The organism is Paludibacter propionicigenes WB4, assembly GCF_000183135.1.
GTDB classification, from domain to species: Bacteria; Bacteroidota; Bacteroidia; order Bacteroidales; family Paludibacteraceae; genus Paludibacter; species Paludibacter propionicigenes.
The window spans coordinates 1557128-1614798 of record NC_014734.1 but is presented as its reverse complement, the minus strand read 5'-3'; the positions used below and the strand labels follow the sequence as shown (position 1 = coordinate 1614798).

The 57671-nt window shown below is 38.6% G+C and carries 49 protein-coding genes and 3 tRNA genes (2 of these 52 running past the window's edge); 37 read left to right on the top strand and 15 right to left on the bottom strand.

Annotated features, from left to right (window positions below; genetic code table 11):
- The 3 genes from PALPR_RS06700 to PALPR_RS06690 all read right to left on the bottom strand — a co-directional run.
- Nucleotides 1-65, bottom strand: partial view of a hypothetical protein gene (locus PALPR_RS06700; RefSeq protein ID WP_013444855.1) — the 5' end (the start) only. Its footprint begins 316 nt before the window's first position; the window shows 65 of its 381 coding nt (coding positions 1-65); it begins with the start codon at nt 63-65; its stop codon lies off the left edge, out of view.
- Nucleotides 66-156: 91 nt separating this feature from the next.
- Nucleotides 157-768: a TlpA family protein disulfide reductase gene (locus tag PALPR_RS06695; protein WP_013444854.1), complete on the bottom strand. Its 612-nt coding sequence runs from the start codon at nt 766-768 to the stop codon at nt 157-159.
- 53 nt (nt 769-821) lie between these two features.
- Nucleotides 822-1754 (bottom strand): DUF6624 domain-containing protein, encoded by a 933-nt coding sequence (locus tag PALPR_RS06690; protein WP_148226436.1) that lies wholly within the window; start codon nt 1752-1754, stop codon nt 822-824.
- Nucleotides 1755-2090: 336 nt separating this feature from the next.
- Between PALPR_RS06690 and PALPR_RS06685 the strand changes: the two genes are divergently transcribed.
- From PALPR_RS06685 to PALPR_RS06665, 5 genes are all read left to right on the top strand, one after another.
- The gene (locus PALPR_RS06685; protein ID WP_013444852.1) at nt 2091-3881 is read left to right on the top strand and encodes an aminopeptidase P family protein; all 1791 of its coding nucleotides are present in this window, start codon (nt 2091-2093) and stop codon (nt 3879-3881) included.
- 116 nt (nt 3882-3997) lie between these two features.
- On the top strand, nt 3998-4894 hold the full coding sequence (locus PALPR_RS06680) for an NADPH-dependent 7-cyano-7-deazaguanine reductase QueF (protein ID WP_013444851.1): 897 nt from the start codon (nt 3998-4000) through the stop codon (nt 4892-4894).
- A 179-nt stretch (nt 4895-5073) separates the two neighbouring features.
- Nucleotides 5074-5155: transfer RNA gene (locus PALPR_RS06675), tRNA-Leu, on the top strand.
- A gap of 139 nt (nt 5156-5294) precedes the next feature.
- Nucleotides 5295-6236 (top strand): sphingomyelin phosphodiesterase, encoded by a 942-nt coding sequence (locus PALPR_RS06670; protein WP_013444850.1) that lies wholly within the window; start codon nt 5295-5297, stop codon nt 6234-6236.
- Between the two features lie 161 nt (nt 6237-6397).
- On the top strand, nt 6398-6706 hold the full coding sequence (locus PALPR_RS06665; protein ID WP_013444849.1) for a DUF3467 domain-containing protein: 309 nt from the start codon (nt 6398-6400) through the stop codon (nt 6704-6706).
- Between the two features lie 153 nt (nt 6707-6859).
- On the opposite strand, the gene PALPR_RS06660 is transcribed toward PALPR_RS06665, so the two are convergent.
- The 3 genes from PALPR_RS06660 to PALPR_RS06650 all read right to left on the bottom strand — a co-directional run bounded on the left by PALPR_RS06660 (nt 6860) and on the right by PALPR_RS06650 (nt 11111).
- Nucleotides 6860-8707 carry a glycoside hydrolase family 13 protein gene (locus tag PALPR_RS06660; protein ID WP_013444848.1) on the bottom strand — a complete coding sequence of 616 codons (1848 nt, stop codon included), beginning with the start codon at nt 8705-8707 and terminating at the stop codon, nt 6860-6862.
- A gap of 183 nt (nt 8708-8890) precedes the next feature.
- Nucleotides 8891-10696, bottom strand: a complete 1806-nt coding sequence (locus PALPR_RS06655; protein ID WP_216086317.1) for a MutS-related protein — start codon at nt 10694-10696, stop codon at nt 8891-8893.
- Nucleotides 10602-11111: a DNA-3-methyladenine glycosylase gene (locus PALPR_RS06650; protein ID WP_013444846.1), complete on the bottom strand. Its 510-nt coding sequence runs from the start codon at nt 11109-11111 to the stop codon at nt 10602-10604. The genes PALPR_RS06655 and PALPR_RS06650 overlap by 95 nt, the downstream gene beginning before the upstream one ends.
- Before the next feature lie 282 nt (nt 11112-11393).
- Between PALPR_RS06650 and rplM the strand changes: the two genes are divergently transcribed.
- The 12 genes from rplM (at nt 11394) to PALPR_RS06590 (ending at nt 22968) form a co-directional block, all read left to right on the top strand.
- Entirely contained in the window at nt 11394-11849 is a 456-nt protein-coding gene (gene rplM / locus PALPR_RS06645) for a 50S ribosomal protein L13 (RefSeq protein ID WP_041620759.1), read from the top strand.
- Nucleotides 11850-11854: 5 nt separating this feature from the next.
- Nucleotides 11855-12241: a 30S ribosomal protein S9 gene (rpsI, locus tag PALPR_RS06640; RefSeq protein WP_013444844.1), complete on the top strand. Its 387-nt coding sequence runs from the start codon at nt 11855-11857 to the stop codon at nt 12239-12241.
- Nucleotides 12242-12423: 182 nt separating this feature from the next.
- Nucleotides 12424-13257, top strand: coding sequence for a 30S ribosomal protein S2 (gene rpsB, locus PALPR_RS06635; RefSeq protein WP_013444843.1), 834 nt, complete (start codon nt 12424-12426; stop codon nt 13255-13257).
- Nucleotides 13258-13427: 170 nt separating this feature from the next.
- Nucleotides 13428-14426: a translation elongation factor Ts gene (tsf, locus tag PALPR_RS06630; protein WP_013444842.1), complete on the top strand. Its 999-nt coding sequence runs from the start codon at nt 13428-13430 to the stop codon at nt 14424-14426.
- A gap of 176 nt (nt 14427-14602) precedes the next feature.
- On the top strand, nt 14603-16123 hold the full coding sequence (gene gltX, locus PALPR_RS06625; protein ID WP_013444841.1) for a glutamate--tRNA ligase: 1521 nt from the start codon (nt 14603-14605) through the stop codon (nt 16121-16123).
- A gap of 6 nt (nt 16124-16129) precedes the next feature.
- Nucleotides 16130-16915: a class I SAM-dependent methyltransferase gene (locus PALPR_RS06620; protein WP_013444840.1), complete on the top strand. Its 786-nt coding sequence runs from the start codon at nt 16130-16132 to the stop codon at nt 16913-16915.
- 24 nt (nt 16916-16939) lie between these two features.
- Nucleotides 16940-18235, top strand: coding sequence for a glycosyltransferase (locus PALPR_RS06615; protein ID WP_013444839.1), 1296 nt, complete (start codon nt 16940-16942; stop codon nt 18233-18235).
- On the top strand, nt 18232-19305 hold the full coding sequence (gene wecB, locus PALPR_RS06610; RefSeq protein ID WP_013444838.1) for a non-hydrolyzing UDP-N-acetylglucosamine 2-epimerase: 1074 nt from the start codon (nt 18232-18234) through the stop codon (nt 19303-19305). Before PALPR_RS06615 ends, wecB begins: the two co-directional genes overlap by 4 nt.
- 17 nt (nt 19306-19322) lie before the next feature.
- Entirely contained in the window at nt 19323-19985 is a 663-nt protein-coding gene (locus PALPR_RS06605; RefSeq protein ID WP_013444837.1) for a class I SAM-dependent methyltransferase, read from the top strand.
- Nucleotides 19985-21007 carry a glycosyltransferase family 2 protein gene (locus PALPR_RS15350; protein WP_013444836.1) on the top strand — a complete coding sequence of 341 codons (1023 nt, stop codon included), beginning with the start codon at nt 19985-19987 and terminating at the stop codon, nt 21005-21007. The genes PALPR_RS06605 and PALPR_RS15350 overlap by 1 nt, the downstream gene beginning before the upstream one ends.
- A 21-nt stretch (nt 21008-21028) precedes the next feature.
- Nucleotides 21029-22027, top strand: a complete 999-nt coding sequence (locus PALPR_RS06595; protein ID WP_013444835.1) for an O-fucosyltransferase family protein — start codon at nt 21029-21031, stop codon at nt 22025-22027.
- Nucleotides 22028-22107: 80 nt separating this feature from the next.
- The gene (locus PALPR_RS06590; protein WP_171805027.1) at nt 22108-22968 is read left to right on the top strand and encodes an alpha-1,2-fucosyltransferase; all 861 of its coding nucleotides are present in this window, start codon (nt 22108-22110) and stop codon (nt 22966-22968) included.
- Nucleotides 22969-22989: 21 nt separating this feature from the next.
- Here the strand turns inward: PALPR_RS06590 and PALPR_RS06585 are convergent, their stop codons facing one another.
- From PALPR_RS06585 to PALPR_RS06570, 4 genes are read right to left on the bottom strand one after another with little or no spacing between them, the layout of a single operon-like run.
- On the bottom strand, nt 22990-24207 hold the full coding sequence (locus tag PALPR_RS06585; protein WP_013444833.1) for a glycosyltransferase: 1218 nt from the start codon (nt 24205-24207) through the stop codon (nt 22990-22992).
- A 2-nt stretch (nt 24208-24209) separates the two neighbouring features.
- Entirely contained in the window at nt 24210-25670 is a 1461-nt protein-coding gene (locus tag PALPR_RS06580; RefSeq protein ID WP_013444832.1) for a lipopolysaccharide biosynthesis protein, read from the bottom strand.
- 5 nt (nt 25671-25675) lie between these two features.
- Nucleotides 25676-26560 carry a YitT family protein gene (locus PALPR_RS06575; RefSeq protein ID WP_013444831.1) on the bottom strand — a complete coding sequence of 295 codons (885 nt, stop codon included), beginning with the start codon at nt 26558-26560 and terminating at the stop codon, nt 25676-25678.
- Between the two features lie 12 nt (nt 26561-26572).
- Nucleotides 26573-29572: a leucine--tRNA ligase gene (locus PALPR_RS06570; RefSeq protein ID WP_013444830.1), complete on the bottom strand. Its 3000-nt coding sequence runs from the start codon at nt 29570-29572 to the stop codon at nt 26573-26575.
- A 204-nt stretch (nt 29573-29776) separates the two neighbouring features.
- On the opposite strand from PALPR_RS06570, the gene PALPR_RS06565 reads away from it, so the two are divergent.
- The 9 genes from PALPR_RS06565 to PALPR_RS06525 all read left to right on the top strand — a co-directional run bounded on the left by PALPR_RS06565 (nt 29777) and on the right by PALPR_RS06525 (nt 43350).
- Nucleotides 29777-30472, top strand: a complete 696-nt coding sequence (locus tag PALPR_RS06565; protein ID WP_013444829.1) for a redox-sensing transcriptional repressor Rex — start codon at nt 29777-29779, stop codon at nt 30470-30472.
- Entirely contained in the window at nt 30469-31080 is a 612-nt protein-coding gene (locus tag PALPR_RS06560) for a fumarylacetoacetate hydrolase family protein (RefSeq protein WP_013444828.1), read from the top strand. The genes PALPR_RS06565 and PALPR_RS06560 overlap by 4 nt, the downstream gene beginning before the upstream one ends.
- A gap of 25 nt (nt 31081-31105) precedes the next feature.
- A complete protein-coding gene (gene porU / locus PALPR_RS06555) occupies nt 31106-34915 on the top strand; it encodes a type IX secretion system sortase PorU (RefSeq protein WP_013444827.1) in 3810 nt (1269 codons plus the stop codon).
- 79 nt (nt 34916-34994) lie between these two features.
- Nucleotides 34995-36122 (top strand): type IX secretion system outer membrane channel protein PorV, encoded by a 1128-nt coding sequence (porV, locus tag PALPR_RS06550; RefSeq protein WP_013444826.1) that lies wholly within the window; start codon nt 34995-34997, stop codon nt 36120-36122.
- 93 nt (nt 36123-36215) lie between these two features.
- Nucleotides 36216-36695, top strand: coding sequence for a 2-C-methyl-D-erythritol 2,4-cyclodiphosphate synthase (gene ispF, locus PALPR_RS06545; RefSeq protein WP_013444825.1), 480 nt, complete (start codon nt 36216-36218; stop codon nt 36693-36695).
- Nucleotides 36696-36826: 131 nt separating this feature from the next.
- Complete coding sequence (locus PALPR_RS06540) at nt 36827-37462, top strand: peroxiredoxin (RefSeq protein WP_013444824.1); 636 nt, start codon at nt 36827-36829, stop codon at nt 37460-37462.
- A 220-nt stretch (nt 37463-37682) separates the two neighbouring features.
- Complete coding sequence (locus PALPR_RS06535) at nt 37683-38915, top strand: acyloxyacyl hydrolase (protein WP_013444823.1); 1233 nt, start codon at nt 37683-37685, stop codon at nt 38913-38915.
- A 42-nt stretch (nt 38916-38957) separates the two neighbouring features.
- Entirely contained in the window at nt 38958-40496 is a 1539-nt protein-coding gene (locus tag PALPR_RS06530) for a YifB family Mg chelatase-like AAA ATPase (RefSeq protein WP_013444822.1), read from the top strand.
- A gap of 385 nt (nt 40497-40881) precedes the next feature.
- A complete protein-coding gene (locus PALPR_RS06525) occupies nt 40882-43350 on the top strand; it encodes a TonB-dependent receptor (RefSeq protein ID WP_013444821.1) in 2469 nt (822 codons plus the stop codon).
- A gap of 127 nt (nt 43351-43477) precedes the next feature.
- Here PALPR_RS06525 and PALPR_RS06520 read toward each other — a convergent pair.
- Both PALPR_RS06520 and PALPR_RS06515 read right to left on the bottom strand, forming a co-directional pair.
- Nucleotides 43478-43552 (bottom strand) — tRNA-Val (locus tag PALPR_RS06520).
- 32 nt (nt 43553-43584) lie between these two features.
- Nucleotides 43585-43659: transfer RNA gene (locus tag PALPR_RS06515), tRNA-Val, on the bottom strand.
- A gap of 337 nt (nt 43660-43996) precedes the next feature.
- On the opposite strand from PALPR_RS06515, the gene der reads away from it, so the two are divergent.
- Nucleotides 43997-45310 carry a ribosome biogenesis GTPase Der gene (gene der, locus PALPR_RS06510; RefSeq protein ID WP_013444820.1) on the top strand — a complete coding sequence of 438 codons (1314 nt, stop codon included), beginning with the start codon at nt 43997-43999 and terminating at the stop codon, nt 45308-45310.
- 66 nt (nt 45311-45376) lie between these two features.
- Here the strand turns inward: der and PALPR_RS06505 are convergent, their stop codons facing one another.
- Complete coding sequence (locus PALPR_RS06505) at nt 45377-46786, bottom strand: DUF4270 domain-containing protein (RefSeq protein ID WP_013444819.1); 1410 nt, start codon at nt 46784-46786, stop codon at nt 45377-45379.
- A 62-nt stretch (nt 46787-46848) separates the two neighbouring features.
- Entirely contained in the window at nt 46849-47658 is an 810-nt protein-coding gene (locus PALPR_RS06500; protein ID WP_013444818.1) for a glycogen/starch synthase, read from the bottom strand.
- 453 nt (nt 47659-48111) lie between these two features.
- On the opposite strand from PALPR_RS06500, the gene panC reads away from it, so the two are divergent.
- The 5 genes from panC to PALPR_RS06475 all read left to right on the top strand — a co-directional run bounded on the left by panC (nt 48112) and on the right by PALPR_RS06475 (nt 52707).
- Nucleotides 48112-48960: a pantoate--beta-alanine ligase gene (gene panC / locus PALPR_RS06495; RefSeq protein WP_013444817.1), complete on the top strand. Its 849-nt coding sequence runs from the start codon at nt 48112-48114 to the stop codon at nt 48958-48960.
- Between the two features lie 69 nt (nt 48961-49029).
- Nucleotides 49030-49380: an aspartate 1-decarboxylase gene (gene panD / locus PALPR_RS06490; RefSeq protein WP_013444816.1), complete on the top strand. Its 351-nt coding sequence runs from the start codon at nt 49030-49032 to the stop codon at nt 49378-49380.
- Nucleotides 49381-49486: 106 nt separating this feature from the next.
- A complete protein-coding gene (gene hisH, locus PALPR_RS06485) occupies nt 49487-50074 on the top strand; it encodes an imidazole glycerol phosphate synthase subunit HisH (protein ID WP_013444815.1) in 588 nt (195 codons plus the stop codon).
- Between the two features lie 374 nt (nt 50075-50448).
- On the top strand, nt 50449-51579 hold the full coding sequence (gene tgt, locus PALPR_RS06480; protein ID WP_013444814.1) for a tRNA guanosine(34) transglycosylase Tgt: 1131 nt from the start codon (nt 50449-50451) through the stop codon (nt 51577-51579).
- A 24-nt stretch (nt 51580-51603) separates the two neighbouring features.
- Complete coding sequence (locus PALPR_RS06475; RefSeq protein WP_013444813.1) at nt 51604-52707, top strand: LptF/LptG family permease; 1104 nt, start codon at nt 51604-51606, stop codon at nt 52705-52707.
- Between the two features lie 85 nt (nt 52708-52792).
- On the opposite strand, the gene rfbB is transcribed toward PALPR_RS06475, so the two are convergent.
- Nucleotides 52793-53848, bottom strand: a complete 1056-nt coding sequence (rfbB, locus tag PALPR_RS06470; RefSeq protein ID WP_041620751.1) for a dTDP-glucose 4,6-dehydratase — start codon at nt 53846-53848, stop codon at nt 52793-52795.
- A 119-nt stretch (nt 53849-53967) separates the two neighbouring features.
- Here rfbB and PALPR_RS15345 point away from each other — a divergent pair, with 119 nt between their 5' ends.
- From PALPR_RS15345 to PALPR_RS06445, 5 genes are all read left to right on the top strand, one after another.
- Complete coding sequence (locus PALPR_RS15345; protein WP_013444811.1) at nt 53968-54912, top strand: HU domain-containing protein; 945 nt, start codon at nt 53968-53970, stop codon at nt 54910-54912.
- A gap of 119 nt (nt 54913-55031) precedes the next feature.
- Nucleotides 55032-55571, top strand: a complete 540-nt coding sequence (locus PALPR_RS06460; protein ID WP_013444810.1) for a 30S ribosomal protein S16 — start codon at nt 55032-55034, stop codon at nt 55569-55571.
- A gap of 154 nt (nt 55572-55725) precedes the next feature.
- Nucleotides 55726-56016, top strand: coding sequence for a thiamine-binding protein (locus tag PALPR_RS06455; RefSeq protein WP_013444809.1), 291 nt, complete (start codon nt 55726-55728; stop codon nt 56014-56016).
- 23 nt (nt 56017-56039) lie between these two features.
- Nucleotides 56040-57314 carry a flippase gene (locus PALPR_RS06450; protein ID WP_013444808.1) on the top strand — a complete coding sequence of 425 codons (1275 nt, stop codon included), beginning with the start codon at nt 56040-56042 and terminating at the stop codon, nt 57312-57314.
- A gap of 24 nt (nt 57315-57338) precedes the next feature.
- On the top strand, nt 57339-57671 hold the 5' portion of the coding sequence (locus PALPR_RS06445) for an oligosaccharide repeat unit polymerase (protein WP_041620312.1). It continues 891 nt past the right edge of the window; only the first 333 of its 1224 coding nucleotides appear in the window; its start codon is at nt 57339-57341; the stop codon falls past the right edge of the window.

Genomic DNA, 57671 nt, shown 5'->3' with positions numbered 1-57671 from the left:
CCCCATTCCAAATAACCAAATAATGAAGAAAATACCAGAAGCGCGTTTAATATTTTACTTTTCATATTACATGTAGTTTTGTTTATATTTAGCTATTTCTTATTTATCGTTTATAAAACGATTGACTACAGGCCACTCGCTGCAAACGTGGGAGGGTTAATTCAACTCTTTTTCTATTATTTGTTCAAGTTTCCGAATGTATTGAGCTATATTTTCTTTTTCTAAATACCCGCCACTTTTTAGGAAAACTATTTTCCCCGCTTTATCAACAATAATTGTAGTAGGAAAACCCTGATTTAAATTCAGTCTATAACACTCATCTCTACTAATCGGGTAGACAGGAAACGATAGTTTGAATTTAGCAACAGACTCTTTTGCGTCCTGAGGGGAATCGCTGGTGAAAGATATAAACTGGAATGCAGAATCTTTGCAGAATTTGTGTTGGAGATTACAGAGTTCATCAAATTCTGCAACACAAGGTTCACAATGCTTAAACCAAAAATTGATAATTGTTACTTTCCCTACCAATTTTTTCTCATCTATAGTTTGCCTATCCAGGCTGGTAGCTTTAAATTTAGGATATTGTTTTCCTATGTTCAGTCGAAAGATGCTGTCTTTTTTGTGAAAATAAGAATTAAAGTCAGTTTTGAGAGCATTCGGCTTACTTTCAGGTTTAGATCCCACCTGACTATGATTGATTTCTTGTCCAAATGCTAGAATTGTATTCAGAATCAAGAGAATTATTGTTGATTTTAAATTCAGTTTCATATTTTTATTTCTCCTCCCCCTCGTTTGCAACGAGGGGAAGGTGAGGCCATATTTTATTCATTCCAAATAATGTATAAGTTCGAAAAATCATCACTGTCTTTCATAACATATTTCTTTTCTTTTTTGACATTGTCTTTTTTGAGTGCAATATTAATGGATTGCGTCTTTTTTACAATTTTGCATTGAAATAATCCCTTATCATTACTCTTTCCAACAAACTTATCATTTATAAATATATCAACATCTGATACACCTTTTGTCTGATTCTTATTCATTATATGGAAAATTAGAACTTTATCGTCTTTGCAAACATTCAAAATAGTATACAAGTTACTCAACTCAACAAAACTCGGCTCTAGCCCTATTTTAGAAAGCCTATCATCCAAGCGATTGATCTCAATAACAGGGTACAAGGTCTCATTTCCTAATTGGTCTAACTCTGTTTGTGTTGCATACTGTTGAAACTTGTTCTGCTTTACATTTACTCTATCAACAAATATAGCATATTCGAATGCTGATATATATTTTGCTCTATAGGCTTGCATAACTTGTTGATAATATTTTAATTGTTTATCAATTTTAGCATGTTGAATAATATAAAAAAATGAACGACATGCTTTTTCAGAAACCTTTGGTTTCCCTAACCAACCGTATTTATCTAAAATAGGAAATACTTTTAATTGATTAATAGAATCAAGCTTAGTCATTTCAATTGACAAATGTCTATATTCAACAGTATTGATTTCATTGCGCTTTTGCAAAATAATAATAGAATCTCTAACATTTTGATCATCATCAAATGCTTTCTCTAGAATTTCATTAATGTTTTTTTGAATATTCTTATTTTGAGCAAGCATTGGCATGCTGATCATATTAAATGATATTAAGAATAGAATGTGATAGTTGTATTTCATAAAAATAAATATAAGTTCTAACTCCAATTTTATTTTTAATTGCTCTCCTTTTTCTTTTACCTGTCTTGGCACAGATTACAAATCTGCGCCAGCGAATCTATCGGACAACTATTTAAACCAAACAGACTGACTTTGTCGTAGAAAAGCAGTCTGTTGATTTATGTAAATTTCAATGCCACAAATTTAAATAATTATTTTTATTATCCAAAAAATTAGCGATATTTTTTCATCTCCTGTATTGCTACCCTCCTTCGGGTCTCACTACACAAAGGCGCATTGCCCTGATTTTTTTTGATACTTTAAATGAGTGCGGAAGCAATAAAATGCTTTTTTCAGTTGCATTTCAGGGGTATTTCTATATCTTTGCATTACATTATTTTTTTTGAATATTCATAAACTATTTATACAATGGAAAATATTATCGAGCGTATTTTTTTGCTTCGCAATGCCATGAAACTAAACGGAATCTCTGCCTGCATTATTCCGGGCACCGACCCTCATGCCAGCGAGTATATAGCAGAATGTTGGAAAGAACGGGAATGGATTTCGGGATTTGATGGCTCAGCGGGTACAGCCGTGGTTACACTGGATACAGCAGCACTGTGGACAGACTCACGCTACTTTCTTCATGCAGCCGATCAGTTGGAAGGCACCGGCATAGAGTTGATGAAACAGGGTCTGCCCGAAACGCCGGACATACTCCCCTGGTTGGCTACGCAGCTCAACGCGGGCGAACGGGTAGGGGTGAATGCACTCATGTTTTCGGCCAATGCCTACGGGGCTATGCAAGCCGAACTAAAAATGAGCAAACTGGAACTGGTTTCGGTCGATTTGCTCGAAATGGTCTGGACAGATCGTCCTGCATTACCGTTGAATCCGTTTTTTGTATTCGATACACAATATGCCGGACAATCGGCTGCCGATAAAATAGCCGCAGTGCGCGCGGAGATGAAAAAATCCTTTGCTGATGTGTTCGTTGTGTCGGCGCTGGACGATGTGGCCTGGCTGTTCAATATCCGCGGAAACGATGTGGATTATAACCCGCTGGTGATAGCCTACGCACTGATAGAAAACGACAAAGCCACGCTATACATTGCCCCCGAAAAACTGACCGACGAAACGTCGGCCTACCTCCAAAGTCAGGGAGTGACGGTAGCACCTTACCTGAGCATATACGATGAGCTGAAAAACATACCGGCTGCTAAAGCCGTGCTCATTGATGGCGGAAAACTCAACCGGGCGTTGTACGAAAAAATTCCGGCAGGCTGTGCCATTCGCAACAGCATGTCGCCGGTGTTCAAACTGAAGAGTGTGAAGAATGAGGTGGAAATTGCCGGTGTGCGATGTGCCATGGAAAAGGACGGGGTAGCGCTTACACGTTTCTTTATCTGGTTGGAAGAAAACCTGAAATCGGGCAACCTTACCGAAATATCCATTGCCGAAGAATTGTGCCGCTTCCGCGCTGCGCAGGAAAACTTTGTAGGCGAAAGTTTCGGTACCATTGCCGGTTATGCCGATCACGGTGCCATAGTGCATTACGGTGCCACACCCGAAACCAATGCTACCCTCAAAGCTGCGAGCATATTACTGCTCGACTCGGGCGGTCAGTACCTGAACGGAACAACCGATATTACCCGCACCGTGGCGCTGGGAACACCTACAGCACAGCAAAAAACCGACTATACATTGGTGCTCAAAGGACATATAGCACTGGCTAAAGCGCAGTTTCCGGTAGGCACTCGCGGTTCGCAACTGGATATACTGGCGCGTAAAGCCATGTGGGATCTGGGGCTGAACTACGGACACGGAACGGGACACGGCGTAGGTCATTTTCTGTGTGTACACGAGGGTCCGCAGAGTATCCGCATGGACGAGAACTCTACCACCTTGCAGCCCGGCATGATTATCTCCAACGAGCCCGGCATGTATCGCACCGGCGAGTATGGTATCCGTATCGAAAATCTGGTACAGGTTGTTCCGGCTCTTAAAACAGAGTTCGGTCAGTTCCTGAAATTCGAAACGCTTACACTGTTTCCTATCGACCAGAACTTAATCAATTTTGATTTACTGACCCGGGGTGAAATAGAGTGGCTCAACGAGTATCATCAACGGGTGTACAATACCATTTCACCTCAGCTGAATGAATTTGAGCGCGAATGGTTGAGTGGCAAATGCAGCCCCTACGTTCGTAAAGCATAAACAGATGGCAGGACGTGTTGTTGGATAATACAACAGCACGTCCTTCTCTCTATCCATTAAACTAATCCCTCAATCAACCAATCAACTAATTAACCAATCAACCAATTAGTCCACCAATGGATTTCAATTTAAAAGACTCATTGCTCGGCAAGCAATCATCTACGCCCGAAACTTACGATGCTTCGCTGTTGTTTCGGATACCGCGCTCCGAAAACAGGGTGCGTTATGCCATAGAGGATGAGCACTTGCCTTTTGTTGGTTTTGATGTGTGGAATTGTTATGAATTGTCGTTTCTGACGGACAACGGCTTGCCCGTTTCGCGTGTATTGAAGCTGGTCTATCCGGCTTCCGGTCAGTTTTTGGTGGAGTCCAAGTCGCTTAAGCTGTATCTCAATGCTTTTAATATGGATCGTTTTGGCAAAACGATAGCCATAGCCGAAAGCCGTGTGGCAGACCTGATACGTACCGATCTCTCCCGATTGCTCGAAACTGATGTGCAGGTAAGCCTGTTCGGTTCCGGAAGTGCAGTAGGGCAACCTTTTCAGGCTTTCGACGGGGTTGATTTGTGTTCGCAGATACCGGAATCAGTGCAGGAGTCTATCGCGTTTACGCGTTTCGTGGAGTCGCCGGACTTGCTTCGCGGTAGTGTTTCGGATGTTATGAAGTCGTACGTTTTTCGCACCGATCTTCTTCGTTCCAACTGCCGCGTAACCAATCAGCCCGATTGGGGCGACTTATTCGTAAGCATGTCGGCGCAGCGCGATGTCGATTTAAGTTCTGTGATGGAGTATCTGGTTTCGTTTCGCAAGGAAAACCACTTTCACGAAGAGGTGGTGGAGATGATTTACAAGCGGTTTTGGGATATTTTTGCTCCCGAATCGTTGATGGTAGCAGCCATGTACACCCGTCGTGGGGGGATAGACATTAACCCCATACGGGCTTCGCACTCCGGATTGATAGACAAAATACTCGTCGACGGGGGGCTGATGACCGCAAAAACATGGAGGCAGTAACGCGATTTTTCTTTCGTGTAAATCTGTTGGCCGGGAGTTAATCTTTCTGTTTGAATTGTTTAGCTGTTCCTGAGATTGGATACCTTCGCAGTATTGAAACTTTTGCTTATCAAACTTCGGATAAAAGTTTGCAAATATCAAAAAAGAGTGTATCTTTGCACCCGCAATACGCACCGAATGCGGCTGTGGCGTAATTGGTAGCCGCGCCAGACTTAGGATCTGGTGCCGAGAGGCGTGGGGGTTCGAGTCCCTTCAGCCGCACAATCAAATGAATCCCGATAATCTAATGATTGTCGGGATTTTTTGTATTGTTATATACTTTAATCGTAAAGTCATTCCGTTTTAATCCTGTTGTAAAGTTCTTGTTGTTAGTTTGTAGCATAATCTAAAAACAAACTTTATGAACAGAAACCTGTGTTTGATTATTTTATTGATGTTACTAACCTCAATTGATGCAATGAGCCAGACTTCGCTGCTTATGGATACACCCGACCTGGGAACTAAACCACTCAAAATTCTGAGTTGGAATATATACATGTTGCCTTATATTAGCTTGTTCAATCACAATGCCGACAGGGCTCGGGTGATAGCCGATAAGCTCGAATTTTCGGATTATCAGATTATTGTTTTTCAGGAAGCGTTTAGTAGTAAGTGTCGCAATATTCTGGCAAAGCGCCTGGCAAAAGAATACCCTTACCAGTACGGACCGGCTAATAAATGCTACTGGCCTTTCAGAACCAGCAGTGGCTTGTGGGTGGTAAGTAAAATGCCCTTAAAACAACTGGCAAAGATCAAATTCACCGAAGGCAGTGGTTTCGATATCATTGCACGCAAAGGTGCGGTGCTCTTTCAGGGCGATTTTGAGGGAACGCGTTTCCAGCTGCTTGCCACACACCTGCAGGCGGACAATTCCGAAAAGATACGGGCTAAACAATGCCGCGAAATTAAAGAACATTTGTTGAATGAGTTTTACAATCCGAATATACCGCAGCTTATTTGTGGCGATTTCAATATCGAGATGGATGATCGTGTAAACTACCAACGTATGCTCAGTACCCTGGAAGCCAATAACGGACTTATCTCGGGCGAAGTAAAATGCACTTACGACGAGATTGATAATAACCTGGCTCGCAATGCTCAGGGCGAAAAGAAGGTGATAGACTACATTCTGGTGCGCAACGAGCAGCTGATTCATCGTATTGAGCGTAAAGTTCATACTTTCTATGCCAGGATAGGGGAGAAGTCGTCCAATTTATCCGACCACTACGCCATGGAAGCCAATATTGTTTTCAATACCGTACCCACTGCTGTCTCGTCATTGCTCCTTACAGATCGGAAATGATATTATAGGTTGTATAAAGCAAAGCGGAATACACGAGGTAGTTAGTCAACGGCTTCATTAAATTGGATGCAGTTGCCGGGATGTGTGTACAGGGCGATTCAATAAAAAATCTTACCTTTGTATTCGCCTTAGGGCACACTAACTGCAAACAATAAAATAAAATGGAAAACCAGGAAGACCAACTAAACATTGAACTTTCGGCCGAAATAGCTGAAGGAACTTATTCAAATCTAGCAATCATATCTCATTCTACATCCGAATTTGTGGTAGACTTTATCCGCATTATGCCGGGTACGCCCAAGGCCAATGTAAAATCGCGTATAATCCTCACTCCCGAACATGCAAAACGCTTACTTTTTGCTTTGCAGGAAAATATTGCCAAATACGAACATCAAAACGGAAAGATAAAAGTTCCTGATAATGGTTTTGTGCCTCCGGTACCCATGGCCTTTGGTGGTGGCGAGGCCTGATACTGTGTCCGTCTAAAAGCGAGAAAGCTTGTTGAAATAAAAAATGCCCCCGAAAGCAGCTCATTTACGGTTAGTAAATGCCACTTTTGGGGACACTCTTTTCAAGTAATCTAATCAATTTAATCAATCTTCAATATACCTGTAAGTCAGGTTTTATTTTAGCTCCAGAATCAATGTTGTTTCTTTGGGCAACGTCAGTTCATTCTTCAAATCGTACGTTCTCCCGGTCATTACATCTGTTCCTGTTGTTTTGCTTTCTATACTCTCGGCAAATCGCTCTGTTTTCAGAGTCTGATCTGTTTCGTTATTGTTGATAATCACCATAATTTTTTCCCGATCATTGTATCTGAAATAAACGTATACGTCGTTTTCGGGCACGTAGTGAGTAAGTAATCCGGTGTGAATAACCGTTTTGTTTTTACGCCAGTTGAGTAATTTTGAGAGAAAACTGAAGTATTCGTTTTGCTCACGGGTTCTGCCGGCTGCGGTAAACGCATTGATAGAGTCGCCCGCCCAGCCTCCGGGAAAATCGCGCCGGATATCACCATCACCTTTGTCTTTCTCGCCTCTCATTCCTATTTCCGATCCGTAATAAATCTGCGGTATGCCGCGTGTGGTCATCAAAAACGACATAGCCATTTTAAACTTAGCCAGATTGCCATTAATCAGATGATTGAATCGCTGGGTGTCATGATTTTCGGCAAAAATCAACAGGTTGTTTGTGTTGGGATATACATAATCGTTGGCAATGCTGTTGTACAGCCTGTTCATGCCTTTGTCTTCCCATGCCTTTCCGTGTTCATTAAAGCAGGTTTCCATGGCTCGTTCGGTTGTAAAATCCATTACGCTGGGTAAATACGAATTGTATTTGAGCGGATTTACAGCATCTTTTTGCCAGAATGCAATGTCTTGCGGCGTAGACAGCCAGGTTTCTCCTACAATATTAAAACGCGGGTATTCATCCATGATGGCTTTTGCCCATTTTGCCATAGCATTACGGTCATTGTAGGGGTAAGTGTCCATTCGTATGCCATCCAGGTTGGCGTATTCCACCCACCAAATGGAATTCTGAATAAAGTATGTCAGAAAGTATTCGTTCTGCTGGTTCATGTCGGGCATCGACGTGTCGAACCAGCCGTCTGTCATTCTTTTTTTATCGATAGCGGCTGCGTGCGTATCTTTGGTCGTGATGGCTTTGTGGTTGGTTTGCGTGTATGCAGGCCATTGATGTATCCAGTCTTCGAAAGGCAAATCGTTCATCCACCATGCCCAGATTCCGGCATGGTTTGAGACCATATCCATGATTATCTTCAATCCTTTTTGGTGCGATGCACTGACAAAATCCACATACTCAGCGTTGCTCCCGAAGCGTGGATCTATTTTGTAAAAGTCGCTTATGGCGTATCCGTGGTAGGTGTATTTATTGAAGTTGTTTTCTTGCACCGGGGTGGTCCATATAGTGGTAGCTCCCAGTTCTTTTATGTAATCCAGATGATCTTTTATGCCTTTTATGTCGCCGCCATGTCTTCCGTAGTCGATGCTGCGGTTTGCCTTTTCAGGTTGCGAATCTACATTGTCGTTTGCCGGATTGCCGTTTGCAAACCTATCGGGCATAAGCAGATAAACCACATCGTTGCTCGAGAAACCTGTACGTTTCCACGAGTCGGCTTGTCGGTTTTTGAGTTCGTAAGAGACAGTCAGATTTGATTTTTCCGGCTCGGTAAGCAGTATTTTAAAGCTGCCGGCTTTTGTTACTTTAGGGTTGATATCGAGTGTGACGAATAAATAATTCGGACTACACGCCCTGTTGGTTTTCAATATTTTTACTCCCGGGTAGTTGATAATTACCTTGCGGTTGCATATTTCGGTACCGTGTATTAAGAGCTGTAGCCGGGTATTTTTCATTCCTATCCACCAAAACGATGGTTCTACGCGTTCTATTTGAGCCGAAATACCTAAAGCAATAAACAGGGATATAACTACGAGTAATTTTCTCAGCATGATGGTGAATTTTAAGGCTGTTTGTATCTATTTGATTACAAAAATAATAAAGATTCTCCAACAGCAGGCTGAGATGTGAGTGTAGGTGCAGATATTTCCCGCAATCGATTGAAATCGGGTGCTTTGTAGCTGCTATTCGGGCGTGTGAAGCAAGTTGCGGAATTAAAACGCAGGCTTCTTTAGTTATTCCAGCTTTTGTATGTGTGCGGTAAATGATGTTTCTTCCAGTACTTTACATATAGTATAAGCTTCCGATATTATATCTTCAGGATAATCGTTTATTTGAAGTATGCGTATAGCATTTCTGTTTTTTAGTTTCCCGTTTTTCAGCTTGTAATCAAAGTCTACCGATTGGTTGTTTATGCTTTCGCTGAAGTGATATAGCTCGTATTCGTTCTTTAGCAGATCCGTAAGTTCGATGTCGTGTGTCGAGACAAATACAATATTGTCGTTTAAGTTGAGCGATGACAATACTGCTTTACCCGCTGCAATTCGTTCTATAGTATTGGTACCTTTAAATATCTCGTCGAGCAGAAACAGGTTGGCACTTTCATTGGAGCTTTGCTTAATCATTTCTTTTATAGTCAACACTTCCTCAAAGTAATAGCTTTTGTCATTCATCAGGTCGTCATTAATTCGTATAGCCGAAAATATGTTCATTTTAGGCATGCTGAATTCTGTTGCAAAGCAGGTATTTATTGTTTGACCTGTTATGGCGTTTAATCCGATAGTTCTGATGAATGAAGTTTTACCCGACATGTTGGAGCCGGTCAGCAGTATCGACTTATGATTGAGGTTAATGCTGTTTTCAACGCAATTGGCGATTAGTGGATGGAAAATATCTTTTGCCGAAAGCGTTTTTCGTTCGGTCACTGTTGGCAGGCAGTAATGGCTCAGTCCTTCTCTGAGCGATGCTATGGAAATCAATGTGTCTATTTCACCCACAAAGAGGAATATATCTTCTATTTCCTTTCGTCTTGTATCCATTTTTTTCAGGATATCAAACAAAAATAAGGGTTCGATGAGAAATGCTGTTTTGAGAAGTTCAAAAATAGTAGAAATAATTACTTCTAAATCTGATTGCAACTTCGACTCCAGCTTGAAAAACAACATTTGTTTTTGTATCTTGTCAATTATTCCGGTAGATTCTCTCAGGGTAGGATTCAGCTCCTGAAAAAGGTCGTTTTCGAATAATTTCTTTGCTGTATTATTCAGCCGGATAAGTTGAGGCACCGAGCCAAGGTATTGATATAAGTTTTTCTTATTCGTGTAATGAATGATGAGATTGATGATGAAAATCGGGATGATAAGTAAAATGACTTTCAGGTTGAAGAAAAATGCAATAATTAGTAACAGACTTGTAAATGACAAGAACTTAACCATAAAAAACCACTTGGGCGGTTTAATGTGTTCATATTGAAATAATAAGCTGATATAATATGCTTCTCTTTCGTTTAGCCGGGCGAGTAAAGTCTGAACATTCAATCGCAGTTCCGAATTCTGACTTAGTTCGGATATTATTTTTTCGGTGTTGGCTGTGTTATTCGGTTTCCGGGGTATAGTCCTGAGTTTATTGTACAGGTGTTGTTGGCCAATTCTCGAACTTGTGCGGTCAATGAACATGAATAATTCTTCAAAATCCAGATCGTTGCATGTTTTATCGCTTAGTACCTGAAATTCATCTGAGTGATTCTTTTTGTGAAAGTATTTTTTTATAAGTTCAAAATCAAACAAATCATCTTTAGGCTTGCCAAATGATTCAAGAAGAGTTTTTCGTAATCTTTGTTTGCTGAGCATGGTTATTGTCCGGACAAGTTTATATTCAAATAACAATGCAAAGATACAAATTATTTTGAAACTGTTAACTAAATCAGGTTTGGAGTTCAGATTATTTTTATCGCTTGCTAATAAATCTCCATGGTTTATTTTTCCATTCATCTCCCGCATAGTCAATCCCCACGCGTGGTGCGGTCTCGAAAATGACTTCATCAGGAGCATCTTCTATCCATATTCGGGCTGATCCTGTCAGGCTTTCACCGTAGAAGCTTTTGTCAATCTTTAATTCGCGTCCCACTTTGCCCGAACCTACAATTTTATCTATCGCTCTGATCAATACTGCTTGCGGGTGGTTAAGTTCCCCTGTCACAACGTTCAGCATCCAATACATGCCGTAAATAAGGTAAACGTACACACGGCCGCCTTCGGCAAACATAACTTCGGTGCGTGGTGTTCGTCCTTTGCTGGCATGGCAGGCTTTGTCTTCGGCACCCATGTAAGCTTCGGTTTCGGTTATGCGGTATCGTTGCGTTTCGCCGTTGTCATGGACTCTCACTAAAATTTTGCCCAGTAATTTCTCGGCAACAATCGTGGCATCTTGTGTGTAAAAATCAGTATTCAGTTTCATATTGCAAACTTAATAAATATTTTTCTTCGACCTGATTATTTTTTTTGCGTAATCCTCATGAAAACGACCATCTGGCGGTCGAAAAATAGCGTTTAAAAAAAAGATGTTCAATTATTTGGTAATCCAAAGAAAAACAGTATTTTTGCAGTCCGTTTATTATCACAGTGTAATAGTCCGTTTTATTGTGTGTAAATATCCTATTTTGTGCCGATTAGCCTCTTCCAAAATTTGATTGAAACAAGTGAAACGACTCAATTATTAATTAAAAAACATTTTTATAAAGTGGATACGTTAAGTTATAAAACCATTTCTGCCAATAAAGCGACAGCGCAGAAAGAATGGGTAGTAGTGGATGCTACCGATATGGTGTTGGGACGTATGGGCTCAAAAGTTGCTAAACTTTTGCGCGGAAAATACAAACCAAGTTTCACTCCTCACGTAGATTGTGGTGACAATGTGATTCTTATCAATGCAGAGAAAGTTCAATTGACCGGTAACAAATGGAACGACCGCGTTTACCTTAGCCACACTGGCTATCCTGGTGGACAACGTGAAATTACACCAGCCAAATTGATGGCAAAAAGCTCTGAAAAACTTATCAAGAAAGTGGTAAAAGGTATGTTGCCTAAAAACCGCCTTGGAGATAAACTTTTGGGCAATTTGTATGTATTCCCAGGTGCGGAACACACTATGCAAGCTCAGCAACCAAAACAAATCGATTTAAACTCACTTAAATAATCAGTATGGAAGTAATAAATGCCTTAGGAAGAAGAAAAGCGGCTGTAGCTCGTATTTTCGTAAGCGAAGGAACCGGACAAATTACAATAAATAAACGCGATATTTCCGTATATTTTCCATCTCCAATTTTACAATATGTGGTAAAACAACCTCTGAATAAATTAGGAGTAGTTGAAAAATATGACATTAAAGTAAATCTTGATGGTGGTGGTTTCAATGGCCAGGCCGGAGCTTTGCGCTTAGCAATTGCCCGTGCGTTGGTAAAAATCAATCCCGAAGACAAACCGGCTTTGAAAGCAGATGGATTTATGACTCGTGACCCACGTGAAGTGGAACGTAAGAAACCGGGTCAACCAAAAGCTCGTAAGAGATTCCAGTTCTCAAAACGTTAATATTATATTGCGATTTACGACTTACGATTTACGATTGGATTTATGCTTCGGCATATTCCAGTCTGAAATCGACAATCTAAAATAAATCAGGTTTAGTATCTAAATTGCCGAGACTCAAAATACATTGTATGGCTACTCGGCGATTGATTTACACAGAATGTAAACAATTTTAAACAACAAAAATGTCTAGAACAAATTTCGAAGAATTATTAGAAGCAGGTTGCCACTTTGGTCACTTGAAACGTAAATGGAATCCGGCTATGGCTCCCTACATCTTTATGGAGCGTAACGACATCCACATTATCGATTTGCACAAAACGGTAGTGAAAATTGACGAAGCAGCCGCTGCTTTGAAACAAATTGCAAAATCAGGACGTAAAATCCTTTTTGTAGCAACTAAAAAACAAGCTAAAGACGTAGTAGCTGATAAAGCTTCTGCTGTTGGAATGCCATATATTACTGAGCGTTGGGCTGGTGGTATGTTAACCAACTTCCCTACAATCCGTAAAGCAGTGAAAAAAATGACCACCATTGACAAAATGGCAACTGATGGTACTTTTGATAATATCTCTAAAAGAGAAAAACTGCAAATTACCCGTCAACGTGAAAAACTTGAAAAAAACTTAGGCTCAATTGCAGACCTGACTCGCTTACCATCAGCACTTTTTGTTGTTGACGTAATGAAAGAGCATATTGCAGTTCTTGAAGCTCAACGTTTGGGTATCCCTGTTTTCGGAATTGTTGATACTAACTCTAATCCAAACAATATTGACTTTGTAATTCCTGCTAACGATGACGCAACAAAATCTGTTGACGTAATTTTGTCGGCAATGGTTGCTGCCATTCAGGAAGGTTTGGAAGAACGTAAGGTGGAGAAAGTCGATACTGAAGCTGCTGAAGCTCCTGTAGCGAAAGAACCAAAATCAAGAATTTCAAAAAGACCAAGAACTCAAAAAGAAGATGAAGAAGCGTTGAATGCTAACGTTGCTAAAAAATTCATCAAAGAAGAAGAATAAAGACAAACACTGAATCTCTAAGGGGATTTAAAAGATTGTCTATACAAATTGGCGAGTTACAGGTTATATTATTAGCATGTAACTCGTTTTTTTCCAATAAGAAACATTAACTCTAAGCTCATAGTTACTCTGTTGGAGTATCTAAGGAGCTCTTAAAAAATATTACAATTATGGCAGTAACAATGGCAGAAATTTCAAAATTGCGTACCATGACTGGTGCCGGTATGATGGATTGCAAAAATGCACTCACAGAAGCCGCAGGTGATTTTGAAAAAGCAGTTGAAATTATTCGTAAAAAAGGTCAGGCTACAGCTGCAAAACGTAGCGATCGTGAAGCTTCGGAAGGTTGTGTTTTAGCAGCGGCTAATGGTGGTTTTGCTGCAGTGTTGGCACTGAAATGCGAAACAGACTTTGTGGCTAAGAATGCTGACTTTATCGCACTTACTCAATCAGTTCTTGATGCAGCGATGGTTTCAAAACCAACTACACTGGATGAATTAAAAGCGTTGACTATCGATGGTCGCGTGATTTCTGAAGTTATCACTGATCGTTCAGGTATTACCGGCGAAAAAATGGAGTTAGATTACTATGAATTCGTTCAGGGTGGAACTACTTCTGCTTACATTCACCCGGGAAACAAACTTGCTACATTGGTGGCAGTTGCTCAAGAAAACGCCGAATACGAAACCTTACGTGGTATGGCGATGCATATTGCAGCAATGGCGCCTGTGGCTATTGATGAATCCGAAGTGCCTCAAAAAGTAAAAGATAACGAGCTTGCTGTGGCTATCGAAAAAACCAAAACCGAACTTGTTGCCAAGGAAGTTGAAGTTGCATTAAAAAAAGCGGGTATCAATCCTGCTCACGTTGATAGCGAAAACCACATTGAATCAAACATGGCTAAAGGCTGGATTACAGCTGAGGACGCTGCAAAAGCACGCGAAATTAAAACAACTGTTACTGCAGAGAAATCTGCAACTTTACCAGAACAGAAAGTAAACAGTATTGCTGCTGGACGTATGGCAAAATTCTACAAAGAATATACCCTTTTAGAACAAAAGTACGAAGGTGGTGGTGAAGAAGCTGGAAAAATAACAGTAAAAGAACTGCTTGCGAAAAAACAGTTAACTTGTGTTGCTTTCAAACGTGTAACTTTGAATCAGGAATAAAATATAAACTGACAGATACAAATAAAAAACCTCCCGAATTCTCGGGAGGTTTTTTATTTGTATAATGAATGGTGTATAAAACCTCATAATGTTCGTAAAAATTGCTATTTTTGCAATTCAAATTCAACTTATACTTTTCGTTATAGAAAAGTGATTTTCAACTAAAAAACTGTTTAATGAGAAAAGTGAGAGTGCGCTTTGCACCCAGTCCTACAGGAGCATTACACATTGGCGGAGTTCGTACCGCGTTGTATAATTATTTATTTGCAAAAAAACACGGCGGAGATATGTTGCTCCGCATTGAAGATACTGATTCGGCCAGGTTTGTGCCGGGTGCTGAAGATTATATTATAGAATCGCTCAACTGGTTGGGTATTGGTATTGACGAGGGAATAGGCTGTAATGCACAGGGTCCTCATGCTCCATATCGCCAGAGTGAGCGTAAAGCTATTTATCGTAAGTATGTAGAACAGCTGCTGAGCGCGGGCTTGGCTTATATTGCTTTTGATACTCCGGCAGAATTAGACGCAAAACGATCAGAAATTTCAAATTTCCAATATGATGCGTCAACACGTGGTATGATGACTAATTCTCTGACTCTTTCTGCAACGGAAGTTCAAAGTCGTATTGAAAATGGTGACCAGTATGTGGTTCGTATAAAAATAGAACCCAACGAAGATATTAAAGTGCAGGATCTTATCAGGGGAGAGGTGGTGATTAACTCCTCGATTATTGATGACAAGGTTTTGTTTAAATCTTCTGACGAACTGCCTACATATCATATGGCTAACGTTGTTGATGATTATTTGATGGAAATCTCTCATGTAATCAGAGGTGAAGAGTGGTTACCTTCAGCACCATTGCATGTTTTGCTGTATCGTTATTTGGGTTGGACGGATGTTATGCCTCAGTTTGCGCATTTGCCGTTGTTACTCAAGCCGGATGGAAACGGTAAACTAAGCAAACGCGATGGCGACCGACTGGGATTCCCTGTTTTTCCGTTAAACTGGAAAGATCCAAAAACGGGCGAAACTTCTTCGGGTTACCGCGAAGCGGGATATTTTCCTGAAGCCGTAGTCAATTTTCTTTCGTTATTGGGATGGAACTCAGGCACCGAACAGGAGATATTTTCCATGAAGGAATTAATTGATCAGTTCTCGCTGGACCGCGTAAGTAAGAGTGGGGCGAAATTCGATTATGAAAAAGGAAAATGGTTTAATCATAAATATCTACAGCTGAAATCCAATGACGAGATTGCTGATATTTATCAGAATATATTGAAGGAAAAAGGAATTTCTGTTGCGCTGGACAAAGTAGTTAAGATAGTGAGTTTGGTAAAAGAGCGTGCCAATTTTGTAACAGAGCTTTGGAATCAGTCAAGTTTCTTCTTCGTAGCACCAGTCGAATATGATGCTAAAACAATTCAAAAGCGCTGGAAGGCTGAAACTCCGGCGCAAATGACCGAATTGGTCTCTGTATTGAAAGCTATCAGCGAATTTACGCCGGAAGAAACAGAAAGAATTGTGAAAGACTGGATTACAGAAAAAGAATATAATCTTGGGGGTGTAATGAATGCGTTTCGGTTGTCGATTGTCGGCGAGCCAAAGGGTCCTCATATGTTTGATATCATAGCATTGCTTGGAAAGGATGAAACGATAGCGAGACTTGAACGAGCTGTAAATACAATAAATATTTGATTTCCAATGCAAAAACGTTACTCTGACCCATTACAGTATATAAACGAACAAATTTTTACAACACAGAAATATATTGTTCCATTTATTCAGGAGCTTAAACCAATTGATAGTGCGTTGCATGTGTTGGAAATTGGTTGTGGCGAAGCCGGAAATTTGAAACCGTTTCTGGATTTGGGTTGTAAGTGCGTTGGCGTTGATTTTAGTGCTCCCAAAATAGAAAAGGGAAACGCATATTATGCGTCTCACCCATTTTCAGACAATATAAGACTGATAAGCGAAGATATCTATAAAACGAACGAGTTTGATCATCAGTTTGATATTGTCATTATCCGTGATGTAATTGAGCATATACATGACCAGGATAAGTTTTTATCTCTGCTTAAGAATCTTATTGCTCCCAATGCCGTTGTTTTCTTTGCATTTCCTCCCTGGCAAAATCCGTTTGGAGGTCATCAGCAAATTTGCGTGAGTAAATTTTTATCGCTTTTGCCATATTTTCATTTATTGCCTGTTGCTTTATACAAAGCGGTTTTAAAAATGTTTGGAGAGACTGATGGAAAAATAACTGCATTGCTTGAAATCAAAGAAACTGGAATAAGCCTGGAGCGATTTGAGCGATTGCTAGCGAAAAACAAGTATCGTGTTTTGAAGAAAACCTTGTATTTTATCAATCCAAATTACGAGGTGAAATTTGGATTAAAGCCGCGGACACTTCCACAAATATTGGGTAAAATTCCTTATTTCCGGAATTTTGTGTCAACCTGTGGATACTATCTTGTTGATGTACAATAATGTTTTATTGAATAAATTATTTTCATGAAAAAAGTTCTCATTGTCACATATTATTGGTTTCCCAGTGGAGGTGCCGGTGTTCAACGTTGGCTGAAGTTTACCAAATACCTTCGCGATTTTGGTTGGGAGCCCATCATATACACTCCCGAAAATCCCGAGTTCCCATCCATCGACAAATCTTTTGAAAAAGATCTGCCGGAAGGATTGACAGTGATAAAAACACCTATTTGGGAACCTTACAATGTGTACAGGAAGCTGACCAGTAAAGGGAAAAATGAGCCGATAAATGCTGCATTTATTTCGGAAAATAAAAAACAGGGATGGAAGGAAAAACTTTCTATCTGGATACGCGGAAATTTTCTGATTCCCGATCCCCGTCGGTTCTGGATTAAACCATCGGTTAAGTACCTGACAGGATATTTAAAAGAAAATCCTGTTGATGCCATAATAACCACCGGACCACCCCATTCGATGCACCTGATTGGATTGGGAGTGAAGAAAAATTTGCCGGATTTGCCATGGATTGCCGATTTCCGCGATCCGTGGACGAATATTGATTTTTATAAAGAATTAAATCTGACATGGCTGGCTGATAAAATTCATCGTCGTTTAGAGAAAAAGGTAGTACGACGCGCGGATAGTATGGCGACTGTATCCGAAGGCTGGATGAAAGAATTTGAACAGATGAGGCCTAAGCGAATTCAGGTAATATCTAACGGATATGATGAATCGGACGTTAAACAAGTTGCTGTTCAACTTGATGAGAAATTTTCAATATCACATATCGGAACTTTAAATGCAGCCCGAAATCCACAAACTGTGTGGAAAGTGCTGAGTAAAATATGTGCAGATCAACCGGAATTCAGGGCTGACTTGCAAATACAACTGGTTGGTAAAGTTGATTTCTCTGTGTTAGAATCAATCAGGGAATACAACCTTCAGGAAAATTTGAAAAAGATTGATTATCTGTCGCATAGCGAAGCTATTGCAAAGCAACAGTCTTCTCAGCTTTTGCTTTTGCTTATTAACCAATCTCCTAATGCCAATGGAATTCTTACCGGAAAATTCTACGAATACTTGGCCTCTAAACGTCCTATTCTGGCAATTGGTCCTACCGATGGAGATGCTGCACGTGTGCTCAACGATACCGGAGCTGGAATAATGGTTGGTTTCTCAGACGAGGTGGCTACAGAAAAAGCAATACTGGATTATTATGCTCGTTATAAGTCTAATACTTTGGTGGTTCAAACTGAATCTGTTGAAAAATTCTCCCGGCGATCGCTCACCGGAGAACTTGCATTATTACTGAATTCTCTATGAAAAAAATTGTAACGGTAGTTGGTGCCCGCCCTCAGTTTATCAAAGCTGCTATGTTAAGTAGACAGTTTAAACTGTTAGGAGTTAATGAGTTGATCATTCATACGGGTCAGCATTTTGATGCCAACATGTCCGCCATTTTTTTCGATGAGATGGAAATACCCAAGCCTGCATATCATCTTGATATTCATTCGTTGCCGCATGGAGCCATGACAGGGCGAATGCTCGAGAAGATCGAAAAGATATTGCAAATTGAGAAACCTGATGCTGTTTTGGTTTATGGAGATGCCAACTCTACATTGGCCGGTGCTATGGCTGGTGCTAAACTAAACATACCGGTAATTCACGTAGAGGCAGGTCTGAGAACGAATAACATGTCGGCTCCCGAAGAGGTAAATCGTGTTTTGACAGACAGAATTTCAAATATTCTTTTTTGTCCCACGACGACTGCAGTTGATAATCTGGAGAAAGAAGGATTTAATCAGTTGCCGGTGCATATTTTCAATTCTGGTGATGTAATGAAAGATGCATCGCTGTATTATGGAGAGAAAGCGCAGTTAAAATCAGATATTTTAAGGCGTATCGGAGTAAAGAAATTTATACTGGCAACAATTCACAGACAAGAGAATACTGATTCGCCCGAAACGCTCAGGAATATCATAGCGGGTTTAAATGAGATTCATAAACAAATACCGGTTGTGGTACCTCTTCATCCGCGAACAAGACAAATTCTAGCTCAACAATATAGCTTGCCCAACTTTATTACGATTGATCCGGTAGGTTATTTGGATATGATTATGTTGATGAAAAAGAGTGAGTTGGTTATTACCGATAGTGGTGGAGTTCAAAAGGAGGCTTTTTTCTTTGGAAAACATTGTATAATTTTACGTGAGCAAACTGAATGGATAGAATTGGTTGAGAACGGTTTCAGCACATTGGTGGGGAGCAATAAAGAGAAAATGAAGGAAGCTTTAGAAGTTTTTTCAAGGAAAACTTCAGATTTTTCGGTAGAGTTATTTGGCAATGGTAGTGCTTCGGCAATGATTGCAAAAGAGATAATAAATATTTTATAATAAACAGATTACGCAAAATGTCAGATCAGTCAACAGAGATAAAATTAATGGGTGGTTATTTTCATAATCAACGGAGAGAGATGCTTAAGTATATCCCCGATAATGCAAAAAGGATTCTGGAGGTAGGTTGTGGAGCAGGGCAGTTTTGCTCGACCTTGAACAGAGAGGACAGGGAGATATGGGGTGTGGAGATGAATGAAGAAGCAGCTCAAAAAGCGACGGAAGTTTGTACGTTCGTTTTAATCGGTGATTTTGATACCGTTTTTGAGCAACTGCCCAAAAATCATTTTGACTGTGTGATTTTTAATGATGTGTTAGAGCATATGTATTCTCCGTGGGATACCATTCGGTTGGTAAAATCTTTGTTGTCCGATGATGGTGTTTTAGTTAGTTCTATTCCGAATTTCAGATACATATCTAACCTGATTACTGAAATTTTATTTCAAGGAGAGTTTGAATACAAAGCAGTTGGTGGAATTCTGGACGATACTCATATTCGTTTTTTTACCACTAAGAGCATCAGGAGAATGTTCAAAGAACAAGGGTATGAAGTGCTTGTTCATGAGGGGTTAAAACCTTGCAAAAGCTGGAAGGAAAAATTATTTATTGGATTAACTTTTGGCTTTTTAGAAGATGCCCGATATAAACAATTCGCAACTGTGGCTAAACCAATTCGCTGATGAATAAACCTTTAGTTTCGATAATTACACCAACCTATAATCATCAATCGTTTATTGCCGATTGCATTTGTTCTGTACAACAACAAACTTATGACAATTGGGAGATGATTATAGTAGACGATGGAAGTACTGATAATACATATTCCATTGCTCAATCTTTTGCCGAAAAAGACAGTAGAGTGAAGGTATTTACTCAAGAGAATGTTGGGATTTATCGTTTGGCTGAGACTTATAATTTTGCATTGGCAAAATCTTCAGGTTCGTATGCGGCAGTGTTGGAGGGAGATGATGTCTGGTTGCCCGAGAAACTCGAAATCCAGGTAAATGCGCTGGAAGAAAACAAACAAGCTGTATTGTGTTGGGGAAAAGCATACAGAACTACCGATGTAACCAATGACCGAGACTTGTATCCTACGCCGGATGTTGAAGCAAGGTATGGACAGGATTTAAGAAACGAACCGGTTATGTCAGCTTCTATAAATCTGTTGTTTCATCAGTTTTACTTCCCGGCATTGACGGTATTTATTCGTCGTGATGCATTGGACAAAATTGGAGGTTTTATTCAAAATCATAATTTACCTTTGGTGGATTTACCTACGTGGGTAGAACTCTCAACTCAGGGTACCTTTGAGTACATTGATGTACCGTTGGGCAAATGGCGGATAAACTCTAATCAAATAACTAAGACTCTGACGGTAGAAATGTACAAAGGGTTTTATAATCTGACTGTTGAATTCTTTAATCAACATCAAGATATATTTGCTAATCAGCACATTAATTTGTCTGTGATAAAGAAACATTACAGAAAGCTCTTTGTAATCATCTATTCACGTTCCGGGCGGTATAAGTTAATTCGGAAAGATTTTTCCGGGGCAAGAAAAGATTATCTGAAATCGATTTTTAATTTTGGACTGAATGAGCCTCTTTGGAAACTCCGTTCGTTGGTTGGTTTCTGCTTTAGTCTGCTTCATTCGGATATTGAAAAGTTTACAAAAAAGATAGGACGAGTTAGCTATAAATGAACACCTTAAAGGAATGAGACTATGGATTTAAATGATTATCAGCGTTTAAATAAATCTTTTTCTAAGAAATTGATTTTTCATTTAGGAACCGGATCCGGTTTTTTCTCGGAGTATAACAATATGATCAAAGCTATGGCGTATTGTCTCCAACATAAAATACAGTTTGTATTATATTCTGCCGATGCCAGTTTTGTTTACGAAAAAGGTTGGCAGGATTTTTTTGATTCTTTTACCGAAGAGGTTACTGATAGTTTTCACAGTCAGTATAATAAAAGATTTCTGGAAAGAAGTATTACCCGTAGTTTTGCCAAGTATGTGCGGGGTTTGCTGGTTACTCTGAAATACAGGAAAACCTACGGTCATCTGCTTCAATATTCACTATTTTACCAAGAACCGCAGGTAGTAAAAGATTTAAAAAAAGAGCACGGGTTTGACTACTTCACGTATGATTTGTGGAGTAGTTTTCAGGAAATGGATGTTACCAAAAGAATAGAAATACCCGGTCTATACAAGGGTACTATTTTTGATTTAATGAAACAGCTTGACAAATTGATTTGGCAATTTAATGAGCACACTGAAGCAGAAGTTCAAAAGCTTATAGACGGGCAAAAGTTGCCTGTCAATTATTTCGGAATGCAAATTCGTGGAGGTGATAAGTTTATGGAAAATTCTTTATTGGATTATAAGCTTTATTTTCAAACTCTTATCCGAAAGAAAAAATCATTTGTTGATACCAACGCTGTATTTGTTTTGACTGATGATTACAGAATTATTGATAATATCAATGCTGTTTTTCCTCAATTTCAGATCTATACTCTCTGTTCGAAAGAAGAAAGAGGCTACTTTAACGAGTCGTTTAAGTCCGAAACAGATGATGAGCGCAAGGCAAAGATTATCAGATTGTTTGCGTCTATCCAAATCCTTGCTAATTCAGCTTTTTTTATTGGAACAGAAAGCGCTAACCCTGGAAAATACCTGAAGCTAAGGTTGCAAAAACATAGATTTTATAGTCTTGATTAAAAAGATTAGGTATAAATATTAAAAATTTCAGCTATAAACTAATATACACAATGATAATAGTTTACGACAAAATAGGGCAAATGAGCAACAGGATATGGTCGGCTGTACCATCAATTGCTTACAGTTTAGAGAACAACGAAAAAATGATTTTTATATATTTTGGCGACTATATTCATTTTTTTCCTCACATCAATGAAAACCCTTTAATCAGATTTTATGGAATTAAAGGTAAATGGGCAATACTTTTCAAGATTCTTAGCAAGCTAAGTAAGTTAGGAATAATTCCTGCACGTTTAAGAGATTTGAATTCCAAGACAAGTGTTAAATTTATACAAGGCTGGAGATCAAGGCACATGGTAAGTGGCGACCTGATTGCTAAACATAAAGGGGAGATTTGTAAAATATTTGGATACTCGGACGAAATTGTCGAACATGTAAATGCTGTGTTTGAGGCTAAAAGAAAAGATAATGAGGTAATTGTAGGTGTGCATATCCGTAGAGGCGATTATCAAAAATGGATTAACGGCAAATACTACTTTTCAGATGAGTTGTACTCCAAATGGATTAAGGCAATTGATGCAGAGTTGAAAGAACAAGGCAAGACCGCTAGTTTTTATATTGCCTCTAATGAGCATATTAAGGCTGAAAACTATTTAGGAATAAAGTACTTTACGCTGGCAAATTCCAGTTCGGAGAAAGATATTTATGCCTTGTCGAAGTGTGATTATATTATGGGTCCAACCAGTACTTATTCTCAGTGGGCTGCTTTCATTGGCAATATCCCTATTCGCTTTTTATTGTCGAGAGAAGAAGTACCAACCTTAAAAGATTTCTCTAAGGTTGTGTCATTGTTTTACTTTGAAAGCGGTCAAAGCATGATACTTGACGAAACCGGATTCAGGTATGTGGATGGATTGAAATATAACTATAACCGGATATAAGATTTAGTTCATTTCGATTGATTAATTGTCAGACGAAAGAAACTCTACAAATCGGGAATAGTTCTCTTTTGCATTGCAGACATCATTCCACCGGGTTCTGGCATTTTTTCTCAATTCGGCCAAATCCTGGTTGGCAAGCTGCTGAATTGTTTTTGCGATTTCGTCAGCAGATATGTCGGGCTTAAGTAATTTTCCCACTTGATTGTTTACAATTTCAGAGGTTCCGCCAACGTTGGTGGCTATTACCGGAATCCCGAATGAAAGTGCCTCCATAATCGAAACCGGTACTCCTTCACTGGCGCTTACATTAATAAATAAATCAACATGCTTTTGTTGGTAAAACGCCAGCACTTCATTGTTGGAAAGCGCTCCGGCGAATTCTACCTGAATGTTAGCAGGCAGTTGGGCAGCACTGTTTTCTAACTGCGAGTGTAACTGTCCGGTTCCTATATGTGTCCACTTTAGTTGAAAATCTATAGACTTTAATGCATAAATAATCAGCGAGATACGTTTAACCGGTACCATGTAAGAGCAACTCACCAAATGGAAAATGGTATCGGTATCTCGGTCTGGATTAGTTCCATTGTCAAAAACTCCCAATCGACAAACTCTAATCTGCTCCTTATTTAGCAGATTAGCATAATGCTTTAGCAAATACTTTTCTCCATCGAGCGATATAGGCAGAAACCGGTCGATAGAAGGAAATACGTAGTCTCTGAAGGGGATATATCCTCCTTTGGCATACTCATACAGATCCGTCCGATGAAATCTCACTAGCGAGGTATTGCTAATTCTACTTTTTAAAGTAGGCAACATCAAAACAGATTTATCGCCCCAGTAAAAATAGAGTTTATCTTCGGGTTTAATTTTAGTTTCTAACTGTTTCCATAATCCGACATTCGAGAACATCGAGCGGAATAACAGGAGTGAGGTGAAGAAATTCCATGTTTTTTTTCGGCTCAGATATACTTTCTTGTTGAAAAATTCTTTGATTGCAAATCTAGTTGGAGCTAAGTTGAATAGTCCGTTAGTGAGCAAGTTGAATTTCTCATTTGGATTGAATCCTATAATCGGATTCCAAACTTCTACGTTGGTTGCCAACGTTCTGCCACCGGATTCTTTATGCAGAGGGATTATTGTTACCTTTTCAAATTTTTCCGAAAGAAATGGAAGCTCGCTTTCGAGAAAGGCTTCCGAAAATCCGTGTGGAAATGTGTTTGTGAAAAGGAAAAGTCGCATAGTTACTTCGTTGAATTTGTAAAGGATTTTATGCTTGATTGCACCTGATTGAGAGCCTTATAATACGTTTCTGTTTGGAAGAATCTGATGTATCCGAAATAAATAATTGCCGCGCATACCAACTGAGTTGATAGCAGAAAATACTTATTGCTAATCAAAAACTGTATGAGCCAGATAACGAAAGCCATGCCGACACCAAACGCCATGCTGTTTACAAAGTCAGATAGTTGGTGTTTTATATAATGATGCAAGTCTTTTTTTAGGTATAATACTGAAATTAAATAAGCTATTGCACAACTAATTGCATATCCTACAAGTATAGCTGTAATACCAAGTCGAAATGTTACGATTGCTGAAACGCTGATTAATGCTTTTTTGATAAATTCAATCCGAAAAGTAAATTTTGCCTGACCTCTTGCATTTAAAGCACTTGTGTTCAGAGTGTAAAGCGGTTGCAAAAGTGTGGCCAGACAGAGTAATTGAAAATACGGTATCGCAGGTTGCCAAATCGGAGGTAATATTATGGATATTAGAGGCTTGGCTACAGCAATTAAACAAAGCATAACGGGAAAGGTAATCAATGATGTTTTCTTGGCAATTTCCCTGAAAACCCGTCTAAACCGTTCATCATCATTTTGTATTTTTACCAAAAGCGCGTATGTACTTCCTACGAGTATTGTCTGGAAGCTATAGTTGGTAGTTTCGTTGAGTTTATTTGCCTGATAATAGAGCCCAACCTGATTTTTTGTATAGAATTTTCCAATAATCACAAAATACAAATTATTGAAAATCATATTTAAAATGGAGGTTCCCAATAGGTTTACGCTGAATCCCCATAGATCGCGAATTACATCAAAGGAGAAGGTTCCTTTTGGTTTCCATTTTACAAAACCATAAAGTAAAATCATTCTGATGAAATGAAATAAAACTTGTTGTGCCACAAGTGCCCAAACTCCAGCGTCGAAGAAAGCAAGACAAATTCCGGTTGCTCCACTTACAGTGACTGATATAATATTGATTTTGGCACTGTTTTTAAAGTCGATTTTCCTGGTCATCTTTGCTACAGGAATCAGGTATAACGCGTTAAATAATATACCAACGAAGACAACCCGACAAATTTCAATTAATTTCGGTTCTTTGTAAAAATCAGCAATAAGCGGAGCCGAGAAGAATAAAACGATATAAAGAACAATCCCGATAAGTACATTAAAGTAGAAAACAGAATTATAATCCGTCTCAGATACATCCTGTTTCCGAACCAGTGCCTGCACAAATCCACTATCGACCAAGGTATTGGATAGAGCTACAAAGAGCATTATGTCTCCAATTAAACCAAAATCAGCTGGAATAATGAGTCTACCTAAAAATAATACGATTACAAACTGAACAATTTGCTGACCAAACCTGTCGACTGCGCTCCAGATTAAAGCTCCCAGCATTTTTTGTTTTAGATTATCGCTCATCTCCGTTATTTCCCTTTTATAACATCAAATCCCCGACCATAAACTCCAATAGCAGAAGATTGCGAAATAAAGGCATTTGGATCTTCCTCCTTCACAATCCGGAATATTTTGATGGATTCATTTTTACGGGCAATAACTGTTATCACTTTGACCGGTTCTTTTGAATACCAGCCCATTCCATCCAAAATAGTTACTCCTCTGTTTACTTCCTGATTAATTCGGGTTGCAATTTTCTCGTAATGAGTCGAAAATATAAAAAACTGAACCGACTGGCGTACACCATTTATCACCATATCCACAGCAATAGTAGCTACCGCAAGCTGAGTAAGTCCGTATACAATTCGCTCTACGCTACCTACTTTCAGAAAATATGAGGATGAAATAATCAATACATCGCAATATAGCAAAATACGACCCAGGGTAATATTGCGATATTTGTTAACTACCTTAGCGATGATATCAGTACCTCCCGAACTTCCGTTGGCCAGAAAAACTATCCCTATTCCAGCCCCGGAGAGCAATCCTCCTATGATACAAGCCATGAAGTTATCATCTTTCCCGACAAAAGTTCCTGTTGGTGCCTGAGGAATAATGGAAAAGAAAAAAGTCATTATGGCCACACCGTAGATGGTTCTCAAACTAAATTTAAGTCCTATTGATCGTATGGCTATCAACAGTAATACTGCATTGATTGAGAAATAAGTAACCGAAATAGGCAATCCGGTAGCATAATAGACCAATGCACCCACCCCGGTAACTCCGCCACCTACAATCTGATGAGGTAACAAAAAAGCTTTCCACGCACCAGCATACATAAAAAGTCCAAAGGCAATAATTATGTATTCCCTGATGTCTTCCCACGTTTGCTTAGTTATCGATTTCAAACTCATAATTTTTTAAATTTAAAGGACAATATTTACTATTTTTCCGGGAACGACAATCACTTTCTTCGGAGCCTGTCCTGCCAGCTGTTTCAAGGTCTGTTCGTTGGAAAGAGCTGTTTTTTCAACATCTTCTTTGCTCATATCGGCAGGCAATTCCAACGTAAACCGAACTTTTCCGTTAAATGAAATCGGATATTTTACTGCCGATTCTTTCAGATAGTCTTCGTTACATACCGGGAATGTAGCATCACACACCGTTTGAGTATTGCCCAGAGCGTGATACAATTCTTCGGCAATATGCGGAGCAAATGGTGCCAGCAAAATAGCAAGCGGTTCCAAAATGGCTTTTTTACTGCATTTCAGTGTAAACAACTCATTCACACAAATCATAAATGCCGAAACCGAAGTGTTGTAAGAGAAGTTTTCGATGTCGAACGTGATTTTCTTGATCGTTTTATGCAATGTTTTAAGTTCTTCTGCCGTAGGGACTTCATCTGTTACGATAAATTCTTCGGCTTTGTAAAACAAGCTCCATAAGCGTTTCAGGAAACGGTGCACACCATCAATTCCGTTGGTGTCCCAGGGTTTCGATTGCTCCAACGGTCCGAGGAACATTTCATAAAGGCGAAGCGTGTCGGCACCGAATTTTTCAACGATATCATCCGGATTCACAACATTGTACATTGATTTAGACATCTTTTCAACCGCCCATCCGCAGGTATATTTACCATCTTCCAGAATAAATTCGGCATTGGCATAATCCGGCATCCATGCTTTGAATTTGTCCAAATCCAATATATCGTTAGAAACAATATTTACATCCACATGAAGTTTCTGGATTATCACATCAAAAGGCAACTCATCATTTATATCTTCCGATAGAATTTCTTCTATAGTAGTTTCTAAGTCTTTATTGTTAATTCGATCTTCTGTTGAATAATAATCATTAATGTTAACGCCTTTTTCTAAAAGATAAGATTTTCCTAATTGATTCTCTATTTCCAATCTTGTATTATCAAACCAATATTTTAATTTTAATGGGAAAGGATAAAGAGGATTTTTCTCAATTTCATCATAATATTTTTGAGAAATAAAAAGACTCTGTCTATCTCCAGATTTAAATACGAATAAGATTCGATACACAAAATTGCTTCGTCCCTGAATCATTCCCTGATTGATCAGTTTTTTGAAAGGTTCGTCTTCGCAAACCAGACCTAAGTCGAACAAGAATTTATTCCAGAAACGGCTGTAAATCAAGTGACCGGTAGCATGCTCGGTTCCACCGATATATAAATCCACATTTCGCCAGTATTCGTTTGCTTCTTTGCTAACCAATGCTTTGTCGTTTTTAGGATCCATGTAGCGCAGGTAATATGCCGACGATCCTGCAAATCCGGGCATGGTGCAAAGTTCCAGTGGAAAATTATCTTCTGTATGCCAGTTCTTGGCACGTCCCAGTGGTGGCTCACCTTTTTCTGTTGGAAGAAATTTATCTACTTCAGGCAATTCCAGCGGTAAGCGACTTTCGTCGAGCATGTAAGGCATATCGTCTTTGTAGTAAACTGGGAATGGTTCGCCCCAGTAGCGTTGACGACTGAAAATAGCATCGCGCAGACGAAAATTTACTTTTACCCGACCCAATTTATTTTCAGCAATATATGTTTTAGCTTTTGCAATGGCTTCTTTTACGGTAAGTCCGTTCAAAAAGCCTGAATTCATCATGATACCTTCTTTAGCATCAAAACTTTCTTCGCTTACATCGCAACCCTCAATAAGTGGAATTATCGGTAAATCAAAATGTTTGGCAAATGCATAGTCGCGGCTATCGTGTGCCGGAACTGCCATAATAGCTCCTGTGCCGTATCCGGCCAATACATAATCTGAAATCCAAACGGGAATTTCAGTACCACTTACCGGATTAATAGCATACGATCCTGAGAAAACTCCCGTCACTCGGCGATCGGCAAGTCGCTCACGTTCTGTACGTTTTTTTGTGGCATCCAGGTAATTCTGAACTTCGGTTGCTTGTTCAGGAGTAGTAAGCTGTTTCACCAATTCACTTTCAGGTGCCAGCACCATGAAAGTTACGCCATAAATGGTATCAGCTCTGGTAGTGAAAACTTCGAAGTCGAAATCCTGTCCTTTAATTTTAAAACGCAGTTCAGCACCTTCGCTTCGTCCTATCCAGTTTTTCTGAGTTTCTGTCAGCGAGTCAGTCCATTCAACGGTATTCAAACCATCGAGTAAGCGTTGTGCATAAGCAGAAACCCGTAAACTCCACTGGCGCATAACACGTTGTTCTACGGGATGGCCGCCACGAACCGAAACTCCTTCACTTACTTCATCGTTGGCCAATACAGTTCCGAGGGCAGGACACCAGTTTACTTTCAGGTCGGCCAGATAGGCGATTCGGTAATTGAGTAATATTTCTTGTTGTTCTTTTTCTGTTTTAGATTTCCATTCGTCTGCGGTGAAACTCAGTTCCACGGTACAGGCAATGTTTAAGTCTTTCGTTCCTTGCTGTTCAAATACTTCAACCAGTTCAGCTATTGGTCTGGCTTGTTGCTCATCGTTACAAAAATAGGAGTTAAACATTTGAATAAATGCCCATTGCGTCCATTTATAGTAATCGGGTTCGCAAGTCCGGATTTCTCGACTCCAATCGTAGCAGAAACCGATTTTATCTAATTGCTCACGATAGCGAGCGATGTTTTTCTTGGTAGTAACAGCCGGATGCTGACCGGTTTGTATGGCATATTGCTCAGCAGGTAATCCGTAAGCATCATAGCCCATAGGATGAAGTACATTGAAACCTTTCAAACGTTTGTAGCGACTAAATATATCGGAAGCTATATAGCCCAGCGGATGACCGACATGTAAACCGGCTCCGGATGGGTACGGAAACATATCCAAAACATAATATTTAGGTTTGTTTTGATCGATATCGGTTTTGTAGGTGCTGTTATTCTTCCAGTACGCTTGCCATTTTTGTTCTATTTCTCTGAAATTGTACTCCATAATATGTTGAAAATAATTGATTAGCTGTTCTTTAGTCTTTGTTTCTTATTTTGAAATAAAGTATGCAAAGTTAATCAATTTAGCTGAATAATGAATTTACCTACCAACTAAAAACGTCATTCAGTGTTTTTTAATTATACTTGTAAGTCAGTGTCTGAAAAAAATGATTATTTTTGCAAGTTAAATAAATAAAATTACGTCGAAATGTCTAATTTACACTCATCTATACAGTTCAAAGTACCGGAACCTACTTTGAGACGTTTGCCATGGTATCTGGCTTATGCTCAGCTGGTTTTGAAAGAAGGCGAGCTGTACTTATCGTCTACTCAGATAGCTAAGAACATAGCTGTCGATGCCTCGATGGTTGCAAAAGATTTATCGTATGTAAATATTTCAGGTCGTACCCGCGTAGGTTACGATGTAAAAGAGCTTGTTGGTATTCTCGAAGCATTTCTGGGTTTTACAAACTCACACAAAGCATTTCTATTTGGCGTTGGTAGTTTGGGTGGTGCACTTATGCACGATAATGGTTTGGAACAATTTGGACTTGAGATAGTAGCAGGTTTTGACGTAAAATACGAGTTGTCCGGTACAAGCATCAACAGGATTCCGATTCATCATCTCGATCGTTTCGTGGAACTTCAGCAACAAACCGGTATTAACATCGGAGTTTTGACAGTACCAGTCGATAAAGCGCAAATGGTGTCAGAAATTATGATCGCCGGAGGTATTCAGGCTATTTGGAATTTTACGCCTTTCAGGATACGGGTTCCTGAGAATATTATTGTACAAAATACTTCCATTTATGCTCATTTAGCTGTGATGTTCAACAGATTAAATGCGATAAAGGAAGATGAGAAGAAGAAAATACTAAACCAAAGACATCAAAAACTAAAATGAAAATATTAGCCATAGGGCAAAATTATGCCGAACATAACAAGGAACTGAATAATGCAATACCTACTGAACCGGTTGTATTTATGAAGCCGGATTCGGCTATTTTGAAAAATAACAAACCGTTTTTTATTCCCGACTTCACAGAAGAATTGCATTATGAAACTGAATTGATAGTGAAGTTTAATAGACTGGGAAAGAATATTGATGCTAAATTTTCTCAACGATATTTTGCTGAAATTGGTTTAGGGGTTGATTTCACAGCGCGCGATTTACAACGGAAGCTAAAAGCAGGTGGCAAACCCTGGGAGATTAGTAAATCATTTGATAATTCGGCTGTTATAGGAAATTTTTTGCCGGTTGCTGAGCTAGGTGATATTCAGAACATCAGTTTTCGCTTAGACCTGAATGGTAAAACTGTTCAGAATGGAAATTCCTCCAATATGATTTTCCCTATAAATGAACTAATCTCATACGTGAGTCGTTTTTTTACTATCAAGATTGGTGATATTCTTTTCACCGGAACCCCGGAAGGTGTTGGCAAGGTTGCTATTGGAGACAGGTTAGAGGGGTATATTTTTGATAAGAAAATGTTTGATTTCTACGTGAAGTAATTTTTGCTAAAACGACACAATTTCAATGAGATATAGAATTATACTTTTTTCTTTTCTCTGTTTATATATTTCAACTTTATATGCTCAGCCGGAACCAATCAAATCGTATAGCTTAAATTGGAAAGGTCTGGAAAAATGGGTTTCCGGTACCTCTGCCATTCAGGTTATTGCTTTTGATAGTGCCCACTATGTGTCCGAAAGCCGCTTACCATATTTCTGCACCTCTTTGCCATGCGAATCCGGATATTCCTACGATGTCCGAATTATAAATCCCGTTTATATTCCTGTTACAAAAGAAGAGCTGAATAAGATTCCTCGCACTGTTACCTTTCCTTCCGATAATCAGGCAGAAATAAAGTATATAGAATCTTCGGGTGTTACTTCTCTTAAAGTTAGTATTTTGCCATTTGTTACCCGAAATGGAGGAACTCTAAAGCTAAAATCTTTTGATTTACAGATTGAAAAACAAGCTAAAGCTCAAAAGGTTAATTCAGCAGTGTTGCATAGCTATACCGCCAATTCGGTGCTTGCACAGGGAAAGTTTGTGAAGATCAGAGTTGTGGATAGCGGTGTTTACAAACTTACTTACGAAGATTTGAATTCGATGGGGCTGGATCCTGCGAATGTACATGTTTATGGTTTTGGCGGAAACGTTTTGAGTCAGGATTTCTCCCTGACAAGATATGATGATTTGCCTGAATTGTCCATTTATATGAATAAGGGAAATGATGGTATTTTTAATAGTGGTGATTATATTCTGTTTTATGCAAATGGAGTAAACAAGTGGGAGTACGACAAGTCCTTATCTATGTTTACACACACCATTAATCCATATTCCAAGTATGGCTATTATTTTGTATCATCGAATTCTTTGTCTGGAAAAAGAATTGCCGGGAAGACGAATACTTTGCCTGATTTAGCTGTTGTCAATAACATCAATGAGTTTGTTGATTACAGCGTTTATGAAAATGAAGTGGTTAATCTGGCACAATCGGGGAAGGTTTTCTATCAGCCAATGACGGATGCAAATTCGTTGTCAGTCAATGTGAACGCTCCGAATTTAATTCCGAACAGCCTATGTAAGGTTCGACTGGATGTAGCCGCTTCCTCCTCGGCATATTCTTCTTTTCTGCTGAGTCTGAATGGAGGACAAACTAATACCGTTTTTGTGGATAAACTGAGCGGCGATAATTACGAGCAGGGTGTTGGAGCTTCAGGTGTTTTCGCATTTACTCCAACCAATTCTGCATTAGCTTTCAATCTTGTTTATTCCAAACCAACATCTACTTCATTGGGTTATCTTAATTTTATGGAATTCAATTTCCGAAGACAACTCAAGATGAATGGCTCTGCAATGCAGTTTCAAAATGTCGATTATTTAGGGCAATCAACTTATAACCGTTACCAACTGAATAGTGCAAATAATAATGTTCAGATTTGGGATTTGTCCGATTCACAAAATATAACAGCGATTAAAACTACCACCGTTGATGGAAATCTGACGTTTGTAGATACAGGTTCAGAGCTAAAAAAATATTTGGCAATTGATCCAACCCAAACAAGTACATTCACTAAACCTGAAATTGTAGGCACTGTGTCGAATCAAAATCTGCATTCGGTTAATCAGGCAGATATGGTTATTATAACATACCCTGATTTTCTGGAACAGGCTCAAAAACTGGCTCAGGCACATCGCGAGAAAGACAATTTGACAGTAGATGTGGTTACTGCAGAGCAGGTTTACAACGAATTTTCATCCGGAACACCTGATGCCACAGCCTATCGCTGGTTTATGAAAATGTTGTACGACAGAGCTCTGACATCAGGAATTGAGAATGATAAACCAAAATATCTGTTACTTTTTGGTAAGGGGTCATACGATAATAGAAAAATACGGACTGACTCCGGCGATAATTTGATTCTTACTTTTCAGGCTGATAATTCTCTGGTTTCAACCTCATCGTATGTGACCGATGATTATTTTGCTTTGCTGGGCAACGATGATGGAGCTAATATCTTTAATTCTTCGATGGAAGTTGGAGTGGGTAGATTTCCGGTAACGACCGTACAACAGGCAAAAGACGTGGTTGCTAAAACCATCGGCTATATGAATAATGCCGACAAAGGAAGTTGGAAAAACCAGATTTGTTTTCTGGCCGACGATGGTGGTAATGGCGATGGAAATATCCATATGAGTCAGGCCGACGATGTGGCTACATCTACAGAAACCGCTTATCCGGCATATCAGATAAATAAAATCTATCTTGATGCTTATCAGCAACAAGTATCCGCAAGTGGCGAAAGTTATCCATTGGCTAAATCTAAGTTTATGAGTTTATTAAACTCAGGATTATTTCTGCTGGACTTTACCGGACACGCCGGCCCAACGGGTTGGACGAATGAATCGGTACTGACTCTGCCGGATGTAAAAGCTTTGTCTAACAAGCATCTGCCTTTAATTGTAGCTGTAACCTGTGATTTTTCTCAGTTCGACTCTCAGGTTGTTTCAGGTGGAGAACAAACAATATTAAATCCTACCGGTGGTGGTATTGGTATTTTGTCTTCTGCCAGGCCGGTATATTCATCCGGTAACTTTCCTTTGAATATGCTTGTGTGTGGTAACCTTTTTAAAAAGCAGAATGGCAAAGAGATGCGAGTAGGAGATGTAATCAGATATGCCAAAAATAATTTGACTGATGGCATTAATAAGTTACCATACATTTATTTGGGCGATCCGGCAATTCGCTTAAACTATCCAACAAAATACCAGATTATTACCAGTCAGGTAAATAGTAATAAAAATCCGGGAAACGATACTTTAAGGGCTCTGTCCGTTGATACGATAAAAGGGTATATCGCTGATGATTATGGAAAAGTTGTTTCAGGTTTTAATGGAATATTGAATGTCGTTATATACGATAAATCTCAACAAATAACCACGTTGAATAATCACAATGAGCAAAACGGTACTTTGACTTATTCAGATCGACCCAATGTACTGTTTTCCGGTAATGTACAGGTGGTGAAAGGCTTGTATAGTTTCAGCTTTATGTTACCTAAAGATATTAAATATAATTTTGGCAGCGGCAGAATAAATTATTATGCCAAGGATGAAATAAATAATAATGAAGCTCAGGGCTATTACGAAAACTTTATTGTCGGTGGCACGGACAAGACAGTGCTTAACGATACCATAGGACCGGAGGTTAAGCTGTATCTGAATTCGGAGTTTTTTGTATCAGGATCAAAAGTAAATGAAACTCCGGTATTTCTGGCCAATGTAAATGATATTCATGGTATTAATACTATAGGGAGTGGTATTGGACATGACATTTTATTGACTGTTGACCAAAATTCAGAAACGTCTTATATTCTCAATGACTATTTTCAGGCAGACGAAAATAGTTATACCAGTGGTAATATAAGTTATAAGCTCCCTGTTATTAGTAACGGAAAGCATACGTTGACATTTCGGGTGTGGGATTTGCTAAATAATTCTACTACAAAAACGATTGAATTTGAGGTAAATAAGGGGCTTGCTCCGGTTATTTTTTCTGTAAGAGCACAACCCAATCCTGTAAAAGATCAGGTAACTATTGTTGTCAATCATGACAGACCTGAAACCGTATTAAGAACAACTGTCGAGGTCTTTGATATAACAGGGCGTAAGGTTTGGTCATTTTCTCAATCTTCTGCCAATAATATCTCCTGGGACCTGATAACAAATGATGGTAAAAAGCTTAGAACCGGATTGTATTTATACCGAGTAAATATCAAAACAATGAATAGTGATATTACATCTAAAGCAGATAAAATGCTAATTATTGAACAATAAAAAAAATATTTTTTCGTTTAATTATTCTAGTTCTTATTTAATTTTAGTAATATTGCATTTCAATAAACATAAACTTAGGATGAAAAATAGTTTTTTAGTATTGTGTGCCCTTGTTTTGTGTGCTACAAGTGCGTTAGCTCAGGTTAATAATCCGATTGTAACGGCTGTGCCTTCGCTTTCTATTGCTCCCGATGCACGAGCTGGAGGTATGGGCGATATTGGTGCCGCAACTACTCCTGATGTAAACTCGCAATTCTGGAATCCTGCTAAATACGTTTTTATGGAAAGCGATGCAGGTGTCTCTATTTCATATACTCCTTGGTTGAGAAAGCTTGTTTCCGACATTGACTTGGCGTATTTGTCAGGATATTGGAAACTGGATAAACAGCAGGCTTTTAGTGCTTCACTTAGATATTTTTCTTTAGGAAGTATTGATATTGTTGATATTCAGGGTACATTTATGCAGAGTGCGCATCCTAATGAACTGGCGGTAGATTTGGGTTACTCACGTTTATTGTCCGATAAATTTTCAGTGGCGGTTGCATTGCGTTATATTCGTTCCGACCTGAATAATGGAATAAATCTGACGGGTGGAACCGAAATGGTTCCCGGATCTGCTGTAGCAGGTGACGTGGCGGCTTTTTTTAAAACTCCTATTGCGCTTCCAAGTGTTGATGCTACATTGAATTTGGGATTGAATATTTCCAATATAGGCTCAAAAATTTCATACGATAAAAAAGCTTCCAGCAACTTTATTCCTACCAATATGCGTTTGGGAGGTTCATTCGAATATCCTGTAGATAATTTTAATAAAATTTCTGTCAGCGCTGACCTGAATAAACTGTTGGTTCCGACTCAAAATAGTATGAGTAATAAAGAATATAGCGATTTGTCACCGTTAACAGGAATATTCAAATCGTTCGGAGATGCTCCCGGTGGTTTTAAAGAAGAACTTAGAGAGGTTATGTGGTCATTGGGTGCTGAATATGCTTACAATAATCAGTTTTTTGTGCGGGGTGGATATTTTAATGAAAGTCAATATAAAGGCAATCGTAAATACTTTACAGCCGGTGCTGGATTTAAGCTGAATATTTTCCAGTTGGATGCTGCATATGTAATGTCTACAGCGCAATCAAATCCACTGGATCAAACTTTACGTTTCTCTTTGTCGTTTGATTGGTTGGCACTTAAAAATATGCTAAAATAAAAGTTGCGTTACATTATTCAATAAAATAAACAAAAACGGTTGTTATCTGCCATGAGGTCGGTTCAACCGTTTTTTATTTGATAATTTCAAGATATGAATATACGAGTAGGATTTGGTTACGATGTTCATGTTTTTGCTCCCGAGCGTGAATTATGGCTTGGAGGTATAAAAATAGAACATTCGGTTGGTTTGTTAGGGCATTCTGATGCCGATGTATTAATTCACGCTCTTTGCGACGCGCTGTTGGGAGCGGCTAACTTGCGGGATATTGGATTCCATTTTCCCGATACTTCGGGCGATTTCAAGAACATTGACAGTAAGATTTTGTTACGGAGAACAATGTCTTTGATTCGCGAAAAAGGATATGAGTTTGTAAATGCCGATTGCACTGTTTGTGCCGAAGAACCAAAGCTCAATCCTCATATCCCCACTATGCAAAGTTGTTTGTCTGAAGTGATGACGGTGGATATTGATACAATATCAATCAAAGCCACTACATCTGAAAAAGTAGGCTTTGTTGGTAGAAAAGAGGGAATTGCTGCTTATGCAACGGTATTAATTTATAAAAGATAAGAACATATTCATCCTTAATTTGTTTTTCCTATACGACTATAAAAAAACTCTATCGATTTTTATGATAGATTCATTTATAATCTGCTTATTTTTGTACTATTAAAATAATAACCATTTAAAAATATAAAAACATGTCAGTATTAGTAGGAAAAAAAGCGCCTGTATTTAACAGCAAAGCCGTAGTAAACGGAGGTGAAATTGTAGAAAACTTTTCACTAGAACAGTTTGTAGGAGAAAAGTATGTAGTTTTCTTCTTTTACCCTGCAGATTTCACATTTGTGTGCCCAACTGAATTAATTGCATTTGAGGATAAAGCAGCAGAGTTTGCAGCTCGTAACACTGTTGTTATCGGTGCATCTACCGACTCGGAATTCTCTCACTGGAAATGGTTGCAAACTCCACAAAATCAGGGAGGTATTCAGGGAGTAACTTACCCGTTGGTTGTTGATCAAAACCTTTCAATTTCAAAGAATTATGATGTCTTGATCGGTTCGGAAGAATACGATGAAGAAGGAAATGAATCATTCGTAGGCGAACCAAAAGCTTATCGTGGTCTATTCTTAATTGATAAACAAGGTGTTGTTCGTCACCAATTGGTAAATGACTTACCTTTAGGACGTAATGTTGATGAGGTACTACGTCTCATTGATGCTTTGCAGTTTACTGAAGAGTATGGTGAGGTTTGTCCTGCCAACTGGAAGAAAGGTGAGAAAGCTTTGGTAGCTACACAGGAAGGAATTGCAAGTTACTTGTCAGAGAAAGCTTAATTTCTTATTAATCTGATTCTTATTTAAATCGCTATAACACTAGTTGTTATAGCGATTTTGTTTTATATTATCCTGACCTGACAGCATAATTTTGAAAAGTTAGAATAAATTTGAGGCGATATAGATAAGATATTAAATTTATTAACTATTTTTGCAGAGAAATACACCTCATTATTATCATGATTGGTGTTGGCAATTTATTTATACGTTATTCAATACAATGAGATTAAGAGTTTTTCAAGTCAGTCTGTTTTTGGTTTTATTATTTGGTTCGATTTCTGTAATTGCTCAGGATGAGCGAGCTCAACTGCCTTTGGCTTTGCGCAACGCGTATTTTGGCGTTAGTGTAGGATCAATAAATTATGATTTTGGTGCTGCACAGTTTCAGGCGCCTGCCGGTTATAACTTTAGGTCAGTTACGGTGAATCATGCTGCTGTTAGGTTGGTTCTTTACGGGTACGAGTTTAATAAATATCTTTCGGCTCAGCTTACTTATATGCGACCTGTGTCCTGGGTGTTTTATTATTATGACCGAGGTCTTGAACAAAACGTAAGAAGTTCAGTGTGGATGAATGTTGGTGGACTAACGCTTAGGCCGCAACTGCCAATAAATAAGCGTTTTTCATTAAATGGAGAATTCGGTTTAGGCATAGTCACTCGCCATGGGTTTAAGGCACTGGACGAAACACCAATTATTTCAGGTGTAAACTACGCAACGGTTTTATTCGGCGGCGGTATTAATTATCACATAAACGATAACTGGCGGTTACTGCTAAGCACAACGTACAGCCCTAAAAAAACTTCTGTAAATCAACCTGCAACCAACTTCTTATCGGCAGGTTTTAATTATAAACTGAGCCCTGTATCAGAGAAAAAACTAAAAAAAGCTGCTGAAACAGGTTATATTAATCCTAAACAATGGATACAAATAGGCTACGCGAGTAATGCGCTGGGATATGGCGTCAATAATGCTTTAGAGAAAGCCGTTCTTTTTTGGGGTGGTGATGCTGAAGTATACAGAGGTTTAACGTTCACTTATCAGCGTAATATTTTTCATTCAGCTAAGTATTTTGCTTTGGACTGGGGAGTTACAGCCGCCACTTGGAAAACTAAAGGTGTTGGGGCCGGTTTAAGTAATCCGAATAAAGAGAATTTCTTTACTTTGTCTGTTTTCCCGGTAGGTAGGTTTAATTTCCTGCATACAAAACCATTGGATGCATATTTCTATTATTCTGTTGCTGGTCCTACCTATATATCCAAAGTGATAATTGATGGAAATGATACTGGTGCTCATTTTACATTTCAGGATAACATGGGGGTAGGTGCATTTTTTGGAGAAAAACGTAACTGGAATGCAGAAATAAAAATCGGACATTATTCTAATGGAAATGTTTATCCTCAAAATGCTGCAGTAAAAGTGCCGTTGTCATTGAATGTAGGGTATGCTTTTTAGCACGCTATATATCTTTATAAACCTATTTTAAATCAGTCTGCTATGTTAGTAAAAACCTTTGGTTCAGCTGTTCAGGGAATAAATGCCACAATAGTCACTATCGAAGTTAATGTAAGTCAGGGAATAAGGTTCATGCATGTTGGCTTGCCCGATAATGCAGTAAAGGAGAGTCATGAGCGGATTGCGTCGGCACTTGAATACACCGGTTATAAGTTGCCACGCAAGCAAATTGTGATTAATATGGCTCCGGCTGATATTCGAAAAGAAGGTTCGGCTTATGATTTGCCTTTGGCTATAGGGATATTAGCTGGTGCTGAAACGGTAAAATCGGAGGAGTCGGAACGATTTGTGATAATGGGCGAACTGTCATTGGATGGAAGTTTACAGCCAATAAAAGGTGTTCTACCCATAGCCATTAAAGCAAGAGAGGAGGGTTTTAAAGGTTTTATTCTCCCTAAGCAAAACGCCAGAGAAGCAGCTGTGGTAAATAATCTGGATGTTTACGGAGTAGAAAACATTACCGAAGTTATCGATTTTTTTAATGGTAATTCCACACTGGAACCTACGATTGTCAATACCAGGGAAGAGTTTTTCACGAACTTGAATTTATCGGAAATCGACTTTGCTGATGTGAAAGGGCAGGAGAGTGTAAAACGAGCGTTAGAGGTAGCGGCTGCAGGTGGTCATAACATAATTATGGTTGGCCCTCCGGGTGCCGGAAAATCCATGTTGGCCAAGCGAATTCCGACTATTTTGCCTCCACTGACTTTGCATGAAGCACTTGAAACTACAAAGATTCACTCGGTTGTAGGGAATATAGACAGCAATACTTCTCTGATTTCTCAGCGCCCTTTTAGAAGCCCCCATCATACAATTTCTGATGTTGCCTTGGTGGGAGGCGGTACTTTTCCGCAGCCCGGTGAAATATCGCTGGCACATAATGGAGTCCTTTTTCTTGACGAATTGCCCGAATTTAAGCGGACAGTTCTGGAAGTCATGCGCCAGCCTCTTGAAGATCGTAAGATATGTATTTCGCGCGCTAAATTTGCCATTGAGTATCCAGCTAGTTTTATGTTGGTAGCTTCTATGAATCCCTGTCCGTGCGGATATTATAATCATCCTGAACGCGATTGTGTTTGTGCTCCTGGTGTGGTTCAAAAATATCTGAGTCGTATTTCCGGACCGTTGCTGGATAGAATTGATATTCACATTGAAATAGTTCCTGTACCTTTCGAGAAACTGTCTGAAATGAAGGATGCTGAAAGTAGTGAAGCTGTACGGGATAGAGTTATGAAAGCACGTCAGGTTCAGGAACAAAGATTTAAAGATGTTGATGGAGTATATTGCAATGCTCAAATGTCTTCTAAGCAAATGCGTACTTTTGCGCAAATAGATAAAGCGAGTTCGGAATTATTGAAAAATGCCATGCAACGACTAAATTTATCAGCCAGAGCTTACGACAGAATTATTAAAGTGGCTCGTACAATAGCCGATTTGGATGACTCTGAACAAATTCTTTCCAATCATATTGCTGAAGCTATCAATTATCGAAATCTGGACAGAGAAGGTTGGGCAGGATAATTTCATGCATCTGTCATCGGTAAATTATTGTTGAAGATTACTTTACTATGTTTCATAAACATGGAAACCTAGTTTATTCCATCGTTCCAGTTTTCTATTAACTAATTTCTATTTTCCACAAAAATATCTTACCTTTGTCCTCCGAAAGGAATTCGACTCGCTTCCAGGGTTGTTTTTCTTTCTTTTTAAACATACTAACTTCGAACAAATGAGATTCTCATGCGTTTGAAGATACAAACAACAATGGGGTGCCTTAATATTTCGGGCTGAGATCATACCCTTTGAACCTGCACGGGTAATTCCGCGAAGGGAATAAGCTACAATCATCGGTATTTTTTTTATTAGGCTCTCAAAACCAAATTATTATTTAAACTAATAAATTGTTATGAGACAAATTTTTATTGCAGTATTTATGCTGTTTACGGCTGTTATGGCCTTTGGCCAACACACTATTAAAGGAAAAGTGTTGGACGAGAATGGAAATGCTCTGGTAGGAGCAACTGTTTTAATTCTGAATAACCATCAAGTACAAACTTCTGCAAAGGATGGTTCTTTCTATTTTGAGAAATTAAAGGGCGAAAATTTTAATCTGAAGGTTTCATATACAGGTTATGACGCAATTAAGCTCAAAGTTTCAGTGGATAGCGATGTTATTGTCAAGCTTACTCAAAAGAGCAATTTGTTGGGCGAAATAACGGTAACTTCGCTTCGAGCCACGGATAAATCGCCGGTGGCTTACACTAATCTTGATAAAGAAACGCTGTCCAAAACGAATTTGGGGCAGGATATTCCTTATCTGCTGGCTCAGACTCCTTCGTTCGTAGCATCATCCGATGCCGGAACCGGAATCGGATACACTAACTTTCGTATCAGGGGAACGGATGCATCGCGTATCAATGTGACGATAAATGGTATTCCGTATAACGATCCGGATGAGCAAGGTGCCTACTGGGTTGATATACCTGACTTTACAACTTCAGTCGAAAGTGTTCAGGTGCAACGCGGAGTAGGAACTTCAACCAACGGTGCAGGTGCTTTTGGAGCAAACATAAATTTGCAGACTGATAATTATGCGCGAAAACCCTCGGCAGAACTAAGTCTGTCTGGAGGTTCCTTCAATACGTTGAAGGAATCTGTGAAAGCCAGTTCTGGCTTGATAAACGGTCATTGGGCTATTGATACACGGCTTTCATCGGTGAAATCGGATGGATATATTGATCGTGGTTGGGTTGATATGAAGTCGTATTTTGTTCAGGCAGGGTATTATGCAGAGAATACCACTGTAAAGTTCCTGACATTTGGAGGTAAAGAGCAAACATATCATGCGTGGGATGGAATTGATTCATACGCGTTGCCAAAATTAGAATATCCACGAACATATAATCCTTGCGGATATATGGGGAAAGATGCCAATGGAAATCCGCTTTACTATAAAAATCAGACAGATAATTATCTACAGACTAACTATCAATTGCTAGTAGCGCATGTGTTTTCGCCGGAGTTAAGCTTGAACGCTGGATTGCACTATACACGCGGCGATGGATATTACGAAGAATACAAACGTGATGCAGTCCTGAAAACGTATGGTTTGAAATCATTTAGGTTGAATGGATCGGTTATTGATTATACAGATTTGGTTCGTCAGAAAAAGATGGGCAATGATTTCGCCGGAAGTATTTTTTCTTTTAATTATAAAAAAGATAAGCTAAATGCACAATTTGGAGGAGCTTTGAATAATTATTGGGGAAATCATTGGGGAGAGGTTATTTGGGTAAAAAATTATACTGAAAACTTACTGCCAAATTCAGAATACTATAGGAGTTCAGTATCTAAGTGGGATGGTAATTTGTATTTAAAAGCAAATTATGAATTGTCCACAAAGCTTAATGTCTATGCGGACTTACAATATCGTAGAGTGACTTACAAGCTTCAGGGAACTAATGATGAGTGGAATGATGCTATTTCGGCCATGCAGGTGTTGGATGTAAATAAAAAGTTTAATTTCTTTAATCCCAAAGCCGGTTTGTTTTATCGTCCGAATGATAAAAATGACTTTTTTGGATCTGTGGCTATTGCTCATCGTGAGCCAACCCGTACAAATTATACTGATGGTACTGCTTCTACATGGCCTACGCACGAGACATTGTATGATACCGAATTAGGTTATAAGTTTCATAATTCTGTTCTTTCTGTAGGTGCTAACGCGTATTTTATGTATTATCACAATCAGTTGGTTCTGACAGGGAAAATAAACGATATCGGTGAGGCTCTGACGGAGAATATACCCACAAGTTATCGTTCAGGTATAGAACTGCTCGGAAGTGTTAAGCCGTTTGATTTTTTACGTTGGGATGTCACAGCTACACTTAGTCATAATCGTATAGTCGATTTTGTCGAAACGGTAAATGTTGTTGATGAAAACTGGAACCCAACCGGACAAAGTGTAACTAACTTGTATCATTCTACCCCAATTGCATTTACACCTGATTTGTTGGCAAATAGTATGATTACTTTTACAAAAGGTGATTTTGAAGCAGCTCTCCAATCAATCTATGTTGGTAAGCAATACGTTGATAATACAGGTCTTGCTGAGCGTCGGTTACCAGATTATCTGGTGAATAACCTTCGTTTATCATATTCTTTGCCGGTAAAAGGTATCAGAGAGTTGAATTTTACCGTGTTGGTAAATAATTTATTCAATAAGATGTATCTAAGCAATGCTTGGAGTGCTCCTACCATTTCGGCTGACCCGGCGAATCCTGTTTATGATAAGAATTCACCGGTTAATAATTATTTTGGTTGTTATCCACAAGCTGGTATCAATTTCTTAGCCGGAGTATCAGTGAAATTCTAACGATACACAAACTTACTGCTTGTACTACTAATAAAGGCTGGATTAATTTAATCCAGCCTTTATTTTGTTTTCAGAGGTTGTATCAATAAAAAAAGATCGTACAATTAATGTACGATCTTCTATGGTGTGGGCGTTGACGGATTCGAACCGCCGACCCTCTGCTTGTAAGGCAGATGCTCTGAACCAGCTGAGCTAAACGCCCGAAATGTGTGTTTTGTGATATAGAATTTTACGTGGGCGTTGACGGATTCGAACCGCCGACCCTCTGCTTGTAAGGCAGATGCTCTGAACCAGCTGAGCTAAACGCCCGAATGTTACATTCGGATTAAAATGCCTTTCTCCAAAAGCGTTGCAAAGATACTGCTTTTTTTATATTCTGCAAGTGCTTCTATTGATATTTCTGAGAAAGTCAAACGAAACTAAAATGGACTACAATTAATATATTCAAAATCACTGCATTTGAATTTATACAAAAATAGATATATTTCCGAAATAGTTCTGCAAAGCAATATATTCATTGGGTTATTGATTAATTTCCGTACCTTTGCACCCAAAATATTTGCACCCGCTGTTCGGTTTTGAGAAAAAACGGACTGAAACAAATGAAAGGAATGTAAATATCTAACTTATTAGATATATAAAAACAATGGGAAATATTGTAGCAATTGTAGGGCGCCCCAACGTGGGAAAATCGACCCTTTTTAACCGGCTCACGAAAAGTCGTAGAGCCATAGTAAATGATGAAGCAGGTACTACTCGCGATCGCCAGTATGGTAAATGCGAATGGGAAGGCCGCGAATTTTCAGTTATCGATACAGGCGGATGGGTTATAAACTCATCGGATGTGTTTGAAGGTGAAATAAAGCGACATGTAGTATTGGCCATAGAAGAGGCAGATGTTATTTTGTTCTTGGTCGATATACAAAATGGAATAACTGACTATGATTTGGAAGTGGCTCAGATATTGCGTGGACAAACCAAGCCTGTAATGTTGGTTTCCAACAAGGCTGATACTTTTGAATGGCAGTATGGTGTTGCCGAGTTTTATAAACTGGGTTTAGGCGAACCACATATGATATCGGCTATCAATGGATTGGGAACCGGTGATTTTCTGGATAAACTGCTTACGTATTTTAAACCGGATTTTTCCGACGATCTTGAAGAGGAACTACCTCGTTTTGCTGTTGTGGGCAGACCTAATGCCGGTAAATCTTCCATAATAAATGCTTTTGTGGGAGAGGAGAGAACGATCGTTACTGATATTGCAGGAACAACGCGAGACTCGATTTACACTCGTTTCAATAAGTTTGGACATGACTTCTACCTTGTTGATACAGCAGGTATCCGAAAGAAAGCAAAAGTAAATGAGGACTTGGAATATTACTCGGTAGTACGTTCCATTCGCGCCATAGAAAACTGTGATGTTTGTATTTTGATGATTGATGCTACACGCGGCATCGAAAGCCAGGATTTGAATATCTTCTCGCTTATTCAAAAGAATAGAAAAGGCTTTATTGTTTGTGTAAATAAGTGGGATTTGATAGAAAACAAGGAATCCAATGACATTAAAAAATATGAAGCTACTATTCGTGAAAGACTTGCTCCTTTTGTGGATTTTCCGATAATTTTCACTTCGGCTACCACCAAGCAACGTATTTTGAAAGTCTTGGAAACCGCTGTTGAGGTTTATGAAAATAAACAACGGAAAATACCGACAGCTAAGCTGAATGAGTACATGTTACCTGCTATTGAAAATTACCCACCACCGGCGTTGAAAGGTAAATTTATCAGAATTAAATACGTAACGCAGCTTCCAAATACTCAGATCCCTACATTCTTGTTCTTTGCTAACTTGCCACAGTATGTGAAAGACCCTTATCGCAGGTTTTTGGAAAATAAGATTCGGGCAAAATATGATTTTACCGGAACTCCGATACAGATATTTATCAGACAAAAATAGAATTTATTCGAACAAAAAAAGCAGCTAAATAATTTTAGCTGCTTTTTTTGTGAATTTATATGTGCTTTAAAATCCGCTATACACAACGTCTAAGTGCATTGGCATGGTGACTTTATTTCCACTATTAGGATTTATTTCTTTTCCACTTCGTATAGTGATGCCACTCATCTCATAATCCTCTTTAACGGAAGTATATGAAGTTACACCGCTTGAGCTGGTTGAAGTTGCCACTTTGATAGGGAGTATAAGCAATTGCAGTTTATCATCAGGAGCTTTTCCTTTGGCGGCAGCATTTTTTATCTCTTTCACTATCAGACTCGCCAGATTGAAAGAGTAATAGTATTTGTATACTCCGGAAGTTCCTACCTGCTTGTAGCTAAAGTCTCCTTTAATAGCGCATGTATCCGAAGGTAGTTCTCTGTTTTTGAAAAAGCGGTTTTTCGAAGACTCTTTAATCAACAGGAGATATTTAGGAACTGGGTGTTGGGAGGCTGTGTCAAGTTGCATCTCGGTAATCTCTACTTTAAGTATGGCGCTGTTTACTGATAGTGCTTTGCCATTCACACCTCCTTTTAACCGCTGCTGAATTCTGCTTAACGGAACAGTTACTTTGGTGTATATGTTCGCTGGAGACGAAATGTAATTTACAGTGTCCCGATTTTGAACAACCGTAGCTCTGTCGTTGTGTTGTATTCTGTTCACCTGACGTACTTCCTGGTTAGCAGGGAAGACTAGATAGCTCTTGACTTTCACGATTGAATCTCCACCGCTAATGTTCTTAGTAGTGTAGGTGTAGTGATAATGATAGAGCATTGCTATACGTTCAATGTTCAACAAGGTTGAAGCTCCAAAATTTGTAGTTAAGTATATTCCTTTAAAAAAGTCGAGGAATTTTGTAGTGCTTGAGTAATGAGTATCATCAAAAAAGCGTTGAACAAAGTCATTTGATAGTTTGAATCTAATAGCGGTGGTGTCTATCCTTGTATTTTTCGGTTCTTTTGCCGTAAATATTCTGTATTTCAGTGGTTTTGATAAATCTGTATAAAACGATGGATCTATATTGGATGGAAATAAATCAGAATAATTAAACGTGTTTTTAGTCATTTCATACAGATTTATAGACATTGGTGAAGAAGAATATCCAAACCATGTCTTATATTTCAGTATAACTACGGCAGAATCTGGCTGAGCGTTTGGCGGAAATTTAAAACCTTCAGGACAATTTAGCTGAGCCAAAATTTCGGCTTGTGTTGAACCGAATTTTGAGTCGTAAAAGTTGCCAAGCAAAAAAGAGTCTGGTCGTGAGTTTATATAATCTACGAACACATTTTCAGTAGATACGTGAAATGTATCGGTTCCGATTTTTATCTGATCAGTTGAAGGTTGAATGCCGGAGCCCATGTTTGAAATACCATCCGAGCAAGAGTAAGCAAGCAAAGACAATAGATACAGCAGAATAAATTGATAATATTTCATGTAAAATGAAGAAAAATTTACTGAATTGAAAATTAAAAAACTCTTGAAAAATTTATTGTTGACTAAAGGCTGTCATAAAATTGAACATAAGCATCGGCATAATCATCGCCCGATTGGAACGGTAGAAATTTTACATTTTCAGATGCAATGTAATCCAGTACTTTTTGATTGACTACCGGACTGGATTGAATTACCGCATCAGAATAATCAATAGCTAATTTAGACAGGGCTACAAAATCTATTATTTTATCTTTCACCTGAACAACATGCTTCTTTTCTATTCCTTCGAGTAACAATCTTTCGGCAAATAAATCACGAAACGGATTTTTGAAATCATCATTAAAAATGGAATAAACCACTTTTGAGTGTTTAAAAAACGGATCGTCGTTGTATGCTTTTTTTATGTATAATGGAGCTAATGCGGTCATCCAGCCTTGACAATGAATAACATCGGGAGTCCAACGGAGTTTTTTTACTGTTTCCATAACTCCCCGTACAAAGAATATCGTTCTTTCATCGTTATCTTGATACTCTTCACCGTTTTCGTCGGCAATAGTGTTTTTACGATGAAAATAGTCATCATTATCAATAAAATATACCTGCATTCGGGCCGACTGAATGGAAGCTACTTTAATAATTAACGGATGATCTGTGTCATCGATTATCAAATTCATTCCTGATAATCTGATAACTTCATGTAATTGGTTCCTTCGTTCATTAACCGCTCCAAATTTTGGCATAAAAGTGCGGGTTTCCCTTCCCCTGTCTTGTACCGCTTGTGGTAAATATCTACCCATATTCGACAATTCTGATTCTGGCAAATAAGGGAATATTTCTTGCGAAATATACAAGACTTTTGTAATTTTTTTCATGCTCTACTATTCAGATGCTTTTGATATAATTTTCGTTATGCAAAGATATATAAAAAAAATCGGATATAAACAAGACGTAAATCGCTAACTGTTAACTAGACTTATTAGAAAAAGAACTTATACAAAAAACATAATTGCATTGAAAATGATTATAGCTCAATAAGTCAGTTTATTATCCCTCTGCTCTTGGTTGCGTGAGTGTTTTAGGTCGGGGTCTATTTATAAAAGTTTAACCAAGATAATGCAAGTTGCAGTATCGGCATGTTTTGATTTAAATAGACTTATAAGTTATATTGTTGGATATAGGCATACTATGATAGAACGAAATGCGTAGTTGTATTGTATAAATGAGCGTAATGAATGAATATACAAATAAGTTTTACTACTTTTGCACGCAATTTTTACTGACGGTAAATTCTCGGATTTTTGCTGTCAAAAAACAATAATGAGATAATGAAAATAATTCGAAAGAAAGCTGAAATATCAGCTGAAATTCAATTGCTTAAAGCTGCAGGAAAAAAAATAGGATTTGTGCCTACGATGGGTGCGTTACACGATGGTCATAAAGCACTTGTTGAGCGTTGCGTGGCAGAAAATGATGTTTGTATTGTCAGTGTTTTTGTAAACCCGACTCAGTTTAATAATGTTGCTGATCTGGAGAAATATCCCCGAAGTTTGGAACGTGATGCCGAAATGCTCCAAAAAGCTGGTTGTAAATTGATTTTTTCACCGGAAGCAGATGAGATTTATGCCTCAAATGAATTAACTGAGCAGTTTGAATTTGATTTTAATGGTTTGGATACTGTGATGGAGGGCAAGTTTCGTCCGGGTCATTTTAATGGAGTAGTACAGATTGTAAGTAAGCTATTCCAACTGGTTCAGCCTGACAATGCCTATTTCGGAGAAAAAGATTTTCAGCAATTGGCTATCATTCATCATATGGTGAAAGCTTTAAATTTCGACATAAATATAATCGATTGTCCGATTGTTCGCGAACCTTCAGGCCTTGCAATGAGCAGCAGAAACGAGCGCCTAACTGCCGATCAGCGGAAAAATGCAGTGGAAATATCTAAAGTTCTGTTTGAAAGTCGTAACTTTGCGGCTCAAATGAACCCAAACGAACTGATTCTTTGGGTCGTTGATAAAATAAACAAAGTTCCCGGTTTAGAAGTTGAATATTACGAAATTGTAAACTCTTCTACACTTCAATCTGTTGATTCTTGGTCTGAATCTGCTGTTGGATGTATTGCTGTTTTTTGCGGGGAAGTAAGATTGATAGATAATATAAGATATAATTCTTAGTCAGGGAATAAATAATTTAAAATATATATGGTAACTATTTAAGAATAGTATACCAAAAACAGGAATAATATGTTAGTACACATTGTAAAATCTAAGATTCATAGAGTATCCGTAACAGAGGCTAATTTGAATTATATTGGAAGTATTACGATTGATGAGGATTTGATGGATGCAGCAAATGTGATTGCAAACGAGAAAGTAAGTATTGTAAATAATAATAATGGCGAGCGCTTTGAAACTTATGTTATTCCCGGTAAACGTGGTTCCGGCGTAATTTGTCTGAACGGTGCAGCTGCCAGAAAAGTACAGCCTGGAGATGTTGTTATCATCATGGCTTTTGCAATGATGGAGATGGAAGAAGCTCGCACCTTTAAGCCGGCTATTATATTTCCGGATACAGCCACTAATAAATTAATCTGATTCCTTTTAATAAGTAGTTTCATAAGGTCCGGATACTTGCACTTTTCTGAACTTTATAAACTTATTAGTTTTGGTTTTATAGATTTCAAATTTTTAGAAACAATCAATGAAAGTCGTTATAATAAAATACAATGCAGGGAATATCCGCTCGGTGCTTTTTGCGTTAGAACGTATAGGTGTTAATGCTATAGTGACTGATGACCACGATGAAATACGATCGGCCGATCGAGTAATTTTTCCGGGCGTAGGTGAAGCATCGTCTGCAATGAAGTATTTGAAAGATAAAGGATTGGATAAACTGATTTGCTCGCTAACCCAGCCGGTTCTGGGAATTTGTCTAGGCATGCAACTGATGTGTGCACATTCAGAAGAAAACGACACACAATGCCTCGGTATTTTTGATCAAAAAGTAAAACTCTTTCCGTCAACGGGTTTAAAGATACCTCAAATTGGTTGGAATAATATAACGAATCTGAAATCTGATCTTTTTCGGGGAGTTGCAGAAAACGCTTATATGTATTTTGTTCATAGTTATTATGTTGAAAGTTGCGATAATGCAATTGCCCGAACGGATTATACCAAAGAATACAGTTCTGCGGTACACAAGAATAATTTTTACGCAGTTCAATTTCATCCTGAAAAATCAGGAGAAGTAGGACAAAAGATACTAGAGAATTTTATTCAGGGTGTGTGAACCTTGAAATGCAGGATAAAATGTTTGATGATATAAAAGTTATTTACAAGAACGATCCTGCAACAAAAAAGAATTCAATCTTCATTTTATACAGGATTGTAAAGTAATTGAGCTTCATCGTTACTTCTCACATCTGCTTTATCGTATCAAATTCGGTTTTCTTGCTAGACTGATATCGCAGATATCCCGATTTATAATAGGAATAGAAATTCTCTAGGAAGTAAGAGTTCCTGTATTGATCAATTTAACACCCAATATTTCTTTAAATTTGACTGGAGTAGGTTATCGGGTAGAATTGAAAGATTGAATTCTGAAAGAGTGGAAATCAAATTAGAGAGAGCCGCTGCGAAATAAAGCTAAAAAACAAATTATCAATGACTTTTGAAATACAGCATACCGACCCAAATTCAAATGCACGGGCAGGAAAAATAACTACAGATCATGGTGTGATCGAAACTCCTATCTTTATGCCTGTTGGTACGGTAGCTTCAGTAAAAGCCGTTCATTTTCATGAGTTGAAAGAGGACATTAAAGCGCAGATTATCCTTGGAAATACATATCACTTATATTTACGACCGGGAATCGATACGCTTGAACGCGCAGGAGGATTGCATAAATTTAATGGCTGGGACAAACCGATTCTGACAGACAGCGGTGGTTACCAGGTGTTTTCACTTTCCGGAAACAGAAAATTGAAAGAAGAAGGCGCAACCTTTCGTTCGCACATTGATGGAAGCAAGCATCTTTTTACGCCGGAAAATGTAGTTGATATTCAGAGAATAATAGGTGCTGACATTATCATGGCTTTTGATGAATGTACGCCCGGAACCGCAGATTTTGCCTATGCAAAAAAGTCTATGGAGCTAACTCATAGATGGTTGGAACGAGGACTTAATCGATTTGATCAGACCGAACCGAAATATGGTTATTCGCAAACCTATTTCCCTATAGTTCAAGGCTGTGTATATCCGGAATTACGCCGACAGTCAGCAGAATTTATTGCCTCGCAACATCGTGAAGGTTATGCCATTGGCGGATTGGCGGTAGGTGAGCCTACTGAAATCATGTATGAAATGATTGAGGTAGTGAATGAAATATTGCCAAAGGATAAACCTCGTTATTTGATGGGTGTGGGTACACCTCAGAATATTTTGGAGGCGATAGAACGTGGAGTTGATATGTTTGACTGTGTGATGCCGACCCGAAACGGACGAAACGGAATGCTGTTTACCTCTCAGGGTATAATGAACATGAAAAATGAAAAGTGGAAGAATGATTTTTCTCCATTGGATGAATTTGGAACTTCATACGTAGACAAAGCATATTCAAAGGCGTATTTGCGCCATCTTTTTATCAGCAAAGAATATCTTGCCTTGCAAATAGCCTCTATACACAATTTGGCCTTCTATTTGTGGTTGGTAGGAGAGGCCAGAAGCCATATTCAAGCCGGAGATTTCTCTTCGTGGAAGAGGGGGATGGTAGAGCAATTGGGAAGAAGATTATAAAAAATAGTCATGTAATCAATAGAAATGAAAAAAATCAGTTTTCGTACGTTCGGCTTAAAAAGAATTGATACCTATATAATTAAGAAGTTTCTGGGTACATACTTCTTTTCTATTGTACTTATTTTGAGCATTTCTGTTGTGTTCGACATTACAGAAAAGCTTGATAATTTTGTTAGCCATAATGCACCGTTAAAAGCCATTGTTTTAGATTATTACCTGAACTTTATTCCGTTTTATATGAATATGTTCAGCCCTTTGTTTACGTTTATTGCCGTAATTTTCTTCACTTCTAAAATGGCAACGAACACAGAGATCATTGCTATCCTGTCGAGCGGTGTTAGTTTTCGGCGTTTGATGCTTCCCTACATGATTTCAGCAGCGGTGATTGCAACTATTTCTTTTACACTGGGTGGTTTTGTTATCCCGCATGGAACCAAAAAAATGCTCGATTTTGAGGATAAATATGTTCGACAAATAAAGCAAAGTAATGCTACTAATCTGCAGATGGAAGTAGCAAAAGGTGTTATTATGTATATTGGTCGCTTCGAAGTGTCTAATAATACTGGCTATCAGTTTTCACTTGAAAAGTTTGAGGGAAAAACGCTTGCTTCGAGATTGACTGCGGAGACTATAACCTGGGATTCGTTATACAGTTGGAAAATTTCTAATTATTTGCAACGGGACTTTAATGGTATGCGCGAACAAATCACGAAGGGAATCAGTAAAGATACAACTATAATGGTGCAGCCGGAAGAATTTTATATAACTGCTGCTGAGGCTCCTCAAATGAGTATTGTTAAGTTGGGGAGTTACTTGAAACGGCAACGTGAACGTGGCGTTGGGAATATAAAGTTGTTTGAAGATGATTATTATAAAAGGTTTTCAATGCCGCTGGCAGCTTTCATTATGACGTTGATAGGTGTATCTTTATCTTCAAGAAAGGTGCGCGGAGGTATGGGATTGCACTTGGGAGTAGGTTTGGCATTGAGTGCTATATATATACTGTTTTCAGCTATGTCAACATCATTTTCGGTGAATGGCAGCATGTCGGCTTTTGCTGCCGTATGGATTCCTAATGTGGTGTTTCTGTTAGTGGGTATTTATTTGTATAATACAGCTCCAAAGTAATGAAAAGTCGAATGTCGAGATAACATATAAAAAATGCGGGCTAATCAGTTTTCAGATTAGCCCGCATTTTTTTTATGTTTGGTTTTTATCTTTCTGTATATTGTTTTTCGTAATATTTTTGATAATCGCCATTTACGATATTATCCATCCATTCTTGGTTAGCCAGATACCAGTCGACTGTTTTTTCTAATCCTTCCTCAAACTGAAGCGAAGGTTTCCATCCAAGCTCGCGCTGCAATTTACTTGAGTCAATAGCGTAGCGTAAATCGTGTCCGGCACGATCTTTTACAAATGTAATCAGCTTAGCCGATTCGCCTGGCTCGCGACCTAATTTCTTATCCATGATTTTGCAAAGTTCACGTATAAGGTCAATATTAGTCCATTCATTGTTTCCTCCGATATTGTAGGTTTCACCTACCACGCCGTTGTGGAAAATAGTGTCGATTGCTCGGGCATGGTCATTAACCCATAGCCAATCGCGAACATTCTCACCTTTTCCATAAATAGGAATGGGACGATTATTTTTGATATTGTTTATTGAAAGCGGAATAAGCTTTTCGGGGAAATGATTAGCTCCGTAGTTGTTAGAACAGTTGGATAATACTACAGGTAAACCGTATGTGTGATGATAAGCTCTCACAAAATGGTCTGAACTGGCTTTAGCAGCAGAGTATGGGCTGCGTGGATCATAAGCTGTTTCTTCGGTAAAGAAACCTGTTTCGCCTAAAGAACCATAAACTTCGTCAGTAGAAATATGGTAGAACCTTTTTCCTGTCATATCGCCTTTCCATGCTTCCTTAGCAGCATTTAATAAGTTTGCAGTTCCGAATACATTTGTTCGGATAAAAGCAAAAGGATCGGTAATTGATCTGTCGACGTGAGACTCGGCAGCAAGATGTACTACTCCGTCAAACTTATAAGTTGCAAATAATTCGGTTATAAACTTCTCGTCGGTGATGTCGCCTTTCACAAATTTGTAGTTTGAAGCTTCGGCAATATCTTTAAGATTTTCCAGGTTGCCTGCATAAGTTAAGGCGTCAAGATTAATTATTTGATAATCCGGATATTTTGTGACAAATAACCGGACAACGTGTGAGCCTATAAAGCCCGCACCTCCAGTGATTAGAATCGTTTTTTTCATTTTAAGATTGTTTCTTTTGAGTAGCACAAAGATATATAGTTTTGTTGAGTCTAACAACTTGTTGATAACTTTTTGTTGGAAAGATTTACCGTCTAAATCCTTTGTCATATTTTTGCTCCGTGGAAAATTTTTATAGACATATCGAAAATCTCTTGTCGCAACATGATTATGTCGTTGTGCCAAATTTGGGTGGATTTATTGTGCAGATGCAATCGGCCAGGATTCTTTCCGACCGTATTACACCTCCCCATGCAACTATTGGGTTTAATGCATTAATGAATAATTCGGATGGTTTGCTGGCTATTGAAGTTTCGAGATCAGAGCAAATAAGCTACAGAAAGGCAGTGGAGTATATAGAAGGCAAGGTTGAACTAATTAATGATCAATTAAAGGCCAATGGTAGTGTTGTGATTGGTGATTTGGGTATTTTGCAAAAAAATAATCAGGGGTCGCTGACTTTTAATCCGATTTATAAGTCAGGTTTCTTGCCGCAGAACCTAGGTCTGTCCGATTTGTATATAGCTTCAAGAGAAGTTCGTCAAACGAAGGAATCTGCAAATCGGATTATCGTATTCCCATCTTCAAAACTATTAAAGTATGCAGCTGCGGCTGTTATTGTAGTAGGCGTATTGGTAGCATCTCCACACATTAATGATGTGTCCAATTCGACTAACTATGCAAGTCTGGCTTCACTTTCGTTTGTAAATTCTTTTGACGGTAATGAAGATCAAAGCCTTGAAGTTAAGGTTGCTGAGAGTAAACCTGCCGAAGTGATAAATACTGAAAGGCCGGCTATTGCAGAACAGGTGAAAGTAATAGAGAATAAAGTCGAAATTGGTAATTATCACGTAATTGTAGCGAGTGTTCCTGATCGATCATCGGCACAGAGATTATGTGATGAATTGGTTCATGAAAAATTCACCGAAGCAAGAGTGTTGCCATCTTCCAGAACATACCGTGTTGCAATACAATCTTTTAAATCAAAAGAAGAAGCAGATGAATTCGTCCAGAATCTCAGAAAATCTGATGAGAAATATGAATCTGCCTGGATATTCAATAATTAAACTGAAGTATTTAAAGCTAACTTATTTTTATCCAACCTTTTTATTTTCAAATAAAAACACTATCTTTGCAACCGCTTTTCGAGAAAAAGCATTAGGTATAATCATTTAACAATAAAAAAATGCCAGTAAAAATTAGATTGCAACGTCACGGTCGTAAGGGATATGCTTATTATCACATCGTTATCGCTGACAGCAGAGCGCCACGTGATGGCAAATTTATCGAACGTATCGGTTCTTATAACCCTAACACTAATCCTGCAACAATCGACTTGAAGTTCGAACGTGCATTGTATTGGTTAACTACAGGAGCTCAACCAACCGACACAACTAGAACTATTCTTTCAAATGAAGGAGTATTATTGAAAAAACACTTACTTGAAGGAGCCAAAAAAGGTGCATTCGACGTGGCTGAGGCCGATAAACGTTTCGAAGCTTGGAAATTGAGCAAAGAGTCAAGTGTAGCAAAAACTAAAGAACAATTAGCTGCTGAGAAACAAGCTGCTGCCAAAGCACGTTTAGCTGCCGAAGTAGAAGTAAACAAAGCAAAAGCTGCTGAATTGGCAAAAAAACAAGCTGAAGCTATAGCTGCTGCGGCTGAAGTTGTTGCTGAGGAAGAAGCTCCAGCTGAAGCTCCGGTAGCAGAAGAAGTTGCTGAATAAAATTCGGCTAACTCAGATATTTTAAAAAACCCGAAAGAAATTTCGGGTTTTTTTCATCAGGAAAACGTACCTTTGGAGAAAATAAAAAATAACATTGCGTTTATTTCTCATAAATGTGATTTTTGAATTTAATGACCTGTAAATAAATTATAAAATGGATAAAACAGTAAATATCGCATTGCAAATTTTGCCTTCCTCTCACTCAGTTCACCCATACGCATTAGTAGATAAAGCTATAGAAGTAATTGCTGCATCGGGGCTAAGATATAAAGTGACTCCATTTGAAACAGTGATGGAAGGAAGCTACGATAAGATTATGGAAGTAATCAAACAGGCTCAGGAAGCCTGTTACGAAGCGGGAGCTGAAAGCCTAATGACATACGTTAAGATACAAACCTCGAGAGAAAATGTGAGCATTGAGGATAAAATGGAAAAGTACGAATAGAGTATGTAACCATACTGCGATAAATGCTAAAGTTGAAAAACCAAAAATACAACAAAGAAATCTGGGATACCATCTATTTGTTGGTATTACAGGGATTTAACTACATTTTTCCGTTGCTGGTGTATCCATATCTGATGGTTACACTTGGTGCAGAAAAGTTCGGGTATATTGGTTTTTCTCTGACTATAACCCAATATCTTATGTTGGTTGTAGATTTCGGTTTTAATCTAAGTGCGACAAAACGTGTGGCACTTTATAAAAACAATAAAGATAAGCTGGATGAAATTGCATCGGCTACGCTCTTAGCCAAAATCGGATTGATGTTGATATGTCTTATGGCTGTATTGATTCTGGCTTTCTGTGTTCCTCAATTTAGGGTTTATTCTCAAACTCTGTTGATTCTTTTTTTGATGGTGGTTGGCAATACATTTTCATTTGTATGGCTTTTTCAGGGGCTTGGAAAAATAAGAGTACTTTCATTTGTGAATATTTTTTCCAAACTTTTAATTCTTCCGCTTACATTCGTTTTTGTCAAAACAAAAGAAGACTATCTACTGGCAGCTACGATTCAATCTGCCGTATATATTCTGGGACCGCTAATAACAGGCGTAATTATTTATCGGAATAAATATATCGGATATTGGTTTAAAACAACTCTGACTAATATCTCCCGCGAAGTAAAGTCAAGCTATCCAATCTTCCTGTCTACAGCGGCTTCAAGTATATATATTGCAAGTTACGTTCTGATTCTGGCTTATTTTGCTGATCCGGTTGAGGTCGGGAAATACACTGCGGTGGAAAAAATCATGCGGGGATTTTGTTATTTGATTTTTGTTCCGCTGAGTCAGTCATTTTATCCAAGAATAAGTGCAATGTCAGTAACTAACTTACCGGAAGCTACAAAATTGGTACGCAAAATTTTATTGTTTATATTTGTAGCCATGTCCGGCGTATTTGTAGCTATGTTTTTCCTCTCGCCTTATCTGGTTGCTTTTTTGGGGAAGGAATATGCGGGAACACAGACATTATTCCGAATTATGTCGGTTGTGCCTATGTTTATTGGTTTGGGAGGAGTTTTCGGACAGTTGGGTTTGCTGGCAATAGGTAACGACGAAGACAAAAAAGATTTTAAACGAACCTATTTGGTTGCGGCAATAATAGCTATTGTAAGCATTACTGTTTTAGCACCGTACTTGCAATCTACAGGAGCTGCAATATCGCTTTTCCTCACGGAACTGTCGGTGGCCTTGGGAATGTTTTGGTATAGTCGAAAATATATTTTTAGATCTATCTCGTAGTAAACAATATTTTAAAAGATAAAAATGGCAATGTATATCTCTATATCTTTATGCTTGTTTTTATTTATTATCAGCCTGATATGTTCAAAATATAACATATTTTCCCCGAGTGTAATAACATCAGGTATATGGTTGTCTGTATTGTTTTTGTACACCTTTCTCGGAAGTGGTCTTAATCCGCTTACGGATAAATTCCTAAGTGCAATAGACATTTGGGTAACACTTTTTTGTGTTTCATCTTTATTTATTCAGGCTCTTTCGTTATCGAATAATAACAGAATTAAACCTAGTCAACTGGCCAGAAATATCTTTTTCTATGCCTCGCTTGTAACCTTTCCGCTATTGATTTTACACGCT

Coding starts and splice junctions, on each gene's coding strand:
- panC (WP_013444817.1), top strand. CDS start 48,112: ATGAAAATAATTCGAAAGAAAGCTGAAATATCAGCTGAAATTCAATTG.
- PALPR_RS06450 (WP_013444808.1), top strand. CDS start 56,040: ATGCTAAAGTTGAAAAACCAAAAATACAACAAAGAAATCTGGGATACC.
- PALPR_RS06525 (WP_013444821.1), top strand. CDS start 40,882: ATGAGACAAATTTTTATTGCAGTATTTATGCTGTTTACGGCTGTTATG.
- PALPR_RS06585 (WP_013444833.1), bottom strand. CDS start 24,207: ATGCGACTTTTCCTTTTCACAAACACATTTCCACACGGATTTTCGGAA.
- PALPR_RS06650 (WP_013444846.1), bottom strand. CDS start 11,111: ATGAAACTGAATACTGATTTTTACACACAAGATGCCACGATTGTTGCC.
- porV (WP_013444826.1), top strand. CDS start 34,995: ATGAAAAATAGTTTTTTAGTATTGTGTGCCCTTGTTTTGTGTGCTACA.
- PALPR_RS06500 (WP_013444818.1), bottom strand. CDS start 47,658: ATGAAAAAAATTACAAAAGTCTTGTATATTTCGCAAGAAATATTCCCT.
- PALPR_RS06695 (WP_013444854.1), bottom strand. CDS start 768: ATGAAACTGAATTTAAAATCAACAATAATTCTCTTGATTCTGAATACA.
- tgt (WP_013444814.1), top strand. CDS start 50,449: ATGACTTTTGAAATACAGCATACCGACCCAAATTCAAATGCACGGGCA.
- wecB (WP_013444838.1), top strand. CDS start 18,232: ATGAAAAAAATTGTAACGGTAGTTGGTGCCCGCCCTCAGTTTATCAAA.
- PALPR_RS06560 (WP_013444828.1), top strand. CDS start 30,469: ATGAAAATATTAGCCATAGGGCAAAATTATGCCGAACATAACAAGGAA.
- PALPR_RS06570 (WP_013444830.1), bottom strand. CDS start 29,572: ATGGAGTACAATTTCAGAGAAATAGAACAAAAATGGCAAGCGTACTGG.
- panD (WP_013444816.1), top strand. CDS start 49,030: ATGTTAGTACACATTGTAAAATCTAAGATTCATAGAGTATCCGTAACA.
- gltX (WP_013444841.1), top strand. CDS start 14,603: ATGAGAAAAGTGAGAGTGCGCTTTGCACCCAGTCCTACAGGAGCATTA.
- der (WP_013444820.1), top strand. CDS start 43,997: ATGGGAAATATTGTAGCAATTGTAGGGCGCCCCAACGTGGGAAAATCG.
- PALPR_RS06460 (WP_013444810.1), top strand. CDS start 55,032: ATGCCAGTAAAAATTAGATTGCAACGTCACGGTCGTAAGGGATATGCT.
- PALPR_RS06660 (WP_013444848.1), bottom strand. CDS start 8,707: ATGCTGAGAAAATTACTCGTAGTTATATCCCTGTTTATTGCTTTAGGT.
- tsf (WP_013444842.1), top strand. CDS start 13,428: ATGGCAGTAACAATGGCAGAAATTTCAAAATTGCGTACCATGACTGGT.
- porU (WP_013444827.1), top strand. CDS start 31,106: ATGAGATATAGAATTATACTTTTTTCTTTTCTCTGTTTATATATTTCA.
- PALPR_RS06590 (WP_171805027.1), top strand. CDS start 22,108: ATGAGCAACAGGATATGGTCGGCTGTACCATCAATTGCTTACAGTTTA.
- PALPR_RS06620 (WP_013444840.1), top strand. CDS start 16,130: ATGCAAAAACGTTACTCTGACCCATTACAGTATATAAACGAACAAATT.
- PALPR_RS06540 (WP_013444824.1), top strand. CDS start 36,827: ATGTCAGTATTAGTAGGAAAAAAAGCGCCTGTATTTAACAGCAAAGCC.
- ispF (WP_013444825.1), top strand. CDS start 36,216: ATGAATATACGAGTAGGATTTGGTTACGATGTTCATGTTTTTGCTCCC.
- PALPR_RS06680 (WP_013444851.1), top strand. CDS start 3,998: ATGGATTTCAATTTAAAAGACTCATTGCTCGGCAAGCAATCATCTACG.
- PALPR_RS06455 (WP_013444809.1), top strand. CDS start 55,726: ATGGATAAAACAGTAAATATCGCATTGCAAATTTTGCCTTCCTCTCAC.
- rfbB (WP_041620751.1), bottom strand. CDS start 53,848: ATGAAAAAAACGATTCTAATCACTGGAGGTGCGGGCTTTATAGGCTCA.
- PALPR_RS06535 (WP_013444823.1), top strand. CDS start 37,683: ATGAGATTAAGAGTTTTTCAAGTCAGTCTGTTTTTGGTTTTATTATTT.
- PALPR_RS06575 (WP_013444831.1), bottom strand. CDS start 26,560: ATGAGTTTGAAATCGATAACTAAGCAAACGTGGGAAGACATCAGGGAA.
- rpsI (WP_013444844.1), top strand. CDS start 11,855: ATGGAAGTAATAAATGCCTTAGGAAGAAGAAAAGCGGCTGTAGCTCGT.
- PALPR_RS06605 (WP_013444837.1), top strand. CDS start 19,323: ATGTCAGATCAGTCAACAGAGATAAAATTAATGGGTGGTTATTTTCAT.
- hisH (WP_013444815.1), top strand. CDS start 49,487: ATGAAAGTCGTTATAATAAAATACAATGCAGGGAATATCCGCTCGGTG.
- PALPR_RS06565 (WP_013444829.1), top strand. CDS start 29,777: ATGTCTAATTTACACTCATCTATACAGTTCAAAGTACCGGAACCTACT.
- PALPR_RS06685 (WP_013444852.1), top strand. CDS start 2,091: ATGGAAAATATTATCGAGCGTATTTTTTTGCTTCGCAATGCCATGAAA.
- PALPR_RS06505 (WP_013444819.1), bottom strand. CDS start 46,786: ATGAAATATTATCAATTTATTCTGCTGTATCTATTGTCTTTGCTTGCT.
- PALPR_RS06530 (WP_013444822.1), top strand. CDS start 38,958: ATGTTAGTAAAAACCTTTGGTTCAGCTGTTCAGGGAATAAATGCCACA.
- PALPR_RS06670 (WP_013444850.1), top strand. CDS start 5,295: ATGAACAGAAACCTGTGTTTGATTATTTTATTGATGTTACTAACCTCA.
- PALPR_RS06475 (WP_013444813.1), top strand. CDS start 51,604: ATGAAAAAAATCAGTTTTCGTACGTTCGGCTTAAAAAGAATTGATACC.
- PALPR_RS06615 (WP_013444839.1), top strand. CDS start 16,940: ATGAAAAAAGTTCTCATTGTCACATATTATTGGTTTCCCAGTGGAGGT.
- PALPR_RS06580 (WP_013444832.1), bottom strand. CDS start 25,670: ATGAGCGATAATCTAAAACAAAAAATGCTGGGAGCTTTAATCTGGAGC.
- PALPR_RS06665 (WP_013444849.1), top strand. CDS start 6,398: ATGGAAAACCAGGAAGACCAACTAAACATTGAACTTTCGGCCGAAATA.
- rpsB (WP_013444843.1), top strand. CDS start 12,424: ATGTCTAGAACAAATTTCGAAGAATTATTAGAAGCAGGTTGCCACTTT.
- PALPR_RS15350 (WP_013444836.1), top strand. CDS start 19,985: ATGAATAAACCTTTAGTTTCGATAATTACACCAACCTATAATCATCAA.
- PALPR_RS06655 (WP_216086317.1), bottom strand. CDS start 10,696: ATGAAGTCATTTTCGAGACCGCACCACGCGTGGGGATTGACTATGCGG.
- PALPR_RS06595 (WP_013444835.1), top strand. CDS start 21,029: ATGGATTTAAATGATTATCAGCGTTTAAATAAATCTTTTTCTAAGAAA.